This is a genomic window from Guyparkeria halophila (genome assembly GCF_034479635.1).
Taxonomy (GTDB): Bacteria; Pseudomonadota; Gammaproteobacteria; order Halothiobacillales; family Halothiobacillaceae; genus Guyparkeria; species Guyparkeria halophila.
Genome location: NZ_CP140153.1, coordinates 2,340,979 through 2,392,500 on the forward strand (window position 1 = coordinate 2,340,979; position 51,522 = coordinate 2,392,500).

At 62.8% G+C, this 51,522-nt stretch carries 43 protein-coding genes and 2 rRNA genes (2 of these 45 cut by a window edge); 22 read left to right on the forward strand and 23 right to left on the reverse strand.

Going from position 1 to position 51,522, the window contains the following annotated elements; all coding sequences use genetic code 11:
* On the reverse strand, positions 1–33 hold the beginning of the coding sequence (locus SR882_RS10780; protein WP_322521229.1) for a biotin--[acetyl-CoA-carboxylase] ligase. The gene continues 795 nt to the left of window position 1, outside the view; the window shows 33 of its 828 coding nt (coding positions 1–33); its start codon is at positions 31–33; its stop codon lies beyond the left edge, outside the window.
* A 217-nt stretch (positions 34–250) separates the two neighbouring features.
* On the opposite strand from SR882_RS10780, the gene SR882_RS10785 reads away from it, so the two are divergent.
* Entirely contained in the window at positions 251–1,006 is a 756-nt protein-coding gene (locus tag SR882_RS10785; protein ID WP_322521230.1) for a MotA/TolQ/ExbB proton channel family protein, read from the forward strand.
* A gap of 3 nt (positions 1,007–1,009) precedes the next feature.
* Positions 1,010–1,849, forward strand: coding sequence for a flagellar motor protein MotB (locus tag SR882_RS10790; RefSeq protein ID WP_322521231.1), 840 nt, complete (start codon positions 1,010–1,012; stop codon positions 1,847–1,849).
* A gap of 4 nt (positions 1,850–1,853) precedes the next feature.
* Here the strand turns inward: SR882_RS10790 and SR882_RS10795 are convergent, their stop codons facing one another.
* The 10 genes from SR882_RS10795 to msrP form a co-directional block, all read right to left on the reverse strand.
* Entirely contained in the window at positions 1,854–3,635 is a 1,782-nt protein-coding gene (locus SR882_RS10795) for a M61 family metallopeptidase (protein ID WP_322521232.1), read from the reverse strand.
* Entirely contained in the window at positions 3,635–4,201 is a 567-nt protein-coding gene (locus SR882_RS10800) for an FKBP-type peptidyl-prolyl cis-trans isomerase (protein ID WP_322521233.1), read from the reverse strand. The genes SR882_RS10795 and SR882_RS10800 overlap by 1 nt, the downstream gene beginning before the upstream one ends.
* A gap of 68 nt (positions 4,202–4,269) precedes the next feature.
* The gene (locus SR882_RS10805) at positions 4,270–5,184 is read right to left on the reverse strand and encodes an AEC family transporter (RefSeq protein WP_322521234.1); all 915 of its coding nucleotides are present in this window, start codon (positions 5,182–5,184) and stop codon (positions 4,270–4,272) included.
* A 37-nt stretch (positions 5,185–5,221) separates the two neighbouring features.
* Positions 5,222–5,599, reverse strand: coding sequence for a thioredoxin (gene trxA / locus SR882_RS10810; RefSeq protein ID WP_322521235.1), 378 nt, complete (start codon positions 5,597–5,599; stop codon positions 5,222–5,224).
* Between the two features lie 224 nt (positions 5,600–5,823).
* Positions 5,824–6,453, reverse strand: coding sequence for a flavin prenyltransferase UbiX (locus SR882_RS10815; protein WP_322521236.1), 630 nt, complete (start codon positions 6,451–6,453; stop codon positions 5,824–5,826).
* Positions 6,450–7,814, reverse strand: a complete 1,365-nt coding sequence (mpl, locus tag SR882_RS10820; protein ID WP_322521237.1) for a UDP-N-acetylmuramate:L-alanyl-gamma-D-glutamyl-meso-diaminopimelate ligase — start codon at positions 7,812–7,814, stop codon at positions 6,450–6,452. Before mpl ends, SR882_RS10815 begins: the two co-directional genes overlap by 4 nt.
* Positions 7,811–8,380, reverse strand: a complete 570-nt coding sequence (locus tag SR882_RS10825; RefSeq protein ID WP_322521238.1) for a hypothetical protein — start codon at positions 8,378–8,380, stop codon at positions 7,811–7,813. Before SR882_RS10825 ends, mpl begins: the two co-directional genes overlap by 4 nt.
* 157 nt (positions 8,381–8,537) lie before the next feature.
* A complete protein-coding gene (locus tag SR882_RS10830; RefSeq protein ID WP_322521239.1) occupies positions 8,538–9,668 on the reverse strand; it encodes an NAD(P)/FAD-dependent oxidoreductase in 1,131 nt (376 codons plus the stop codon).
* A 76-nt stretch (positions 9,669–9,744) separates the two neighbouring features.
* Entirely contained in the window at positions 9,745–10,368 is a 624-nt protein-coding gene (locus tag SR882_RS10835; RefSeq protein WP_322521240.1) for a protein-methionine-sulfoxide reductase heme-binding subunit MsrQ, read from the reverse strand.
* On the reverse strand, positions 10,368–11,309 hold the full coding sequence (msrP, locus tag SR882_RS10840) for a protein-methionine-sulfoxide reductase catalytic subunit MsrP (protein WP_322521241.1): 942 nt from the start codon (positions 11,307–11,309) through the stop codon (positions 10,368–10,370). Before msrP ends, SR882_RS10835 begins: the two co-directional genes overlap by 1 nt.
* A 207-nt stretch (positions 11,310–11,516) precedes the next feature.
* Here msrP and SR882_RS10845 point away from each other — a divergent pair, with 207 nt between their 5' ends.
* Both SR882_RS10845 and murU read left to right on the forward strand, forming a co-directional pair.
* Positions 11,517–12,533, forward strand: a complete 1,017-nt coding sequence (locus SR882_RS10845) for an aminoglycoside phosphotransferase family protein (RefSeq protein ID WP_322521242.1) — start codon at positions 11,517–11,519, stop codon at positions 12,531–12,533.
* A complete protein-coding gene (gene murU, locus SR882_RS10850; protein ID WP_322521243.1) occupies positions 12,526–13,230 on the forward strand; it encodes an N-acetylmuramate alpha-1-phosphate uridylyltransferase MurU in 705 nt (234 codons plus the stop codon). Before SR882_RS10845 ends, murU begins: the two co-directional genes overlap by 8 nt.
* Positions 13,231–13,243: 13 nt before the next feature.
* Here murU and SR882_RS10855 read toward each other — a convergent pair whose 3' ends face one another.
* Positions 13,244–14,527, reverse strand: a complete 1,284-nt coding sequence (locus SR882_RS10855) for a TRAP transporter large permease (RefSeq protein ID WP_322521244.1) — start codon at positions 14,525–14,527, stop codon at positions 13,244–13,246.
* Positions 14,527–15,159 carry a TRAP transporter small permease gene (locus tag SR882_RS10860; protein WP_322521245.1) on the reverse strand — a complete coding sequence of 211 codons (633 nt, stop codon included), beginning with the start codon at positions 15,157–15,159 and terminating at the stop codon, positions 14,527–14,529. Before SR882_RS10860 ends, SR882_RS10855 begins: the two co-directional genes overlap by 1 nt.
* Positions 15,160–15,419: 260 nt before the next feature.
* Here SR882_RS10860 and dctP point away from each other — a divergent pair, with 260 nt between their 5' ends.
* From dctP to SR882_RS10875, 3 genes are all read left to right on the forward strand, one after another.
* Positions 15,420–16,484 (forward strand): TRAP transporter substrate-binding protein DctP, encoded by a 1,065-nt coding sequence (gene dctP / locus SR882_RS10865; protein WP_322521246.1) that lies wholly within the window; start codon positions 15,420–15,422, stop codon positions 16,482–16,484.
* A gap of 187 nt (positions 16,485–16,671) precedes the next feature.
* Positions 16,672–17,820 carry an acetate/propionate family kinase gene (locus SR882_RS10870; protein WP_322521247.1) on the forward strand — a complete coding sequence of 383 codons (1,149 nt, stop codon included), beginning with the start codon at positions 16,672–16,674 and terminating at the stop codon, positions 17,818–17,820.
* Positions 17,821–17,887: 67 nt separating this feature from the next.
* Positions 17,888–20,281 carry a phosphoketolase family protein gene (locus SR882_RS10875; protein ID WP_322522414.1) on the forward strand — a complete coding sequence of 798 codons (2,394 nt, stop codon included), beginning with the start codon at positions 17,888–17,890 and terminating at the stop codon, positions 20,279–20,281.
* A 72-nt stretch (positions 20,282–20,353) separates the two neighbouring features.
* On the opposite strand, the gene SR882_RS10880 is transcribed toward SR882_RS10875, so the two are convergent.
* The 3 genes from SR882_RS10880 to ppx form a co-directional block, all read right to left on the reverse strand.
* Complete coding sequence (locus tag SR882_RS10880) at positions 20,354–20,884, reverse strand: DsrE family protein (protein WP_322521248.1); 531 nt, start codon at positions 20,882–20,884, stop codon at positions 20,354–20,356.
* Positions 20,885–20,965: 81 nt separating this feature from the next.
* Positions 20,966–21,358 carry a hypothetical protein gene (locus tag SR882_RS10885; protein ID WP_322521249.1) on the reverse strand — a complete coding sequence of 131 codons (393 nt, stop codon included), beginning with the start codon at positions 21,356–21,358 and terminating at the stop codon, positions 20,966–20,968.
* A 12-nt stretch (positions 21,359–21,370) separates the two neighbouring features.
* A complete protein-coding gene (ppx, locus tag SR882_RS10890) occupies positions 21,371–22,882 on the reverse strand; it encodes an exopolyphosphatase (RefSeq protein ID WP_322521250.1) in 1,512 nt (503 codons plus the stop codon).
* Between the two features lie 277 nt (positions 22,883–23,159).
* Between ppx and SR882_RS10895 the strand changes: the two genes are divergently transcribed.
* From SR882_RS10895 to SR882_RS10965, 15 genes are all read left to right on the forward strand, one after another.
* Positions 23,160–24,818 carry a ShlB/FhaC/HecB family hemolysin secretion/activation protein gene (locus SR882_RS10895; RefSeq protein ID WP_322521251.1) on the forward strand — a complete coding sequence of 553 codons (1,659 nt, stop codon included), beginning with the start codon at positions 23,160–23,162 and terminating at the stop codon, positions 24,816–24,818.
* 32 nt (positions 24,819–24,850) lie between these two features.
* Entirely contained in the window at positions 24,851–31,015 is a 6,165-nt protein-coding gene (locus tag SR882_RS10900) for a two-partner secretion domain-containing protein (protein WP_322521252.1), read from the forward strand.
* Positions 31,016–31,394: 379 nt separating this feature from the next.
* The gene (locus SR882_RS10905) at positions 31,395–31,853 is read left to right on the forward strand and encodes a hypothetical protein (protein WP_322521253.1); all 459 of its coding nucleotides are present in this window, start codon (positions 31,395–31,397) and stop codon (positions 31,851–31,853) included.
* A 23-nt stretch (positions 31,854–31,876) separates the two neighbouring features.
* Positions 31,877–32,362, forward strand: a complete 486-nt coding sequence (locus SR882_RS10910; RefSeq protein ID WP_322521254.1) for a hypothetical protein — start codon at positions 31,877–31,879, stop codon at positions 32,360–32,362.
* 1,398 nt (positions 32,363–33,760) lie between these two features.
* Positions 33,761–34,027, forward strand: a complete 267-nt coding sequence (locus SR882_RS10915; protein ID WP_322521255.1) for a hypothetical protein — start codon at positions 33,761–33,763, stop codon at positions 34,025–34,027.
* Positions 34,028–34,064: 37 nt separating this feature from the next.
* On the forward strand, positions 34,065–34,511 hold the full coding sequence (locus tag SR882_RS10920; protein WP_322521256.1) for a hypothetical protein: 447 nt from the start codon (positions 34,065–34,067) through the stop codon (positions 34,509–34,511).
* Positions 34,512–34,646: 135 nt separating this feature from the next.
* Positions 34,647–35,351: an outer membrane protein gene (locus SR882_RS10925; protein WP_322521257.1), complete on the forward strand. Its 705-nt coding sequence runs from the start codon at positions 34,647–34,649 to the stop codon at positions 35,349–35,351.
* A 112-nt stretch (positions 35,352–35,463) separates the two neighbouring features.
* Positions 35,464–36,165: a hypothetical protein gene (locus SR882_RS10930; protein ID WP_322521258.1), complete on the forward strand. Its 702-nt coding sequence runs from the start codon at positions 35,464–35,466 to the stop codon at positions 36,163–36,165.
* Between the two features lie 62 nt (positions 36,166–36,227).
* On the forward strand, positions 36,228–36,797 hold the full coding sequence (locus tag SR882_RS10935; RefSeq protein WP_322521259.1) for a hypothetical protein: 570 nt from the start codon (positions 36,228–36,230) through the stop codon (positions 36,795–36,797).
* On the forward strand, positions 36,794–38,032 hold the full coding sequence (locus tag SR882_RS10940) for an AmpG family muropeptide MFS transporter (protein WP_322521260.1): 1,239 nt from the start codon (positions 36,794–36,796) through the stop codon (positions 38,030–38,032). The genes SR882_RS10935 and SR882_RS10940 overlap by 4 nt, the downstream gene beginning before the upstream one ends.
* A gap of 189 nt (positions 38,033–38,221) precedes the next feature.
* The gene (locus SR882_RS10945) at positions 38,222–38,743 is read left to right on the forward strand and encodes a hypothetical protein (RefSeq protein ID WP_322521261.1); all 522 of its coding nucleotides are present in this window, start codon (positions 38,222–38,224) and stop codon (positions 38,741–38,743) included.
* A gap of 237 nt (positions 38,744–38,980) precedes the next feature.
* A complete protein-coding gene (locus tag SR882_RS10950; protein ID WP_322521262.1) occupies positions 38,981–39,916 on the forward strand; it encodes a ProQ/FINO family protein in 936 nt (311 codons plus the stop codon).
* Between the two features lie 628 nt (positions 39,917–40,544).
* A complete protein-coding gene (gene mtgA, locus SR882_RS10955) occupies positions 40,545–41,273 on the forward strand; it encodes a monofunctional biosynthetic peptidoglycan transglycosylase (RefSeq protein WP_322521263.1) in 729 nt (242 codons plus the stop codon).
* 92 nt (positions 41,274–41,365) lie between these two features.
* Positions 41,366–42,433 carry an ATP-binding protein gene (locus SR882_RS10960; RefSeq protein ID WP_322521264.1) on the forward strand — a complete coding sequence of 356 codons (1,068 nt, stop codon included), beginning with the start codon at positions 41,366–41,368 and terminating at the stop codon, positions 42,431–42,433.
* Positions 42,434–42,476: 43 nt separating this feature from the next.
* Positions 42,477–43,418: a lysylphosphatidylglycerol synthase transmembrane domain-containing protein gene (locus SR882_RS10965; RefSeq protein WP_322521265.1), complete on the forward strand. Its 942-nt coding sequence runs from the start codon at positions 42,477–42,479 to the stop codon at positions 43,416–43,418.
* 29 nt (positions 43,419–43,447) lie between these two features.
* On the opposite strand, the gene SR882_RS10970 is transcribed toward SR882_RS10965, so the two are convergent.
* The 7 genes from SR882_RS10970 to SR882_RS11000 all read right to left on the reverse strand — a co-directional run.
* Positions 43,448–44,536, reverse strand: a complete 1,089-nt coding sequence (locus SR882_RS10970; protein ID WP_322521266.1) for a glycosyltransferase family 4 protein — start codon at positions 44,534–44,536, stop codon at positions 43,448–43,450.
* Positions 44,537–44,605: 69 nt separating this feature from the next.
* Positions 44,606–45,472 carry a glycosyltransferase family 2 protein gene (locus SR882_RS10975; RefSeq protein WP_322521267.1) on the reverse strand — a complete coding sequence of 289 codons (867 nt, stop codon included), beginning with the start codon at positions 45,470–45,472 and terminating at the stop codon, positions 44,606–44,608.
* On the reverse strand, positions 45,469–47,376 hold the full coding sequence (locus SR882_RS10980; protein ID WP_322521268.1) for a hypothetical protein: 1,908 nt from the start codon (positions 47,374–47,376) through the stop codon (positions 45,469–45,471). Before SR882_RS10980 ends, SR882_RS10975 begins: the two co-directional genes overlap by 4 nt.
* Before the next feature lie 106 nt (positions 47,377–47,482).
* A complete protein-coding gene (locus SR882_RS10985) occupies positions 47,483–47,920 on the reverse strand; it encodes a pilin (protein ID WP_322522415.1) in 438 nt (145 codons plus the stop codon).
* A gap of 301 nt (positions 47,921–48,221) precedes the next feature.
* Positions 48,222–48,500 carry a ComEA family DNA-binding protein gene (locus tag SR882_RS10990; protein ID WP_322521269.1) on the reverse strand — a complete coding sequence of 93 codons (279 nt, stop codon included), beginning with the start codon at positions 48,498–48,500 and terminating at the stop codon, positions 48,222–48,224.
* Positions 48,501–48,965: 465 nt separating this feature from the next.
* Positions 48,966–49,081, reverse strand: a 5S ribosomal RNA gene (gene rrf, locus SR882_RS10995).
* Positions 49,082–49,169: 88 nt separating this feature from the next.
* A 23S ribosomal RNA gene (locus SR882_RS11000) occupies positions 49,170–51,522 on the reverse strand (it continues 526 nt past the right edge of the window).

Here is a 51,522-nt window from a genome sequence, read left to right on the forward strand (position 1 = left end):
CGGGTCAAAATCGAGCGCGGCGTCGCGATGCATGACAGACCCCGGCGAAAAACGGGCGAGCGGATCGTGCCAGAGTATGGCAACGGATGGGCGGCGGATGGGCGCCGGACCGGCAATTGGCCGCCGGCACCCTCAAGTTTTGCGGAACGGGCCCGATTATACTGGCTCGGGCCGGCAGAACGAGTCCGCCCGTCCGATCGAATTCCTCCCGAACCAGACATCATTTCGGGACGAACAACTGAGGAGCCCCTTGGACAAAGCAACCATCATCGGCATCGTCGCGGCCCTGTCCGTCGTGATTCTCGCGATCGGCCTCGGGCAGTACCCGCTCGGTTTCATCAGCATTCCGGGCGCGCTGATCGTGATCGGCGGCACCCTGTCGATCACCCTGGCAATGATCACGTTCCGCCAGTTCGTCCAGTCGTTCGGCGTGATCAAGCAGGCCTTCATCGACCGTCAGCACAGCCTGACCGGGCTGATCGACGAGATCGAGGAACTGGCGCAGGTCGCGCGCCACGACGGCGCGCTGGCCCTTGAGGATCAGGAGATCAACCACCCCTTCATGGAAAAGGGGGTGCGCATGATCGTCGACGGCCAGCCGATGGAGGTAATCGAGCGCACCCTCGACCGCGACATCGAGCTCTCCGAGGAGCGCCACGACGGCGGGGTGCAGATGTTCAAGAGCATCTACGACGTTGCCCCGGCGATGGGGATGATCGGCACCCTGGTCGGGCTGGTGCAGATGCTCAGCTCACTAGACGATCCGTCGAGCATCGGGCCGGCGATGGCCACCGCCCTGCTGACCACCTTCTACGGCGCGCTGATCGCGCAGGCGATCGCCCTGCCCATCATGACCAAGCTGCAGATGCGCGCCACGCAGGAATCGCGCGAGCAGCGCCTGATTCTCGAAGGCATTCGTGGCATCCAGGACGGCATCAACCCGCGCATCCTGCGCGGCCTGCTGGAGACGTTTCTGCCCAGCCGCGAGCGCCAGGAGGACGACTGATCCATGGCACGCGCGCGGCGACGCAAGGTGGGGAGTTCCGGCGGCTGGCTGACCACCTACGCCGACATGGTCACGCTGCTGCTGACTTTCTTCGTGTTGATGCTGTCGATCTCGGTGGTCGACGTCGAGCGTTACAAGGCGGTCGCCGAGACCCTGCGCTCCTCCTTCGGCAGTCTGCCGACCGAGAACACCGCCGCCCCCGGAGAATCCGTGGTGGAACTGGCACCGGGGGCCGCCGATCCCGACAGCACGATCGAGGGACCACCACCGACCCAGCTGATCGAACTCCAAGCACCGCCCACGGCGGACAGTCGGGAAGACAGCGCCCGCGCGCTCGAGGATCTGCGGCGCGCCCAGCTCGAGGAACGCGCGGCCGAACTGCGCTCGACCATGGATGACGCCATCGCCGCCGGCGATATCGAGATCGAGACCACCGACGACACGGTCATCATCCGCATCAAGGAAAACGCCTCCTTCCCCTCGGGCAGCGCCAACATGCAGCGGGCCTTCGAGCCCGTGGTCGACCGGATCGCCGATGACCTGAGCAACAGCGATGACCGCATCGTGGTCACCGGCTATACCGATGACGTACCGATCAGTTCGGGACGCTTCCGCTCCAACTGGGATCTCTCCGCCGCCCGGGCGGTCAGCGTGCTGATGTCGCTACGCGATCAAGGCATCGACGCCGACCGCCTCTCGGCCCGCGGCATGGGAGAGAACAACCCCATCGCACCCAACGACAGTGAGGCCAATCGCGCGCTCAACCGCCGGGTCGAGATCGCCCTGATCCCGACGTGGGCGGATGTCGACAAGCCTCAGCTCGACGGCCAGCCGATCGACTAGAAAATCAATGTGGCGCCAGCCACTCGGCGAAACGCGCCTCGGTCTTGATGTCCCCCGCCGCGCGCTGCAGGCGGTGCTGGTTGAGGCACTCCGGCGCCAACGTCAGCGCCATCTCCAACAACCGCCCCTGACGGAAGACATGCAGGGCGAGCCGATCGCCGGCGCGATGCCGGGCAATCCGCTCGCCCCAGTTGCCGCCGTTGACGGCGAAACCGTCGATCGCAATGATGCGATCGTCGACCGCCAGGCCCGCCGCCGCGCCGGGGCGATCCTCGAACACCAGCGCCACGCGGGCAGCCTGCGGATCACGCTCGTCGACGCGCATGCCGGCGTCGGGCCCGCCCTGCTCGGCGCGCGGCAGCATGGCCACGCCGAAGCGCGCCAGCAGCCCGGCGACATCGAGCGTCTCGGTCGAGCGCAGCGCGCGATCGAAGAATTCGCCCATCGGTTCGCCCATCGCCGACTCGATCAGCGCCTCGACCTGCTCGCCCTCGAGCAGCGGCCGCTCGCCGTGGTGTTCCCACAGGCGGCGCATCACGTCCATCAGGCTCGCGCCGCGCTCGCGCAGCATCAGGTCGAGCATCAGCGCCACGATCGCGCCGCGGGTGTAGTAGCTGACGATCGCATTCACCGCGTTGGCATCCTGCTGGTAGAAGCGCGTCCAGGCGTAGAAGCTCGATTCCTCCAGCGTCTGGCGCGACCAGCCCTTGCCGCGCATGGCGCGGTTGATGGTTTCCTCGAGCGCGGCGAGGTACTGGGTCTCGTCGATCAGACCGGCGTGGCGCACCAGCCAGTCGTCGAAATAACTGGTAAAGCCCTCGAACACCCACAGCAGACGCGTGGTCGCCGGGCGGTCGAGCGGCAGGCCGGCGAAGGCCGCCGGGCGGATCCGCTTGACGTTCCAGTTGTGGAAATATTCGTGGGCACACAGGCTCAGGAAACGCTGGTACTCCTTGCTCACCCCGCCAGCCGTCACGGAGGGCAGGTAGGCGCGCGGGAAGATCAGCGCGGTGGAGTCGCGGTGCTCCAGACCGCCAAAGCCGGACTCGTCCAAGGCGACCAGGAAGAGGTATTCGTCGAACGGCGCGCCGTCGAACAGCTCGATCTCGGTCTCGCAGATGCGCGCGACATCGCTGGCGATCCGGTCAAAATCGGTTTCGGGCAGGGCGTTGGTGAACACCATCCGATGCAGCACGCCGCCGGCGGTGAACTGACGCTCGACGAAATCGGCGATCTCGACCGGGTGGTCGATCAGGGCCTCGTAACCGGCGGCGGCGAAGTCACCGAAGCCCCGCTCGTCGACGGCAATAGCCGGCAGCGTGGTCGCCACGCGCCACTCGTCGGGCAGCATCTGGCCGTCGATCACCACTTCGTGGCGCGCCTGCTCGGCCCCGTGCACCCGCAGGAAGACGCTGGTGCCGTTGAAGAAGACGTGGCTCGAATCGACGTGCGCGCTGCGCACCGAGAAGTCGGCGCAGTAGACCCGGTAGTGAACCGCCACCGGCTCGTCGTGGGCGGCCAGGTCCCAGGTCTGCTGGTCGACCGGGGTGATCGCCACCCGCCGACCGCGGGCGTCCTCGGCATGCTTGCCCACCAGGTGGCGGGCAAAATCGCGCACCAGGTAGCTGCCCGGAATCCACGCCGGCAGGCTGAGCCGATAGCCCGATGATGAGGCCGGCAGCCGCAGGGTCACGTCGAGATAACGGCTGTGGTGGCCGGAAAACTCGATGCGATAGAACGGTTCGATGCGGGCGGTGGCTTGGGAGACGGCGGCGGACTGGCTCATCAGGACTCCTGGCTCGACGCTTCGCCCGGCAGGTCGGGCACCGAGGAATCCTTGGTCATCAGGTGATGGCCACCCGGATGGACGCGACCGTGCTTGATCTCGTCGGGATGCGCGTCGCGCACCAGGCCGATGCGCGCGGCAAAGTGCAGCCGAAAACCGGCCAGCGGGTGATTGAGATCGACCTTGACCGTCCGGTCACCGACCTCGAGGATCAGCATCTCGATGCGCCCCTCGGGGCCGTGGGCCTCGACCATATTGCCCGGGGCAAGCTCCGCCTGCGCCTCGATGCGTTCGCGCGGCACCTCGATCACGCCTTCGTCGTCGTGCAGACCGTAGGCCTGTTCCGGTTCGACGGTCACCTCGATCTCGTCGCCCTCGGCGCGCCCCTCGAGCTCGGCCTCCAGCCCCGGAATCAGGTTGCCGTGACCGTGGATGTATTCGAAGCCGTCGACGCGCGTGTCGGCGAGAACCGCGCCGTCGTCGTCACGCATCACGTGGAAGACACGCACGACCTTGTCCTTCCCGACCGGCATGGTCGCGCCCTCGCTATGTTGGGTCTCACTCATCTCTAATCGTCCTCTTTAAGCAACCTCTGCACGAATGGCATGCCACTCGTGCAGAGGTTCCTTAGGTTTCAGATCGCCACACCATGCCAGAACGGCAGCGTCAGCAGCGCCAGCAGGGTCGAGGCGCTTGCCGTGGTCGCGTACAGACCGGTGTCGAGACCGAAGCGGTCGCAGAGCACCAGCCCGAGCACCATCACCGGCATCGCCCCTTCCAGCACCACCGCCGTGAGCGTCTGCCCGCTGGTGCCGACCATCAGCGCAAAGCCCAGCGCGAGCAAGGGCATCCACAACAGCTGGATCGCGATCGCCGGGCTGACGGTCAACAGCTGCCGTCCGGTCAATGTCTCCAGCCGCAGGCTCATGCCCAGCGCGACCAGCATGATCGGCACCACGGCCGCGCCGAGACGGTCGAGCCACTCGGCCGCCCAGTCCGGCTGCCCCACCCCGGCGAGGTTCAACCCGGCCCCGGCGACCGCCGCCCACAGCGGTGGCACCTTGAGCAGGGTCTTGAGCGGGTGCACCTCCTCCTCGCTGTCACCGAAGCGCGCGGCAAGGAGAATCCCCACCGACAGCAGCAGCGGCGTGCAGGCGAACAGGTCGTACTGAATGGCCACCGCCTGCCCGGCATCGCCGAACAGGCTATCGAGCAGCGGCAGCCCCATGTAGGTCGCGTTGGGGAAGCTGGCCGCCAGCAACAGCGCACCGAACTGCGGCCGGCTCAACGGCATCAGCCGCCCGACGGCGTACATCAACGCCAGCGAGCCGATCACGGCCACGGCAGCCGTGCCGGCGATCCGCAGCGTGTCCACGCCCATCGGCGCACGCCACAATACCGCGAACACCAGTGCCGGCAGGAACAGGTAGTAGACCGACGAGGTCAGCGCACCGCGCGCCCGATCGGCCGTCCACCCACCCAGCGGCAGGTAGCGCCAGATGTGGCCCAGCGCGATGGTGCCGGCCATCTGCAGGATGACCGAGATCACAGGCGCAACGCTGCCGCGTGGCGGTCAATCGTTCGGATCACTGCTCCTTGGACTCCGCTTCGGCCTTCTCGACCTCGGCGCGCACCTCGTCCATGTCCAGGTCCTTGACCTTGGTGATCAGCTCGTCGAGGGCATTGCGCGGCAGGGCGCCGGCCTGGTTGAACAGCAGGATCTGCTCGCGAAACACCATCAGGGTCGGGATCGAACGGATCTGGAAATGCCCGGCGATCGCCTGCTCTTCCTCGGTGTTGACCTTGGCGAAACCCACCTCGGGGTTGGCCTCGGCGGCCTGCTCGAAGATCGGGCCGAAGGACTGGCAGGGGCCGCACCAGGGTGCCCAGAAATCCAGCAGCAGGATGTCGTTGTCCTTGAGAAGGCCTTCGAGGTTGTCCGCGGTCGCGGTCTGAACGGTCATAAAGACACCTTTGGATCATGCCGGCCCGTGGGCCGGCCGCATGTCGACCCGGCTACACCGGGTCACGAAAACGGGCTACCCCGATCGCCGGGCCCTCGCTGGGTCCTGGCGCCCGGGATCGAATCGCCCGAGGTAAGGGCACACTCGGAGAATTCAACCCGAGCAATCCGAGTAATCCGGGAAACCAGGGCAATCCGCAATCAGAGCGCGCACGACGCTGCCGATCACTCGCCATCCCGCTCGCCCCAGCGGGCATGCAAGTCGTGCGGCACATCGATCTGGTCGAGGATGCGCGCGACAGTGAAATCGATCAGGTCCTGGATCGTCTGCGGGCGATGGTAGAAGGCCGGCGACGGCGGCAGGATCACCACGCCCAGCTCGGCCAGCCGTGTCATCTGCCCCAGCGCGATCGCGGTGAGCGGCGCCTCGCGCGGGACAATCACCAGATCGCGGCGCTCCTTGAGACAGACATCGGCGGTCCGCTCGATCAGGGAATCCGACAGGCCGTTGGCGATCGCGCCGAGCGTGCCGGTGGTGCAGGGGCAGACCACCATGGCATCCGGCGGGTTGGAGCCGGAGGCAAACGGCGCGGTCCAGTCCTGGCGAGCAAAGCCCCTCACCTGCCCCTCGGCGGCGCCAAACCGCCCACCCAGTTCGGCGGCCAGCGCATCGTGACGGGCCGGGAACGGCTCGTCGAGCTCCAGCGCCGCCACCGCATGGGCCGCTTTGGAGGCGATCAGGCTCACCCGGCAGTTCGCCGCGATCAGGCATTCGAGCAGGCGCAGCGCGTAGGGCAGCCCCGAGGCGCCGGTCATCGCCAGGACGACGTGCTCGGTCTCGACGCGACGCCTCATGCCTTCACCTCGCGCAGCGAGTCGACCAACCTGGCCGGAAAGCCACCGAAACCGCCATTGCTCATCGAGACCACCCAGTCGCCCTCGCGGCAGTCGGCTATCACGGTCGCGAGCAGCTGGTCGACCGACTCGGCCACGGCCAGTCGCTCGCCCAGAGCGGCGAGCGCGATTGTCGGATCAAAGGCGAGATCGCCCGGCGCGTGCACGACCACCCGATCGGCGGCCGACAGGGCACCGGCCAGCCGGCCGGCATGCACGCCGGCACGCATGGTGTTCGAGCGCGGATCGAGCACGGCAACCAGCCGGGCCTCGGCCGGCATCTGCTCGCGCACGGCGGCGAGCGTCGCCTCGATGGCGGTCGGGTGGTGGGCGAAATCGTCGATCACACGCACCCCGCCGGCCTCGCCCTTGAGCTCGAGGCGTCGAGCCACTCCGCCGAAATCCGCCAGCGCCGCCAGGCCCTCCGTGGCCGGCACCCCGGCAAAGCGGGCCAGCGCCACCGCGGCCATCGCGTTGCGGCGGTTATGCGCCCCCTGGATGGAGTCCGGCAGGTAGCCGACCGGCTCGCCCTCGCAGAACAGCTCACCATGAGCCTGCCACCAGTCGGCACCGGCGGTCGGCTGCTCGGCCAGGCGCTCGACCGGCGACCAGACACCCGTGGCCAGCACGCGGTCGATCGCCGGCTCGTCGAGCGGGGCGATCACCTTGCCCTGCCCCGGCACCAGCCTGAGAAGATGCGCGAACTGGCGCTCGATCGCGGCCAGGTCATCGAAGATGTCGGCGTGATCGAACTCGAGGTTATTGATCACCAGGCCCCGCGGGCGGTAATGCAGGAACTTCGAGCGCTTGTCGAAAAAGGCCGTGTCGTACTCGTCGGCCTCGATGACGAAAAACGGCGTCTCGCCCAGGCGGGCGCTGACGCCGAAACCACCCGGCACCCCACCGATCAGGAACCCCGGCGCCATGCCGACCGCATCGAGGATGTGCGCGACCATCGAACTGGTGGTGGTCTTGCCGTGAGTACCGGAGACGGCGAGCACGAACCGCTGGAAGAGCACTTCCTCCCCCAGCCATTGCGGCCCGGACCGAAAGCGATAGAAGCCATTGAGCAACTGGTCGATCACCGGCATGTCACGGCGCATCACGTTGCCGACGATGATCTCGGCATCGTTCGGCAGCGGCGCGTCCATGTCGGTCTCCACGACGATGCCCGCCGCGGCGAGCTGGTCGCTCATCGGCGGGTAGATGGCATGGTCGCGCCCGGAGACCTGGTAACCCATCTCGCGAGCCAGCAAGGCCAGCGAGCCCATGAAGGTGCCGGCGATGCCGAGGATGTGGAGTTTCTGCGTGGGCGCGGTCATGTCGGCAACCCCGTCTCGCCCGGAAGCAACTGCACCGCGAGGGTCATGTAGACCAGCGAGCTGAGGATGAAGTAACCCAGGGCGCTGAGCACGCCGATGGCTGCGCCAAAGTCGAGTGTGCGCCGGTAGATCTGCCCCAGCACCACCAGGTTCCAGGCGAACAGCGCGATCATCAGCACCGACCAGAGACCGACCTGCCCATCGATATTTTCCCCTTCCAGGCCGGTCGGCTGCATCACGACCAGCGGCCAGGCCACCAGCCCCAGCATGGCCGTCGCGCCGAACAGGGCGGTCAGCATCTGCGGGATGCGCGCACGATGACCACGCAGGACCGCCAGCCCGGCCGAATAGCCGACCAGCACCAGCGCATCCGCGGCCAGCAGCATCAGCCCCGCGCCCAGGCCATTACCGCCGATGCCGCTCTCGCCGGTCACCGCGAAATCCAACAAGACCCCGACGACGACATAAAAGCCCACCGCAATCAGCAGGGGCTGCTGGCCGGCGGGCATGTCCTCGGGACCGGCCCGCAGGAACAACAATTGGAAGAAAAGACGGATCAGAGACAACTCGGCACACCCGTTGAACGTGGCTCGGCCGACAGGCGGCCCGAAAAAAGACGGCAGCAAGCCTAGCGCAAAACCCGCCCCGTCGTCTGCGCCCCGTCCGATCAGGAACCTCTGCACTATCGAATCGTGCAGAGGTTCCCTAAGGAAAGTCTGTCACTCAGCGACGCAGGTCGCGCAGGTACCACCACTCGAAGAAACGCTTGGCCCAGTGCAGCAGACGACACGGCGGGGTGACGAACTGGCGTTTCTCGTTGCGGAACACCAGCGTGGCCCGATCGAGCATGTCCATCACGCAGACCAGTTCCCACTTGAAGGTCCGGTCGGCCGGCTGGCCGTCGATCTCGGCGACCAGGTTCTCGGCGGCGGCCGCGGCCTGCAGGTCGGCCATGTGCGCCTGCTTGGGCGCCCAGTCCGGGGCGGGGTAGCTGCCGGAATCGCCGGCAACGTAGACCTTGTCGGCGCCCTTGACCCGCGCATGCTCGTCGGCCTCGATCATGCCGCCGGGCGAGGTCGGGAACGGGGCGTTCTCGAGCCAGGCCGGCCCGGTCATGCCGGGCATGAACAGGATCAGGTCGGCCGCGAACTCGCCCTTTTCGGTAATCACGCGGTCGGCCTCGAAACGCTGCGGCTTGGCGCCGATATGCGTCTCGATGTCGAACTTCTTCATCCGGTCGAGCAGCCGGTCGACCGCCGACTCGCCCAGCCGGTTGCCCGGGCGCGGGGAGGGGTTGAAGAACACCAGCTTGAACTGCTCGCGCCGCCCCTGCTGGCGCAGCAGGCGATCGATGCCGAACAGCAATTCGAACATCGGTCCGCCACGCACGGCCGCCGGCTCCTTGGGGTTGCCGCCAAAGCCGATCGCGATGGTGCCGCCCCGCATCTCGTGGAGCCGGTCGTGGATCGCCTCGGCGGCATCGATGCCCTCGCAGAGCGTGATCGCGTGCTCGATGCCGGGCAGCTTCTTGAGGAAGCGACCGCCGCTGGCGACGACCAGGCCGTCGTTCTCGACCTCGCCGTTGTCGGTGATCACCCGACGGCCATCGTCGCTGACACCGGTCACGCGCCCGGCATGGAAGCGCACGTCGAGGCGCTCGAGCAGCGGGCGGATATCGAACAGGATGTCCTCGCGCCGCCGCAGCCCGGCCGGCACCCAGATCAGGCTGGGGTAGTACTGGAAGGTGGGTTCGGGCGCAATCAGGGTGATCTCCGCCTGCGGACGCAACCGCCGCAGGCGACGGATTGCCGTCAGGGCACCAAAGCCCGCGCCGATGACCGAAAGTCTCATCATGTGCCTCCAAAGCCGGGTCAGTCGTTCAAAGCAACACCTTATCTTGGCATAAGGTATTTCTAATACTCAATCCAACTCAGGCCCGTCGCGATGACCGCCTCCTGTCCGACAGCCATCGAGTCAGCGGGCGGGCCAGAAACAGCGACAGCAACACCAGGGCCAGGATGATGGGCGTACGCGTGTCAAACTTCACCGACAGGAAGTAGTGCAGCACGACCAGCGCGGTGGCCGGGTAGACCAAGCGATGGACGGTCTTCCAGCGGCGACCCAGTCGGCGCATCCAGCCGGGCGTGGAGGTGACTGCCAGCGACAGCAGCATCAGGAAGGCGATCGCGCCAAAGGTGATGTGCTCGCGCTCGAGCACGTCTTCCCAGATCGCGGCCAGGTCGAGCTGGCGATCGACGGCCAACCAGAGCAGGACATGCAGGCTGGCGAAGAAAAAGGCGTACAGCCCGACCATGCGCCGGTAGTCGATCAGCCCGACCCGCGGCAACAGGCGCTGGAGCGGGGTGATCGCCAGACCGATCAACAACAGGTAGAGCGCGGTGTCGCCCAGAAAACGCAGGCTGTCGACCACCGGCTCGTAGCCGAGCTGGTGGGTGGGGATCGCCCAGGCGAGATAGATCAACGGGGCCAGCTGGGCGAGGAAGATCAGCCACCACGCCGGGCGATTGGCCAACCAGGGGCGACGCGCTGCCATCAGTAGTGTTTCTTGAGGTCCATGCCCTGGTAGAGGTGGGCGACCTCCTCGGCGTAACCGTTGAACATCAGCGTGTCGCGGCGCCCCCATTCGCCGATGCGCCGCTCGGTCGCCTGGGACCAGCGCGGATGATCGACGTTGGGGTTCACGTTGGCGTAAAAGCCGTATTCGCGCGGCGCGGCGGCCATCCAGCTGGAGGTGGGCTCCTCGCGCACCAGGCTGATGCGCACCAATGACTTGCCGCCCTTGAAGCCGTATTTCCAGGGCACGACCAGTCGCACTGGCGCGCCGTTCTGCGGCGTCAGTGTCTCGCCATAGAGTCCGGTCGCGAGCAGCGTGAGCGGATGCATCGCCTCGTCGAGACGCAGTCCTTCCACGTAGGGCCACTCGAGGACCGAGCGCGTCTGTCCCGGTAGCGGATGCTCGGGTCGGTAGACCGTCTCGAAGCGCACGAACCGGGCGTCGCTGGTCGGCTCGACCCGATCAAGCAACGCCTTCAACGGCACGCCCTCCCAGGGAATCACCATCGACCAGCCTTCGACGCAGCGCATGCGGTAGATGCGCTCCACGGGCGAGGCCAGTGCGGTCAGGTCATCTAGGCTGAAACGCCCAGGGCGGGCCACTTCGCCGTCGACCTCGAACTCCCACGGCGAAAGCCGGTCGATCAGGGCAGCCAGGGCATCGGCGTTGCGCGCGGGATCGGTCTTGCCCGTGCCGAGCTCGTAGTAGTTGTTGTAGCCGGTGACCGCCTCACGCTCGGTGAGCTGCTCGGAGAGCGGCTTGCCCTCGTCGGCGCGGCCGCAGCCGGGCAGCGCCAACGCCGCCCCGGCACCGAACACCGAGCGAAGGAAGGTGCGCCGTGCCTGACGGTCGGTGGCCAGTTTCGGATCGGTGACTTCCCATTCACCGGGTTCATGGGGCGATCGGATACGGTGACGCATGACAGACCTCGGTAACAAACGGAGCGCCAAGGCGAATGCCGATGAGGGCATCGGACAGGTAGAATTCGCCGCGCAGAGGTTGCTAAGAGTATCGACGTTAAGACCACGTTCTGCACGACGCCGTTCGCCGCCGCGAAACGCGACCAAGCCACCCTGTCCCGATTCGACAGTCCATCGACAGCCCGGAGCCACAGGAGCCGTGAGCCAATGACCGACCCCGCTGCCACCGACCCTCGCCTCGAGGCGGCCCATGCCTTTCTCCAGCGGCACGCCCCCGGCTTCGGCGCGCTGCGCTCGGCCTCGAGCGATGCCAGCAACCGGCGCTACTGGCGGGCACAGGGCCCGAACGGCGAGAGCCTGGTGGTCATGGATTCGCCGCCCGACAAGGAGCCGCTGGCGCCTTTCCTCGACGTCCAGAGTCGTCTGGAACAAGCCGGCCTGCCGGTACCGCATATCCATGCCCGCGATCGGGAGGGCGGCTTTCTGCTCCTCGACGATCTGGGCAGCGACACGCTGTTTTCCTGGCAGGCGGGGGCGGAGCCCACGGCCCGCGCGAATGCACTCGCCGAGTGCCGCGCGCAGCTGGTCACCGTGGCCCAGATCGATCGCGACGGCCTGCCGGCCTTCGACGCACCGCGGCTGATCACCGAGATGCAGCTGTTCGACGACTGGTACCGGGGCGGCCACCTGGACGTGGATTGGTCGGACGGACAGGCCGGGCGCTGGGCCGAGCTGCGTGACCGGATCGCCAGCCGACTGGCCACCATGCCGCCGGTGTTCGTCCACCGCGACTATCACAGCCGCAACCTGATGCGCGGTGAGGCGGGCTGGGCGATCATCGACTTCCAGGACGCGGTGGCCGGCCCCTTGGCCTACGACCTGGTCTCGCTGCTGCGTGATTCCTACATCGACTGGCCCACCGACCGGGTCGAGCGCGAGATCGACTCCTTCTGGCAGCAGGCGCGCGCGGCCGGCCTGACCGATGCGAGCCTTGATGAGTTCACCGAGGACTTTGCCTGGGTGGCCGTGCAACGCCATCTGAAGGTGCTCGGCATCTTCGCCCGCCTGAGTCGCCGGGATGGCAAGCACGGCTATCTCGACGATCTGCCCCTGACCTGGCGCCATCTGCAATGGGCGCTCGACCGCGCACCGGAACTCGCGCCGCTGCGCGAGCTGATCACTGGACTCGAACCGGAGAACGCCCCGGAGAACACCCATGGCTGAGTCGACCGCCATGACGACCACGGCCATGATCTTGGCCGCCGGACGCGGCGAACGGCTGCGCCCGCTGACCGACCACACCCCCAAGCCGCTGATCGAGGTGGGCGGCAAACCGCTGATCGAGCATCACCTCGAACGCCTGGCGGCCGCCGGCATCCAGCGCGTGGTGATCAACCTCGCCCATCTCGGCGAGCAGATCCGCGCTCACCTCGGTGACGGCGAGCGCTGGCAACTGGCGATCGAGTACTCGGTGGAAGGCGAGCGGGCCGAGGACGCACTCGAGACCGCCGGCGGCATTCGCCAGGCACTTGATCGACTGGGCGAACGCTTCCTGCTGGTCAACGGCGACGTGCTCGCCGACATCGATTACGCCGACCTCTTGCGTCGCGACCTGTCCGACGCGTCCCTGGCCCACCTGCTGCTGGTCGACAATCCGTCGCACAACCCATCGGGCGACTTCGCCCTGAGTGACGGACGACTGGAAATGCAAGGCGACGACCGGCTCACCTATTCCGGCATCGGCCTGTTCCAGCGCGCCCTGTTTGCCGATCTGCCGACCGGCCGCCTCGCGCTTGGCCCGGTCCTGTGTGAGGCGATCGATGCCGGCCAGGTCTCGGGTGAACACCATCGCGGCGACTGGTTGGACGTGGGAACGAAAGAACGCCTGGCCGAAGCCAGGCGTCGCATACCGCTCGATTGAGGGGCCTCTGGCGTCAGCGGAACGCCAGATCCCGGAGGAACAGCGCGATCTGCGGGAAGGAGATCAGCAACACCGTCATCGTGATCAGCATGATGATGAACGGCGGCGTGCCCCGGACGATGTCCATGTACGGTCGTCGGAACACCGCCATCGCGGTGAAGATGTCGTAGCCGAACGGCGGCGTGGCCGAGCCGATCGCCGACTGCAACACCACCAGCGTGCCCACCAGCACCGGGTCGACGCCGGAGGCATGGATGGCCGGCATGAAGATCGGGGTGAGCACGAAGATCGCCACGATCGGATCGACGAACATGCAGGCGACGAAGTAGGACACCGCGATCAGGATCAAAAGATGGGTCGGGTTGTCCGCGACGTGATCCAGGATCGGCCCGAGCACCTCGGAGGGAATCTGCGCCAGCGAGATGACCCACGAGAACGCCTGCCCCGCCCCGACGAGGATGAACACCACCGCCGTGATCAGCCCGGTCGACAGCGCAATGCCCGGCAGGTCAGACAGCTTGATCGAGCGGTAGATGATCATCTCCAGGATCACCGCGTAGAGCACCGACATCGCGGCCGCCTCGGTGGGGCTGAACAGCCCCGAGTAGATACCGCCGAGCACCACGACCGGGAAACCCATCGGCAGGATCGCCCCCTGCAACGCCTTGAGTCGGCCGGCCCAGCCGACCCGCTCCTCCGGCGGAATGCCCCAACGACGCGAGACGTACCAGCTGTAGACCGAGAACATCAGCATGATCGCCACACCGGGCCCGATGCCGGCGATGAAGAGCTCGCCCACCGACACGTTCGCGGCCACCCCATAGATAATCGCCGCGATAGAGGGCGGAATCAGCAGGGCGATATCCGAGGCATTGACCAGCAACGCCAGCGTGAAGCTGTCCTTGTAGCCGGCCTTGAGCATCTTCGGGCGCAGCGCGCTGCCGATCGCGACCACGGTGGCCTGGGTGGAGCCCGAGACCGCCCCGAACAGGGTGCAGGTCACCGCGGTGGTGATCGGCAGGCCGCCACGCCGGTGGCCAATGAATGCACGCACCAGGTCCAACAGGCGGTTGGCCGTGTGCCCCTTGGTCATGATGTCGGCGGCAAGGATGAACATCGGCACGGCCACCAGCACCGAGGGACGCACCCCGCCGATCATCTGCTGCACCAGCTGGTTGGGGCCCACGTCGGGGAAGGAGACCAGCAGCAACGCCAGCGCGCCGACGATCAGCGGCACCATCATGGGAAAGCCCATCAGGAGCAGCAGGAACATCAGGATGAACATCAAAGTCAGCATCAGCGGGCCTCCTTGCTCGGGTCGATGCTCGAATCATCCCGCTGCTCGCTTCCCTCGGCGGCATTGAGATCGGCTTCCTCGTAGACCTCGAGTTCCATGAACGAGCGATAGACCTCCTTGGAGGTCAGGTTGCGCACGGTCGTAAGCAGGTATTGCAGGCCGGCGAGGAACAGCCCGATGGGTACCAGCAGGTAGAGGATCCAGATGGGGATACCCAGCGACGGGGTGGCCTGACCGATCGAGCGCACCTGCATCTCGTAGATCACGGCGTAGTAGGCCAGGTAGAACATCACGACCGCCGAACCGGTGGTGATGACGATATTGGCCCCCTTCCGCCACGGCCCCTTGAGCTGGTCGTAGATCGCCGACATGCGGATATTGCGGCCATGGCGGGCCGCCTTGGCCACCCCGACAAAGGTGATGATGACCAGCAGGGCCTGATTGATCTCGCCGGCGAACGGCAACCCCTGCTTGAGGAGATTGTCGCCCAGCACGTTGGCGATATTGATGGCGGCCATCAACAGGATGGCGCCCGAGAGAACGATGTTCTCGATCCAGCCGATCAGCCAGTCCAGGCGGATCAGCGCTCGCCCCGGCAACGACCGGGACAGCTTTCCCTGCGCTTGCGACATTGGTTTCTCCCGGCCGGACCCACCAGGCGGCATGGTCCGGCAGACATTCTTCTTGTTGCCGCCCGGTGGCCGATAGCGGGCTTCGCCACTCATCGCGGACGGTTCGCCGTGCTCCGAATCCTCGCCGAGTGTAGTCGCGCCGCAAACCGGCTGTCCAATGGCCCCGCCGGTTCGACATGCTAAGGTCAAAGGGGTCGCGGCGCTCGGCTCCGCCCGGGTCGAGCGCTGCATGAACGATAAGCAAGAACAGGGAGAGACTGATGGAAAGCAAGCGATTCCTTCATAAGGGGGCCCTCTGGATGGGCGCCGTGGCGATGGCCGCCGGCCTGACCCTGACCGGTTGCGGCCAGTCCGACGACGGCGCCAAAACCGGCGAGGGCGAACAGGTCTGGCGCTTCGCCCTGGAAGAGACCAAGGGCGGCGTGCAGTGGCAGTACGCCAAGAAGTTCAAGGAGGAGATCGAGGCCGCGCACGACAACGTCGAGGTCAAGATCTACCCCTACGGCACGTTGGGCAGCTCGCAGGACATCACCCAGCAGATCCAGAACAACACCATGCAGTTCGCCTTCGCCTCGGCGGGCCACGTCGGCTCGACTATCCCCGAGGCGCAGGTCTTCACCCTGCACTTCCTGTTCTCGCAGGACGATTCGGTCAACCAGGACATCTTCGCCTCCAACGAAGTCGTCCATGAGGAACTGGGCGCCGCCTACAGCGAAAAAGGCCTCGAGCTGCTGTCGATCGTTCCCGAGGGCTGGATGGTATGGAGCGCCAACAAGGCGATCCAGAAGCCGGAAGACTTCGAGGGCGTCAAGATCCGGGTCAAGCCGTCCGACCTGCTGCTGGCCACCTATGAAGGATACGGCGCCAACCCGAAGCCGATGGCCTACTCCGAGATCTACGGCGGCCTGCAGCGTGGCCAGATCGACGCGCAGACCCAGCCGATGTTCGCCATCCGCGACATGAGCTTCTTCGAGGTTCAGGACTACCTGATCCAGGCGCGTAATGCGCAGTTCGTGTCCACCGTGATCAGCAGCCCGGGCTTCCTCGAGGGCCTGCCGGAAGACATGCAGGCAAGCGTCCAGGAGACCATCAAGGAGCTCGACCCGTACATCTGGGACGTGCAGAAGACGCTCAACCAGGAAGCGGCCGAGGAGATCAAGTCCAAGAGCGACATCGAGTTCATCGAGCTGACGCCTGAACAGGTCGAAACCTTCCGCGAGAGCGTCGAGCCGGTATTCGACCAGTACGTCGAGATGGCCGGTCCGCGCGGCGAGAAGATCCTCAACGCCATCCAGGATGCCGTGGCCAAAGGGAACGACGGGTAACGACTCGCCGGTCCCGAGCCGCTCGGCTCATGACCCAAAGGCGCGCCCTCCGGCGCGCCTTTTTTGTTTCAGGCGGCCATGGATCGAGCACAACCTGCTGACAAACCCGGACTTTTCCGACTAGGATTGAGTGCCCCCCCATTATCCGGGGGCCGTTGCACACACGCTCATGCAGAGGACCGGATCGATGGCAACAGACGGGCCGGACGAGACGCGCTGGCTGGCAATCAATGCCGGCTCGTCCTCGCTCAAGCTGGCGATCTTCGATGCGGCCGGCCACCGGACACACGCGGTCACGGCCGAAGACCTTGGCGACGTCGGCGGCGACCTCGGCGAGGCGCATTCACACGCGCTCGACGAGTTGCTCACCGCCCTGCCACCGGCTGAGGCCGGGCCGTTCCGGGGCATCGCGCATCGCGTCGTGCACGGCGGCGATCGTTTCGACACCGCCACGCAAATCGACCAGGCGGTGATCGACGCACTGCACGAGATCGAGCCGCTCGCGCCGCTGCACAACCCGCTTGCGGCAGCCTGCATCGAGGCGGCGCGTCGCCACTTTCCCGACACGCCCCATTTCGCCTTGTTCGACACGGCCTTTCACCGGGATCTGCCACCGGAATCGCGCGACTACGCCCTGCCCGCCTGGTGCCGCGATCGGCTGGGCATCCGCCGCTATGGCTTTCACGGCCTTTCGGCCGCCAATGCCTTGCGCCGCATCGCCGAGGCGACCGGTCACCCGCCGGCTCGACTCAACCTGATCGTGCTGCACCTGGGCAACGGGGCGAGCGTCACGGCCATTCGCGGCGGGCACAGCGTGGCCACCTCGATGGGCATGACCCCGCTGGAGGGCCTGGTCATGGGCACCCGGGCCGGCGATATCGACCCGGCGATTCCCGGGGTGCTCGAACGGCGCGGCGGTCTCTCGAGCGACGAGGTCGACCACCTGCTCAATCACGAATCCGGCCTGCTGGGGCTGTGCGGCACGCGCGACATGCGCGAGATCCACGATGCGATCGACCGGGGCAGCGAACAGGCAAGCACCGCCCTGGCGATGTACATCCATCGCATTCGCCATTACCTCGGCGGCTATCTGGTCAACCTGGGGCGGCTGGATGCCCTGGTATTCACCGGCGGCATCGGCGAGCACGACGTCGTGGTGCGCGAATCGGTCTGCGAAGGCCTCGGGGTGATGGGGCTGGCACTCGATCCGGCCGCCAATCGCCAAGATGACACCGGGGTGCGTGCCCTGCACCAGCCACACAGCCCCAGCAGCATCTGGGTGGTGCCTGCCGACGAGGAATGGGAAATGATTCGCCAGATACAAGAGATTAGCTAAGGCCCGGCTGACATCCGTTCGACATCTCCCGCTGCTCTGATGCGGGAGTGAGCATCCCCCTCGAACGATCCCGGAGAACAAGGCCATGCAGCAAAACGACATCAAGGCGATCGACGGTTTCTGGCGCGCGGCCAACTACCTGTCCGTGGGGCAGATCTACCTGCTGAACAACCCACTCCTGCGCGAGCCGCTGGCACCGGCGGACATCAAGCCGCGCCTGCTGGGCCATTGGGGCACCACCCCGGGGCTCAATTTCATCTACGCGCACATGAACCACCAGATCGCGGCTCGCGATCTCGACGCGATCTACCTCACCGGCCCTGGCCACGGTGGGCCGGGGCTGGTGGCCAGCGCTTGGCTCGACGGCACCTACTCCGAGGTTTACCCCGACGTCAGCCGCGACGAAGCGGGCATGCAGCGCCTGTTCAAGCAGTTCTCCTTCCCCGGCGGCATTCCCTCGCACGTCGCCCCCGAGACACCCGGCTCGATCCACGAGGGCGGCGAGTTGGGCTACGTGCTCTCGCATGCCTTCGGCGCGGCCTTCGACAATCCGGATCTGGTCGCCTGCGCGGTGGTGGGCGACGGCGAGGCCGAAACCGGCCCGCTGGCCACCTCCTGGCACTCGAACAAGTTTCTCGACCCGGCACATGATGGCGCCGTGCTGCCGATCCTGCACCTGAACGGGTACAAGATCGCCAACCCCACGGTGCTGGCGCGCATCCCGGAGGAGGAGCTCGAGGCGCTGCTGCGTGGCTACGGCTACCAGCCCCACTTCGTCACTGGCGACGACCCCGAGCGGATGCACCCGGCGATGGTGGAAACGCTCGATCGAGTCCTCGACGAGATCGACGCGATCCAGCAGCGGGCTCGGCACGATGGCGACACAACGCGCCCGCGCTGGCCGATGATCGTGCTGCGTACACCCAAGGGCTGGACCGGCCCGGAGGAGGTGGACGGCAAGCCGGTCGAGGGCACCTGGCGCTCCCACCAGGTCCCGATGAAGGACGTCCGGGAACACGCGGCCTATCTCGAGATCCTCGAATCCTGGATGAAGAGCTACCGCCCCGAGGAGCTGTTCGACGAGCAAGGCCAACCGTTCGACTGGCTCACCACCCGCACCCCGACCGGCGCTCGTCGCCTGTCCGCCAACCCGCATGCCAACGGCGGGTTGCTGTGCCGGCCGCTCGACCTGCCCGACTTCCGCGATTACGCGATTCCGGTCGAGGCCCCTGGCCAGACCAAGGCCGAATCCACCCGCGCCATGGGACGGTTCCTGCGCGACGTGATCGAACGCAGCCACGAGTTGCGCAACTTCCGCCTGTTCGGTCCGGATGAGACCGCTTCCAACCGACTCGATGATGTCTTCGCCGTTACCGACCGGGCCTGGAACGCCGAGACCCTACCCACCGACGAGCACCTTGCCCGCGGCGGGCGGGTCATGGAAATCCTCTCGGAACACACCTGCCAGGGCTGGTTGGAGGGCTACCTGCTGACCGGCCGCCACGGCCTGTTCGCCTGCTACGAGGCCTTCATCCACATCATCGACTCGATGTTCAACCAGCACGCCAAGTGGCTGGACACCAGTCAGGATATCCCGTGGCGCGCCCCGATCCCGTCGCTCAACTATCTCTTGACCAGCCACGTCTGGCGCCAGGACCACAACGGCTTCTCGCATCAGGACCCCGGCTTCATCGATCTCGTGGTCAACAAGAAGGCGAGCGTGGTCCGTGTCTACTTCCCACCCGATGCAAACTGCCTGCTGTCGGTGACCGACCACTGCCTGAAAAGCCGCGATTACATCAACGTGATCGTCGCCGGCAAACAGCCCCAACCCCAATACCTCGACATGGACGCCGCCATCAAGCACTGCACCGCCGGCGTGTCGATCTGGGAATGGGCCAGCAGCGACGACGGCCTGGAGCCCGACGTGGTGATGACCTGCGCCGGCGACGTGCCCACCGAGGAAGTCCTCGCCGCCACCGACTTGCTGCGCCGCCACCTGCCCGAACTGCGCGTGCGGGTGGTCAACGTGGTCGACCTGATGAAACTCCAGCCCGAGAACGAGCACCCGCACGGTCTGTCGGACAGCGCCTTCGACTCGATCTTCACCCTCGACCGGCCGGTGGTCTTCGCCTATCACGGCTACCCGTGGCTGATCCATCGCCTGACCTATCGACGCACCAACCACCACAACCTGCACGTGCGCGGCTACAAGGAAGAAGGCACGACCACCACCCCGTTCGACATGGCGGTAAAGAACCAGATCGACCGGTACCACCTGGTCATCGACGTGATCGAACGCGTCCCCGGCCTGAAGGTGCGCGGCGCCCACCTGCGCCAGCAAATGGAACAGCGCCTGATCGAGCATGAGCAGTACATCCGCGAACACGGCGAGGACATGCCGGAGATCCGCGACTGGCGCTGGCCGTCACTACCCGGCAACGTCACGAGCGACGCCTGAGCCGGAAACCCGGAAACAGAGAAGCCCCGGCTGGAGCGGGGCTTCCGAGGTCCGCATGGGCAAGCGGTTCGCCTACTGAATCTTCAGGTACGCATAACCTTGGCGCTGCAGGTCCGCGATCTTGGCCACGCCCGAGTTGACCAGCCCGATACCCTCGTAGAGCTTGTCCTTGGACAGGTTGATCTCCTGACGAGTGAAATCGCAGAGATGCACCTTGACGTTGCGGATCTCGATCAGCGTCTGCAGTCGACCCTTGAGTTCGTCGCGGCGCTCGTTCAGCGCCTCGTCGGCCGCGTAGGGCGTGCCCTCAAGCGGATCGTCGGTGGCAAAACGGATGCCGTAGCCGACCAGCACCAGATGCACGTCCCAGGGCAACAGCGTCTGCTCGGCATCGTTGATCAGGTTGTTGATCGAGGTGAGCGTGGCCGAGTAACGAGTGGGATCGGCAAAATCGACGTGGTAGACCACGCGCTGGGCATCGTCCTGCGCGACCGCCGGCATCGACAAGGCCAGCGCCAGGGCGGCCATCGGCATGGCGATCAGTCGGGAGGCCCGGCGGGCCAGCGTGGCGGCGTGTTGCAGAAAAGAGGCGATTGCGGTCATTCCCTTGCTCCCTGTTGCGAGGTGGACAGGGAGCATAGCCGATCAACGCCGTCCGGCGTGGGTCCGGGAATCAGCCAAGGGTCAACGTGGCACGCTGCGGCGGTCCGGGTATTGGCGCTGGGTGTGTACCGCCAGGGCGTTGGCGAGATTGACGTCCGGGTTCTCGGCGCAGAAGTCGAGCACCGCCGCCCGGGCAGCGCTGGCCGGCTCTCCCGCCTGGATATCGTAGGTATTGCGGAGAATCACGTTGCTCGCGGTCAGGTACCCCGCGATGAAGCCATCAAGCCGTCCCTGGCTGCCCGGATGATTTCCCTCGGCGACTGCCACGGCATCCGCGCAGGACCAGTTGCCCGGGCCGAAGGCGACAAAACGTCCCTCGACACTCTTCGCGGCCACAAGCGTCGGCATCGCGACCAGGACCGCGGTGATGATCGAGACGATGCCCGCCGGGCGAAAGCGATCGAAGAGTGACATGGTTCGCTCCGCTCAGCCGAACTGCAGGTCGAAACCGCAGTTGGCGATGTAGGCCTGTTCGCGCTCGAGATCGGCCACCGTCAACGGGTGATCGTCCAGCCAACCCGTGGCGAATGTCAGGCCAAGCCGATCGCCCTGGGCATCGAGCTCGATCTGCGACGGAGCGATGCCCTCGCCCCGATCACGATGGAACAGCACCGCCAGCCGCAGGATGACGGCCAGCCGCATAACCAGCGGACGCATGTCCTCGTCGAGCGACTCGAAGCGCGCCGGCTTGAACTTGCGTCGATGGGCATGCACCAGCGAGGCGACTCCGGCCTGTGCCGTACGGGTCAGTCCGGGCATGTCCGCATGCTCCAGCACGTAGGCGCCGTGATGGTGGTAGCCCGAATGGGAAATGGCCAGGCCCACCTCGTGAACGCGCGCGGCGACGTCCAGCCAGGTGGCCAGCGGCAGCGCCTCGCTGGCCTCGTCGCTGGTCGCCCCCCAATTCGCCTCGACCTGCCGCCACAATGCCGCGGTGGTCGCCGCCACCCGCTCGGCGTGCGTCGCATCGACATTGAACATGCGCTGCAGCCGCCCGACGGTCAGGTCGCGCACGTCGTCGAAGTCCTGACGCTCGACCCAGTCGTAGATCAGCCCCTCGCGCAGCGCGCCATCCGAGATCGCCATGCGCTCGATGCCCAGCGCCTCGAACACCGCACGCATCGCCACCAGCCCGCCGACGAACACCGGCTTGCGATCGTCGGAAAGCCCGTCGAGGGAGAGCTTGTCGAGACTGCCGGCCTTGAGCACCGTCTTGCGAATCGCGTCCAGACTCGCCAGCGTCAGGCTGCCATCGCCCCAGCCATTCGCCTCGGCCACCGTCGCCAGCGAACGTGCCGTGCCGCTACTGCCCACCGCGCGCGCCCAGCCCATCTCGCGGTAGGCGCGCTGGTAGCTCATCAGCTCCAGCTCGGCCCGGCGTTCGGCCTTGAGCATGCGGCTCTTGTCGTACTTGTCATCGCTGAAATGATCGTTGGTCAGGCGCACGCAGCCCAGCGGCGCGCTCTCCATGCGCACCGGCTCGAAGCCTTCGCCGATGATCAGCTCGGTCGACCCGCCACCGATATCGACTACCAGCCGCCGACCGTCGGCCGGCACGTCGCTGTGGGCCACGCCCAGATAAACCAACCGCGCCTCCTCGCGCCCGCCGATGATCTCGATCGGATGGCCGATGGCCCGCTGCGCGCGGCGAATGAAGGTCGAGCCATTCTTCGCCGCGCGCAGGGTGTTGGTGCCCACGATCCGCACTCGTCCCCGCTGCATGCCCGACAGGCGCTGGCCGAACCGCCGCAGGCAATCCAGGCCGCGCTCGATCGCCGCCTGCGAGAGATAGCCATGCTCGTCCAGCCCGCCGGCCAGTCGCACCATCTCCTTCATCCGGTCGATGACCTGCAACTGCCCCGCCTCGACCCGGGCGACCAGCATGTGGAAACTGTTGGACCCCAGGTCCACCGAGGCGATGACTTCTCCGTCCTGCATGGGCTTTGAATCTCGGCTGAATGCTGCCTCGAGCGAGTTCAAGGCAAGGTGTCTGGATGGGAGGACCGCGACGCGGCGGCGAGCACTCGCATTATGTCCATTTTGCCGGTGACCAGAAACCCTGTCGCGCATGACCAGACGAATCTTGCGAGCGCCCAGCGGATCGTTTAGCGTACAAGCACAAACTGATATACACCCATCAATCTCAAGGACGAGAGACGTGGCACCTCCCCGATGTCGCCCAGGCGGCTTCGGCCAGCGCACGGCATGGATCGCCATGTCGCTGGCCGCAGCGCTTGCGCCACCTGCCGCTGCGCAGGCAACCAAACCGACCGACGAGTCGCTCCGCCAGCTCGAGCGCCAGCAAGAGCTGCGCGAGCGCATCGAATCGTCACCCGACGTCCGCCTGCCACGTCCGTCGCGCCCCTCTTTCAAACTTCCCGCCCACGAGACACCCTGTGTCGAGATCGACCGGATCCGACTGACCGGGGATGGACGACCGCGATTCGCGCGCGCCCTCGACCGGGCCCTCGGGCAGCTCGACTGGCAGGAAGGACGCTGTCTGGGGAAGCGCGGGATTCAGGCCATCCTGCGCGAAACCCAGCAGCAACTGATCGACCTCGGCTTGATCACCACCCGCGTAAGCGCACCGCCCCAGGATCTCGACACGGGCGAGCTGCTGCTCTCGATTCTGCCCGGCCGGATCGGCGCCATCCGGGCCAGCGCCACCTCGGATGAGCGCGCCCGCCCCTATCCCGCCTTTGCCAGACGCCCGGGCGACCTGCTCGACCTGCGCGATCTCGAGCAGGGGCTGGAAAATCTCGAGCGCCTGCCCAGCGTCACCGCCGACATCGCCATCCAGCCCGGTGCAGCGCCCGGGGAAAGCGACGTGGTGGTCGACTGGCAACAGGCATTCCCGTTGCGGCTCTCGCTGTCGGTCGACGATTCCGGCAGCCGCGAGACGGGGCGTTTTCTCGGCACCGCGACCGTCTCCGGCGATCACCTGTTCGGCCTCAACGGGCTGCTCTATGCCAGCCTCACCCGCAAACTCGGGCTCGACGAAGGCGAACGTCCCGGGCACACCGAGTCGTACACGCTGCACTACTCCGCGCCGTTCGGTTACTGGCGGTTCGGCGCCACGGCCAGCCGGTTCGAGTATTACCAGACGATCGCCGGCCTCGACCGCGACTACCGCTACAGCGGGCGGGGCGAGCGGCGTGAGCTGGAAGTCTCACGGGTCGTGCATCGCAGCGATGTCGGTCGCACGCGCCTGACGGCAACCGCCTGGCTGCAGACCTACGCCAACGCGATCGACGAGACCCGTATTACCGTCCAGGACCGCCGCATGGCCGGCTACACGGCCGGCATCGACCATCGACACTTTCTTGGCCGGGCCACGCTCGACCTCTCGTTGAGCCACCGCTGGGGCACCGGCATGCTCGGCGCCAAGCCCGCCCCGGAAGAGGCCTTCGGCGAGGGCACCGCCCGCCCACGCATCACCTCGTTCCACGCCCGCCTCGACGCCCCGTTCGCCCTGGGCGAACAGCGCTTGCGCTATCGCGGCCAGATACGTGGCCAGTTCAATCACACCCGGCTGATCCCGCAGGATCGCTTCGCCATCGGCAGCCGCCATTCCGTGCGCGGCTTCGGCGGCGAGCTGCTGCTCAGTGGTGAGCGTGGGGCGTACTGGCGCAACGAGTTGCATCTCGTTCTGCCCGGTCCGCTGCATCCGTATCTCGCGCTGGATGCCGGGCGCGTCGATGGCCCGTCGACCGACGCCCTACCCGGTCACCACCTGGTCGGGGCGGCATTCGGCCTGCAGTGGCGCTGGAAGAACACCTGGGTCGATGCCTGGGCGGCACGGGCCATGGATCGGCCCGCCGCCTACCCGGACCCGGGCCTGCAGGCCGGTTTCCACGCCGGCATCCATTTCTGACCTCGAATGCCAGTGCACGACAAGGACACGTCATGACACCTACTTATCGAATCCACTCTCGGCCAGCGTTGACGGCATTGATTGCCGCAGCGCTGGCCACCCCGCCGCTTGCCGCGAGCGAAATCCGCTCGCACCCGGACGCCCACGGCGAGAACCGGCCCAGCATCCACCAGTCCGGCAACGGCACGCCTGTCGTGGATATCACCACGCCGGGCGCCGACGGCGTCTCGCACAACGTCTACCAACAACTGGACGTGAACGAACGTGGCGTGGTGTTCAACAATGGCCGAACGACCAGCGCAACGAACCTCGCCGGGCAGATCGGCGCCAATCCGGCGCTCGCTGGCGGCACGGCCGACCTGATCCTCAACGAGGTGCGCAGCGCCTCGCCCAGCCAGCTCGCCGGCTACCTGGAAATCGGTGGTGACCCGGCCGACCTGGTGGTCGCCAATCCCGCCGGCATCACCTGCGACGGCTGTGGCTTCATCAACGCCGAGCGCGCCATGCTGACCACCGGTCGCCCGACCTTCGAGGACGACCGGTGGACCGGGCTGGATGTCCGTGATGGGCGCATCCGCATCGAGGGCGACGGCCTGGATGCCAGCCGCACCGCCGAGGCCGACTTGCTCGCTCGCGCCGTCGAGATCAACGCCGGCATCTGGGCCGACCGACTCGACATCACCACCGGCACCGGCCAGTTCGACCGCGCCGGGCAGCGGGCGAATTCAGCCGCGCCCGGCACATCGCCACCCGAGTGGGGCATCGACACCGCGCAGCTCGGCGGCATGTATGCCAACAAGATCCGTCTGGTCGCCAACGAGCACGGCGTGGGCGTTCGAAATGCCGGCACCATCGCCGCCGGCGCGGCTGGCCTGACAATCACCGCGGACGGCAAGCTGATCAACGCCGGCACCACCGCCTCGGCGAGCAATGCGTCGATGCAGGGCACGTCGATGATCAACACCGGCGAGGTGCATGCCGAGCACGCCCTGGCACTCGAGCTCGAAGGAACATTGGACAATCGCGCCGGCCAGATCATCGGCCGGGGCGACTCCAGCATCGAGGCGGCAGGCATCGACAATCGCCACGGCGAAATACTGGCCGAGGACAAACTGACACTAACGGCCGACGGCTCGCTCCAAAACGGGGCCGGGCTCGTCTACGGCGCCCGCCGGCTGAGCGTGGTCACGCCCTCACTGACCGGCGAGGGGCGCCTACTCTCGGCAGGCGAACTCGCGACCACGATCGATGGCGACTACCTCCACCAAGGGGAAATGGCCGCCGGCGAGCGCCTCTCGCTGACCGTCGCCGGCTCCCTGGACAACACCGGTCACCTGACCTCGGCCGACGAGTCCGACATCTCGGCCAGTGCAATCCGCAACCGGACCGATGGCGAGATCACCGCCGGCCAACTCGACTTGGCGGCAAACGGGCACCTCGACAATGCCGGCCTGATCGACGGCGGTGACATCCACCTGGTCAGCGCGACCCTCGACAACCAACCCGTCGGACGACTCTACGGCGGCCTGCTTTCCGTCACGGCCGACCGGCTTCGCAACCTCGGCGACGATGCCAGTGCGGCCACCATAGCCGCGCGCGACGCGCTGCACCTGGCCGTGGACAACATGGAGAATCGCGATCAGGCACTGATCTTGAGTGGCGGCAACATGCGGATCGAGGGCCGTGCCGGCACCTCGGCCGACCACCTTCTCAACCAGGGCGCGAGCATCGAGGCATTGGGAGACCTGTTCGTTGCCGCCAAGCGGATCGACAACCTCAACGCCGGACTGGTCACCGCCCAGGTCGACGAGCCGCCCGTCCAGGAATCCTGGATCCAGTTGCGCGGCAGCCAGCGCACCTTCGATACGGCCGACTGCAGCAGCCTCTACCACGAGAACGTCTGGTGCAGCGGCTACTCGCACGAGATCTCGGATTTCACCTGGTTCCAAACCACGGCGGTTACCTCACACACAGAGGTCATCGAAAGCCACCCCGCCACGCTGCAGGCTGGCGGCGACATGACGATCGACGGCGGCACGCTGGTCAATGCCGACAGTCAAATCATTGCCGGCAACGCTCTCGAGGCCCGTCTCGACACCCTCGAAAACCGCGCCACACAGGGACAGGACATCACCCGCCGCGAGGGCACGGCGCGATTCACCACCGTGGAATCCTGCGGCTTCACGGGCTCGGATCACTGCCGCGAATGGCACGGCACCAGCCCCTACCGGCCGGCACCGGAATACGGCACACCCTACGACCTGCCGACCGTCACCTACACCGAGCTGGCTGGCGCCAATCCATCGGCACCAACGATCCCCGACGCCCCGGGCCACTCCGCGTCGAGCATGCCCTCGCTGCCGAATGCCAGCCTGTTTCGCATCCGGCCCGACAACCCCAACACGCCACTGATCGAGACCGACCCGCGCTTTGCCAGCTACCGGCACTGGTACGGCTCCGAGGCCATGCTCGAGGCCCTGGCCCGCGACCCGGCCTACACCCAGAAGCGTCTCGGCGATGGCTTCTATGAACAATCCCTCGTCCGCCAGCAGATCATCGAACAGACCGGGGGACGATACCTCGCCGGCTTTTCCGACGACGAGGCCCAGTTCCGCGCCCTGATCGACGCCGGCGCCACCCTGGGGCGCGACCTGTCGCTCTCCCCGGGCGTACGATTGAGCGCCGAACAACTCGACCAGCTCACCACCGACATCGTCTGGCTCGAAGAGCAAAATATCGATGTAGCCGGCGAGACGCAGCGCGTGCTCGTCCCTCGACTGCATCTCGCCGAGGGGCCAACCCAGCGGGCGGGCAGCTCGGGCGGCATTGCCGCAAAAAATGTCACTCTCGCCGTGGGTGACACCGCCACCAACGGCGGCCACCTCGCGGCCACCGACTCCCTCACCCTGTCCGCCGAGCGCATCGAAAACCTCGGCGTCACCATCGAGGCCGGCCGCACCCAGCTGACCGCGGGCACCGACTTCCACCAGCGCGGCGGCGAGATCCGAGGCTATGAGACTCTCACCCTCACAGCCGGTCGGGACGTCACCGTCGCCGCCGACACGCGCCGTGGCGAAAACCGCATCGGCGCCAGTCACTTCTCCCGGGATCAGGTCGTCGACCCCGGCGGACTCGCCGTCACCGGCGACGGCGAGATGACCATCAGCGCGGGACGCGACCTCACACTGCAGGCTACCGAGATCACGCATACTGGCAACGGCGCCACCCGCCTTGCCGCCGGGCGAGACCTGCAACTGCAAACCACCAACGTGGGTCAGGGCGAGCAGATCACCTGGGACGCGGACAACCGACTCGTCCAGGGCAGTCGCCGCGACGTCGGCACCACCATCGACACCCAGGGCGACATCGACCTTCTCGCCGGCCGGGATGTCGCGATCCGTGCCGGCGAAATCGACAGCCGGTCGGGGCAGGTCGCGCTGACCGCCGAGAACGATATCCGGTTGCTGGCTGGCCGCGCGACCAGCCATTGGGAAGAGGCGCATCGCATTGAGAGTGGCGGTTTGCTGTCCGGAAAGGTCAGCACCCGCATCGACTCGACAACCACCGACCGGAGCAACGCGACCTCGCTCGGCGGTGAGCGTGTCAACGTGGCGGCAGGCCGCGATGTGACTGTCACGGGCAGCCAGGTGATATCCGACCGGGGCACACGCCTCGAGGCCGGTCGTGACATTGCACTGCTTGCCGATCGGGACGAGCAGACGCGCCACCATTTCGACGAGAAGACCCGCTCAGGCCTGTTTTCCAATGGAGGCCTGTCGGTCACTTACGGCACCCAACGCCTCACCCGCGAAGACGAGTTCGGCCGGACAAGCACAGCCCCCACTCACGTGGCCAGCATCGATGGTGATGTCGAGCTCCGCGCCGGGGACACCTTCCGCCAGGTAGGAAGCGACATGCTCGCGCCGGGTGGCGATATCAACATTCAGGCCGGTCGGGTCGAGATTATCGAGGCCCGCGACGCCTCCTCAAGCCAGCAACGACGCGAGATGGAACAGAGCGGGCTGACCCTGGCCCTGACCAGCCCCGTGATCGAGACTGGCACTCGCTTGCAAGAACTCGCCCGCGCCACCGAGGACACCGACGACAGCCGCATGAAACGCCTCGCCATCGCCAGCGCGGGACTGGCCGGTTTCGACACGTACAACCAGGTCAAGACGGGGTTCGGCATGGAGGATGCGAGCGCGGCCGAGCGAGCCGGCGGGGTGGGCATCAACATCAGCGTCGGGGCAAGTGAAAGCCGCCAAACCGCCGAGCATCAGGCCGACATGGCTCGTGGATCGCGCATCTCCGCCAATGGCGACATCCGAATTCGCGCCGCCGGTCAGGGAGATGACAGCGACATCCTCGTGCGCGGCAGTGACATTCACGCCGCTGCCAACGCGACCTTGGCCGCGGATGACGAAATCGACCTGCTGGCCACTGAATCAAGACGCAAGGAGAGCAGCCAGAACGACAGCCAGTCGGCCAGCGTCGGTGTAGGGATCAATTTCGGCGGCGATAGCGTCGGCTTTTCGATCACCGCCTCCGCCGCCCGCGGGGAAGGCGAGACACAAGCCCACGAGCTCGTTCACCAGCTCAGCCGAATCAGCGCAGGTAAGACCGCCAGCCTGCAATCCGGGGGCGACACCTCGCTAGTCGGCGCGGTGGTAAGCGGTGATGCTGTCAAGGCGCGCGTTGGTGGCGATCTGCACATCGAAAGCGTGCAAGATCGGATGACTTACCGGTCGGAACAACAAAATGAAAGCGTTGGCGTAAGCATCCCCATTACCGGCGCCAGCTTCGCGGCCTCCTACTCGAGCGACAAATCCGAAGCAACGGGCGACTATCGCTCGGTCATCGAGCAGAGCGCGATTCACGCAGGCCGGGGCGGATTCGAACTCACGGTGGACGGCAACACCGATCTCGTCGGCAGCGTGATTACCAGCGATGCCGACCCGAGTCACAACCAATTGATGACCGGCACGCTGACCACGAGCGGTCTGAAAAACACCTCGTCCGCCAGCGCCGAAGCCAGTGGCATCTCGCTATCCAGTGACATGATGACGCAGGGCAGGTATGGAGTAGCACAAGGTCTGCTGGCAAACACCGCGCTGGATGCAGATCGCGACCGCAGCTCTAACGGCGTTAGCCGCTCAGCTATCGCGGAAGGCGACATCGTTATCACCGCCGACCAGGTACAAACGGAACACAGCGGCATGACGGCAAACCAAACCATCGCCGCACTACGGCGAGACACGAACAGCACCCATGCTGCCACGAAGCCGATAGATATCGAGGCGATGCATGAAGCAACTAAAGCCGATCGGCAGATCAAGACACTCGCCTCACAGCTGACCATCACGGCGGTCGGCGACCGGGTGTATGCCTCCGACGCTGCCAAAAAGAAAGCGGTACTCGAGAAAACGTGTGACAACTCATCTGGTCGTTGTGAGGAAGTGATCTTGGACTTCAAAGATCATGACTTCTCACATGATGGTTCTGGAAACATTTACCTCTTCAACCATGGGATATTCAACAGCAAGGAAGAAGCGCTGCGAAATGCCGTCAAACAGCATGGCGAGGACGTCCTCGAGACCGGCATTTACACGGTAATGAACCCCGAGACGGACCATGCCCTGTCCGAAGCCGTTTACGCATCACTCGACAAAATACGCGCCTTCACCGGTTGGACCTGGTTATTTGGCGCAAGCAACTCTGCCCACAACAATGTGGACATCCGTGAAGCGGTGGCCCGACACAATGAAAGAGCTACCAAAACAGGCGGACAACAACTCCACATCAAGGAAGTCGGCCATAGCCGGGGCACCCTGACGTCCAGCATTGCCACGCGATTACAGGAAGCTGCCGGAGAAACCCACACGCCCGTTAGCAGTGTGCTTTTCAATGGAGCCGCCGCCAATGCCGAACGAATGGCAGATCGGATCAGAAACGTTACTGATGGAAAGGGAGAGGTCATGCAAAATACTCACTTGAACGACTACGTTGGAATAATTTTCGGAGGAAACTCTACTACCGGTGGCATCGAGACCTTGTTTGGGAATGCACACCGCGCTTACTTTAAAGACATTCCTCCTCGCCGCCTATCCAACGGGGAAAGGAACCCAGCACACCAGCTGTTCCTTGAGACTTGGGGAAGCAGCCAGCCCATCGATCCGATCAAAGTCAAGCCAGAATAACGAAGATCGCCAACATGAATAAATTTTCTAAATTCACAACACTCTCCCTTATCACAGCTTTTTCCACGGGCTGTGTAATAACCTACATGGACAAACCGTGGCCACAAAACAGCCAGCTTTTCACGAAAGACGGAAAAGACATAAATGCGACAAAACAAAAGCTCTCAGACTGTTCGCTTGAGGTAGACAAAAATTACCCAAACAACAACATCAACCAAGGCATAAATTACGTTCATTATTGCATGCTTAAAGCGGGATACAAGTTTACCAACGCTCCAGGTGGAAGTCCTTACTGCGTCCGAGGAAGCTTTACATGGGATCAAGTGGCCTGCCTTTTCCATAGGGGGAAAATCACACGCAATCATGACGGGACTCTTGAATGGCTGGACGGAACCACTGTACGCCCAGAAAACTTCATGACAAACCAAAAAATCAAAAACAGTCTTGGCCTAATATAGGCTTACCATCCGACCGAGATGAGCGAATCCAACTCAGCAAAGATATTTCGCCGCTAAAGGAAAACGGAGACTTTGCCAAGCAGGCAGTTGCGCTAGGTGTGTTGTCCGCCGCATCAATGCCCCAACGCTTCATGAACATAAATGGCGATGCACCAACCCGAGTGGAGTTGCAGAATCACGCCGATGATTTCTTCGGCTCCATCATCGGCGGCAACCAGGCGACGTACGACCAGCGTCCCGAAGGCAGTAGTCGACTCGAGGAATGGGCTAAAGCATTTGGCGGAGCGCCAACAGTGCATAGCTGTTATGGGAACGGTGCCATTAGCCCCAAGTGCGAGCCGAATTATGGCCCACCTAAAACAAAACAGATCCTTCCCTGAGCACACAAGGAAAGCCAATTTATATGAAATTTCTAAGAGCCATGGCGTTACCTGTCCTTCTGATGGGCTGCACGCCATTCCAACCAGTGCCACCGGAATTTGAGCTTTGGTCAAGACCAGGGGCGTCTTCACTAGATGTGAAGCAGGCCCTGCTTGAATGCGGGAAGCCCTCTCCCCACCCCACTGTCGGCACCTACAAAGCGGCCTTCGACCTGAAGTCGTTGGACTCTCGAACAAACAAATACTTCATAACCGACTTATGCATGGAACAAGCGGGATTCAAACCAAGAGGACGGTGGGCCAAGGAGTATTGTGCTTGGGAACGCTACAAAGACATCGCCGCCTGTAAACCGAATGCCGACGTTCCGAAGCCCACGGTCGAACGCCGCCTCAACAGCTGGTGGTGCCGCATCCATACCGATTATGAATTCTGTCGGGATCGTGCTGTGAATCCGGCAGCCTGCGACCGTAACGATCACAAGCACCTGCCACCCGAGTGCCTGCCCTAATTATTCAACTGTTCAAGGAGCGAACACCCATGCCAAAACCTCTGACCGTTGCGGCTACCATGGTTGGTGTCGCACTAGTGCTGCCCAGCTGCGTAATCACCTACATGGACAAACCGCTCCCATCAAGAACCGAGCTTTGGAAAAAACCGGGCTCAACGGATGCAAAGACAAGGTCAGACATCATCTTCTGCTCCAAAAAAGGGCAGTCCCTCTACCCTAACGCAGACTTCTCTATGTACTTTAGCTACACAGACTACTGCATGCTCAGAAAAGGATATGAGTTCAATAACAACCCATCGGGCCGACCCTGGTGCATAAATGGCGGGGCATTCTGGGGAACCATTGCCTGCCACCACCATCGCGGCGATATAACCCGACAGAAGAGTGGAGAACTGACCTGGAGGAACAACCAAACGGTCGCTCCAGAAGAATTCATGCAAATTAGGTCAGCCCCCCCTCTCCTTAGGAACGCAGGATTTATCTTAAACGCCATAAAAAGCCAAAGAAGATAAATAAAATATTGAACATACTCACTGAAGCGACGAACAAGTTAGTAATATTTGTCTTGACATTTGCCGGTGCGGGGTGCAGCTGGCATCACATTGACGACCCAGCACCCGCTGAACATGAGCGGTGGCGCAGACCAGAGGCAACGATTTACTCAACACAAAATGACCTGCGCGAATGCACGCCAGGGGAAATCACCTCATTCGAACATTTACGCAGAGTAGATGAGTGCATGCTTGGAAAAGGCTACCAATTCATCGACCCCATCCGAGGACGGCGCAAATGCGACACATCGAGAATGATCAAACTCCCGTCATGCCAATCACTGAATGAATGACACCGGAGGGCAGGACAGCTTGTCCTAAAAATCTTTGTCTCATCCCCCTCTTCCGCGTTTCCTTATCCATCTAGGATTGCGGTCACAGCCCAGTTTAAGGAGCGAACCAGCATGCAGTCAGCCGGAACAACACTCCCACTCACATGCACAGTTGCATTAGCAATGAGCGCCGGATGCGGCTTGCAAAATATCGACAAACCATCACCGAGCGAGTACGAGCGTTGGAGCAAATTAGGCGCGTCCACCTCCCAGACAAAACAGGACCTGAAAGTGTGCGGCTACAGAGATGCCACGTGGACCATCGAGCAGCAGCACAGAGTCGACGAATGCATGCTCGAGAAAGGATACAAATTCATCGATGAAGTGAGAGGAATGAGGAGGTGTGATTACAAGCCTTATCAGCCCCTCCCTTCATGCCAGTCATTGAAAAAGTGACATCCGTGAAGCAACGAGGGACGCGACCTAAGCCCCCCCCCGCCTCGCTTTCGGCCGGTTCAGCGTTTGCCTTCCCCACCGAGCATTTCAGTCACTACCCGTTCAAGGAGCGAACGACCATGCCTCAGTCACTGACCCTTGCCGCGCTGCTGATCGGCAGCGCCCTGCTCTCCGGCTGCCTGACCATGTCGGGCAACTACGAAATCCAGCCTTATGACCAAACCGGCAAACGACTGGATCCGAACATCGTCTGGTACGCAGAAGGCCGACACGTCTACACCGTGCGCAACGCCCTGTGCATGTCACATCCGGACGCCACGCTGATCACCATTGATCTCGAAACCGGGGAACAGCATCCCTCGGAGAGCCCGCACCGTTGTCGTTGACCGGCAGCGCTACCCACCGTTCAAAGGAGTGAACCTGATGAAGAAACCACTTGCTTACTTCGCACTCGCCGCGCTCGCCAGCGGCTGCACCACCGCCGGCACCACCCAAGCCAGCCATTCGATGACAGACGACCTGTCGGCCTGCCTGGACCAAGTAAATAGCAAGAAAGACCTATTGCTGGTCGAGGCTACGGTGGCGAACAACCCGCTATCCAACGCGATCGTCAACAGCCTCGCCGGCCAGTCCCCAGCGGCGGAAAAACTGACCGCGGCGTTAAGCAATCGGCAGGGCCGCCCTGTGCTCGTCTTCGGCAGGAATGAAACCAACAACGCGGCCCTGTTGCGAGCGGCACTAAGGCCCCTTCCCGAAGCGACGGCTGGGCGCGAGGTCTGCCTAGCCGCGAGTGGCGCGAAGGCGGACGAGCTTCGCACCCTGGCCGCATCGCGCGGATTCGAGCTTTTCCCCACGCGCCCAGGCAGCTGACACCGCCCCGTACCGCGTCCGACAGGCGACGCGCCTCCCTTTTCCACGGACACGAACCCGGCGCCAAGACATGCCTTCGGCAACTAGGCGGCAGGCGCGCGTGTTCTCCTTAAGCAGTCGATCAAGGAGTGATTGATGAACAAGCAACTGCCACTGGCCGTACTGACGACAATCGGAATCGCGGCCACCAATCCCGCCTTCGCCGCGAGCGACATCTACCTCAAAGGCGGCATCGGCTGGGCACACAACGAGGAGGAATCGGCCACCATCGGCGACCTCGCCGGTCCACCCGACCGAGTGGAAGTCGAATCAGACGACTCGCTCGCCTACCAGCTCGGTGTCGGTTATCGACTGACCAAGTGGCTGGATGCAGAGCTTTCCCTGAGCCATATCGATGGATACGAGTTGAGCGGTCCCTATGAGAATGACGGCAGTCCCACCGGCGAGGTTGGGCGCACCGAGGTGGACACGACCTCGATCATGGTTCTCGGACTCGTGGACCTGGCCGCCGTGCTGGATTCTTCCTGGCCACTCAAGCCGTACGTTGGCGTCGGTGCGGGGTATGCGAGGCACGACCTGGGAAGATTCACCATCACCAATTTCAGCTCGAGAATCGACAGCCACACCAGCAGCGGATTTGCCTGGAAGGCGGTTTTGGGAGCCACCTACCCAGTGGGAGAAAACGTCTCTTTGGATGCCTCTTACGCCTACGCAGACTATGGCGAAGCGGAATCCAGCCTTGATGCATACGAGGGCGGCGGCAATCTCCAGTTGAACTCGCCTCTGACGATCGACATTCACTCTCACGAACTCTCGCTTTCGCTGCGATACCGCCTCTAACCCCGGCGATCACGGAACGAAACACGGCAAGGGCTATTCGCTCGCCCGGACGCGTTCCATGCGCTTCTTACCAAACCTCAACAGCTACTGTCTCAACCCGGACGAGAACAACATGAACACACGGAACGTATTGCCCATCTCTCTGATCGCACTGTCACTGACCGGCTGCGCCACCATGCCCGATCAGCAGGCCACGACCGCTGAAGTGCGCTCGGTCCTGCTCTCCCAACCGGTGACCGTTCAGCCTCTGGAACAGCCAGTGGCGCTGGCCGAGCGCACCAAGGGCCGCGCCGTGGCCAACACGGTCATCGCGAGCATGGCGGCGACCGCGGCCGCCAATGTGGGCGGCGCCAACACGTTGCAGGGCATGCAGGCCAACCAGACCATCGCGTCCGAATTGGGTACGCAGATGGCACGCACCCTGCCCGAGGCCGAGCTGATCAAGGCGGGCACCGGCATCGATCGGGCGCTGGCCCACCGCCTGGCCCGATACTTCGAACCGGATGAATCGTCGCCCACCGGCGACGGGATCGTCATCGAGGTGGCTGCCGCGAAATGGGAACTGGGCTACGAGTCATTTCTCACCAGCAGCGACTATCGGCTGGACTACGACATCGACGTTCGCGTGACCAAATCGGCCACGCCGGATCAACCCACTCGCCGCCTGAAGACGATCGACTGCTCCGGCACCTTCGACCGAAAGATGCCCATCGACCAATGGCGCGCGGACGACTATCTGGAGGTCGACACGGCGGCTCACGACATCGTCGACCACTGCTACGAACTCGCACTCGCAGAGATGGGCATGACCTGACCTCCGGGCGGAGCCCGCCAAGCCGGAAACGAGCGGCGGGACTCGTGGCACAATGCCCGCCCATGTCCGCCAGCCAATCCATCAAACCCGGTTTCACGCCGCCGCCCGACGATGTCGTTATCGACGAGGCGGCGGTTTTGCGTCTGTCGGATCTGCCGAACGGCGCGCTGGATCGGTTGGTCGCGCGATACGCGCTGTCACTGGCTTGGGTGGCGCTGGGCGAGTCCATCCCGGGCAGCTTCTGGGGCGACGACGAGGCGGGGATCATCGGCGAGACGTTGCAGGTGCGCCCCGACACGGCCGTGCATTCGGCCTTGCACGAATTCGCGCACATCGTGTGCATGGACCCGTCACGCCGGGCCCAAGCGCATACCGATGCCGGCAGCGGTGACGGGGAGGAGGAAGCAGTCTGCTATCTGCAGATCCTGATGGCCGATCACCTCGAGGGCTTCGACCGCGAGCGCGCGCTGGCCGACATGCAGGCCTGGGGCTACACCTTCCGGGTCGGCTCGCCGGCGGACTGGTTCGCGGCCGATGCCAATCGGGCGAGCGACTGGTTGCTCGCCGAGGGATTGGTACTGCGCGGCGATCACGGGCTTGAACCGACCTTCCATCCGCGAGGCACGGCATGAGCACTCGCCTGCAACGCATGCACGCGGTGGCCTCCTCGCCCAAGCAGCTGGCCGTGCTGTTCCTGGGCTTCGCCTCGGGCCTACCCTTGCTGCTGACCTCCGGCACGCTGCAGGCCTGGCTGACGATGGAGGACATCGACCTCAAGACCATCGGCCTGTTCGCGCTGGTCGGCCTGCCCTACACATTGAAGTTCCTGTGGGCGCCCATCCTCGACCGCTTCGCGGTGGGCCATTTCGCCCGCCGGCGCGGCTGGATGCTGCTGACCCAGGCGCTGATCGCCGCGGGGTTGCTGGGCCTGGCGGTGAGTGATGCGCAGACGCAGATCTGGCAGATCGCGATCTTCGCCCTGATGGTCGCCTTCCTCTCGGCCACCCAGGACATCGCCATCGACGCCTGGCGCACCGACACGCTCGATGCCCCGGAGCGTGGCCTGGGCGCCGCGGTGTTCGTCATGGCCTACCGCATCGGCATGCTGGTCGCCGGTTCGGCCGCGCTGGTGATGGGCGATCACATCGGCTGGCCGCTGACCTACGCCATCATGGCCATGCTGATGGGCGTGGGGCTGGTCACGGCCTGGTTCGCGCCGGAGAAGGACACGCGCGAGCTTGCCCCGCGGACGATACGCGAGGCAGTAGTCGGACCGATGAAGGCCTTCTTCTCGCGCCCGGAGGCCTGGACGCTGATCCTGCTGGTCATCCTTTACAAGTTCGGCGATGCCTTCGCCGGAACCCTGACCACCGCCTTTTTGATCCGCGGCGCGGGCTTTACCGCCACGGACGTCGGCCTGATCAACAACGGCGCCGGGCTGATCGTGACCATCATCGGCGGGCTGTTCGGCGGGCTGTGGATGATCAAGCTGGGCCTGTTCCGCGCGCTGATGCTGTTCGGCGTGTTGCAGGCGATCACCAATCTCGGCTACGCCTGGCTGTACGAATGGAACAGCTACGGGCTGATGGTGGCGGTGATCTCGCTGGAGAACTTCGCCGGCGGGCTGGGTACGGCGGCCTTCGTCGCGCTGCTGATGGCGCTGTGTGACAAGGAATACTCGGCCACGCAGTACGCCCTACTCTCGGCGATCGCCGCGCTGGGGCGCATCTACCTCGGGCCGACGGCCGGTTTCATCGTCGAGGCGGTCGACTGGAGCATCTTCTTCATCCTCACCTTCCTCGCCGCCCTGCCCGGGCTGTGGCTGCTGTGGCGCGCACGGCACACGATTCATCGGCTCGACCAGTGACAAACCCGACCAGAGCCTGGGCCGCGGAGTTGCACTCCGCGCTTCGGCGAGTACAACTCGCCGCTCCAGCCTTGCTGCCAAAAACGAACCGAACACCGAGTTGTGGGTCTAGAGAATCTCTGCGCGAAAATTCGCGCAGAGGTTCCTTGAAACCACGATCCATCTAACGCCTCCCCGCAAGAGATTCCCATGATTCACCGCATCCTCACCGCAATGCTCGCTACCGGCACCGCCCTGCTGATCGGTCAGGCGTCGGCCATGGCCCAGCCTCCCGAGCACGCCGGCAAACCCGGCCAGCCGCCGGGTAGCGCCCAGCAAGGCGGGCCGGATCGCCACAGCATGGCCAATCCGCCGGAACGCCAGGCCGAGCGGGAACGCCACACATCGCGCTACCACATCTCCACCCGCGAACGGATGTATATCCGCGACTGGTATCAGCGCAACCTGCCGCCGGGACTCGCCAAGCAGGGCAAGGTGCCGCCGGGACTCGCCAAGCAGGGCAAGGTGCCGCCCGGGCATGCCAAGCGCCTGCAACGCGGCTCGACCTGGCCGCCACGCGACATCGAATACGAACGCCTGCCGCGCGAGCTGGTGCGCAACCTCTCGCCGCTGCCGGATCACATGCGCTACTACCGCGTGGGGCCCGACGTGGTGATCGCCGACACCGCGGGGAACGTGGTCAGCGACATCGTCTACGACATCCTCAACTGAATCCGACACGGCCTGCCGCGCGGCCGGTCGAACACCACCGCCTGCCGGCCGAGCCGGCGCGTGATCGCCGACATGGCCGGCAAGGTTGTCAGTGATGTGGTTTACGGCGTGCTAAACCGTTAACATTTCGACTTTCGGGGCGTTCCCCTCGCCAAGGCGAGCGGGTCGACGCCCTGCCCCGACCGGCGAGGCACCCCTGCGCCGGTCTTGTTTTATTTGAGCCAGACCGATCGAGACATGAGCGCAGACGACCAGAACGCGAACCGGGCCGACAAGGCGACCGTGGAAGACAAGGCCACCGACGAGGCCCCGCGGGCCGACGAGGCGGCAACCGAGTCCACGCAAGCGACCGGCGCCACATCGGTCGGGGACGATGGCGAGACCAGCGGCCCGACACCGGAGGCCAGCGGCAAGGACGACCCGGGCGAAGCCACCCAGGCGGGTGCCGCCGAGACCGGCGAGCAGGCCACCGAGAAATCGGCAACGGAGTCGACCGCCGAGCCGAGCCCGGAAACGGCTAACGAGGCAACACCCGCCCAGGCCAACCAGCCGAAGAAACCGCGCGTCCATCCGCGCGAGGCGATCAAGCAGTTCGCCGCAGCCTGGCCGGAGGCGTTCTCGAACGATCCCAAGGCGGTCAAGCCGCTGGCGATCGGCATCCTCCAGCAGATCCTCGCCGACCGCCCCGCCGAGCTCGACGGCCTGAACTCCAAGGCGATTCGCGCGGCGATGAAGTTCTACACCTCGCGGCTGTCGTACCACATCGCCATGAAAAACGCCGAGCACCGGGTCGACCTCAAGGGCGAACCCGCCGAGTCCGTCGACGACAAGGCCCGCAGTCACGCCGAGGAACAGATCAAGGCGATTCACGCCCAGCGCGACGCCAAGCGCGCCGAGCAGGGCGAGAGCGAGGAAGGTGGCGAGAAAAAACCGCGCCGTCCGCGCCAGCCGGGTAGCAAGGCGGGCGGCAAGCCGGCCGGCGAACGCAAAGGCGCGAAAGGCGCGCCACGCGGCGAAGGGAACAAGCGTCGCGGCGACCGCCGCCCGAACAAGGGCACCGACCAGCGCCAGGCCGGGAAGGAAAACCAGCCCGACCCCGCGCTCAAGAACATGAGCATGGAAGAAAAGCTCGACCGCCTCGCCCAGCGATTCGGCCAAGACGGCGCAAAATAAGCACGACGACACCTCTGGACGACCGTAGGAGCGCCTTCAGGCGCGATAGCCGAGCCACGCACCCGGCCTGATTTGCGCGCCACACAAGCCGCCATGGCCGGATGGAAATGGGGCGGAGCCTTCTCTTCATAGAAGCGAGACGTCCTCCCGAAGGTCGTCGTCGCAACTGCCCTACTCTCATCCGTTCAAGCGGATGATTTCCACCACACCGCGCGAATCCGGCACACCGGGGCCCCTGCGCCTTGCCTCGTCACCGCTGGCTTGCCGGGTCGAAGCGACAGGGAGGTCGCTCCGAGGTTCGCGCGACACGACGTCGCGTCGAACCGGGCCCGACAGCAAGCCAGTGGTGACCAGGGAAGCCCGAAGGGCCAAGGCGCCGGGGTGTCCTTGTCTTTGGGTACTTTCTATTGGACAAGCAATAGAAAGTACCTCGGGCGTTGCCACCGTTGCGGAAACGGAGTCGAGCGCCGTCACAAACGCCCGAAACCGATACCACGTTCATAGCAAGGTGCCGCAACTCGCCGCTCTAATGGCAAATGGCAAATGGCAAACGCAGGCAATCAGACATATTTGCGCCTGATGGCATCTGAGCTCTGACTTTCGAATCGCCAGTCACCCGCTGAGACCGATGCACCAACGCAAGAAAACCACAAAAAACCGCCCCATCCGTCGCTGGTTCTGGCGACTGATCGGATTGGCGCTGCTCGCCTTCCTGCTGGTCCAACTGTGGTTCTTTGTCCAGGTCTGGCACCTGCGGGACCACAACCCCGAGACCACCGCCTTCATGCGCGAGCGCCTGGAGATGCTCCAGGGCATTCGCCCCGACATCACCGCCCAACAGATCTACGTCCCGTATGAATCCATCAGCCCGGCCGCCCGCCGCGCCGTGGTCGCCTCCGAGGACGACCGCTTCATGGACCATTGGGGCATCGACGTCGTGGGCCTGCGCCACGCGATGGAACGCAACCTCGAAGCCGGCGAAATCGTCGCCGGCGGCTCGACCATCACCCAGCAACTGGCCAAGAACCTGTTCCTCTCCGCCGACCAGTCCCTTTGGCGCAAGGGCCAGGAAGCGATCATCGCCCTGATGCTGGAAGCCACGCTGGGCAAGCGCCGCATCCTCGAGCTCTACCTGAACTACGCCGAATGGGGCAACCTCCTGTACGGCATCGAGGCCGCCGCCCGCCACTACCACGGCAAGTCCGCAGGCCAGTTAGGCAAGCGTGAAGCCGCCCAACTCGCCGCCATGCTGCCCAATCCGCGCTTCTACCAGGACAACCGCAGCGCGCGCGGGCTGCAAGTGAGAACCAAGGCGGTGCTCGGCCGGATGGAGTATTCACGGACACCTCCCCTTTGAACGAAGACTAAGCCATAAGCGGCTCCGCCTTTGCCAACCCAACAGCTCGTGTAAGCTTGATCCACCTCCCTTAAAAACAAACGGAGCAGACGGTGACGAAGGACAACAACCCAGCGGGATCGCACTCCGACTTGCCCTATCAAAAAACTTTGATACCAGGGGTTCTATCGATCCATAGCTCCTTCAAGAAACTGACCGGATTTCCTCTATGCACCAAACTAGAGGAACGTCCCAACTCGACACTCGACCAGCCATTCGCGCCGATTCAGGTCGCAGTAGTTCAACAAGACAAGAACACCAACCCGACTCCCTCCGGGAAAGAATATAAGGCCGATGGCCTATCGACCCACATACGAACCCCTTTCGGGCGCCTATTCAGCCTAGACGCCGAGTTCCTCAAGAAAGAGGGCGCGCCCCCTACTATTGCCGTTAACTCCGCGTACAAACGTCTCGCCAATCTCACTGTCGGGAATGTCTCGTCCTTGGGTTGGCTTGCGAGAGACTTGGTCAACATCGCGCTGCTTGAACGTGGCTACGCACTCCTCCATGCGGCAGCTCTCACTTTTAAGGGCCGAACAATCTTGCTTGTTGGGCTATCGAATACTGGCAAAACGACCACTGCTCTAAAGTTCGCCCAGAACCTGGGTGCGAAATTATACGGGGATGATCTAGTCGCAACTGATGGCAGGCAGCTTTTCCCCTGCCCCCATACCGCCCTGAACATACCAACAAACTCAACACCAGGGCTCTTGGCCAAAACGACACAACTCGCGCGAACAATAATACCTTTCTACGAAAACTTTGGGCCCGAGAAAAGGCACACCATCGAGCATTTCGTAGGAAGAAACGCCATCGCATCTCCCAGCCCCTGCTCAGACATTGTTTTTTTAAAACGGTCAGCCAACCAAAGGACCGAATTAATAGAAAAAAATTCCGCGACAGCCCAACTATCCTCATCAAATCGCGTTGAATTTACATATTACGACAACCCATTAATCAATGCCCATGATTTTCTCCACAACCAGAACAACATCCCCGACGCCGAACAGGCAGAACTACGAGTAATCGGACAGCTAGTCGACCAATCGCGGAATATTCTGATAAAAGGGCAGCCCAGCTATTTCGAAGCCGAGCTAAAAAAAATACTGATGGATGAGTAAGGTCCTCTTGACCCCACGGCCGCACACTTCCCGAACTTACCATATGAACACGTCACGCCTGCTACGTTGGAAGTCATTGGTCGGCTGGTCGGCCTTCGCGGCCACTCTCTACGTCGCGTTCAGAATCATAGAAATCGACAAGCTACTAGCCGCCACAAAAGAAGCCACGGCTACCACACTCGCACTAATTGTCGCGTCCTTCGTCCTAATGCGGATCGCGCAGGCGTATGCGTTAAAAACCAGTCTATCAATCAGCCAAAACAGAATAAGCTCCTTCGGGGCGCTCGACCTAATTGGCACAAAAGGCCTGTTCAACCTAGGCATGTCCGGAGCTGGCGTTTTGGCTCAAGGCGCACGAGCCAAGGAAGAGTTCGGAATCCCGTACCGGAATTTCGCGGCGGCGGCATTGACGGAAACCCTGAGTATGATTTTTGTCCTTGGCGCTTTGCTGACTGCACTAGCCACCTTTGGGGCGATCGAGGCATGGCGCGCCACAGCAATAGCCCTTGGTTCAGGCGCCGCGCTAGCGCCTATATTATTACTTTCCATATGGCATTACTATCCAAAGCTGACACGCAACTACATCCCTTTCATAAACCGCCACAACGCCCCTCTTGGCACGGGAGAAAACGTAGCGATAAAACTGGCAACTCTCGCAACACTTCAGCTTGTATTCATTCTCACGAGAGTCGCCCGTTTCGGCTTAATTGCGCTGACACTGGATGCTTCCATTCCATCCTCCCAAATAGTTACAGCACTAGTGATCGGCGACTTCGCCACCCTAGTACCGTTAACTCCCGGCGGCGTAGGAATACGAGAGTTAACTATTGGCGCGATTGGGAATTCGTTCGGCACAGCCGACATATTGCTGGCCGCCGCAATAATCGACCGTCTAGTCAGCGTAGCTTTGAATACGGCGCACGGCGCTGTCACCGTCAGCACGAGAGGCTTGATGAATTACTTCGCAGACAGAGGGTCAAGATGACATCCTGACCTCTCCATAGGTGACTCACGCTATTTGGTGAGGATAGAGCGCAAGCCTATACCGAACTGCTTCCATGAGCGCTGCTGCGCAAACTGGACACAGCTTTGGGTTAAAACCGAATCCTTCATGCGCAGCGCCTCCAGCACCCGGAGAGTGAACTCCATGTAATCCCCCGGTTCAACAAGCAAACCACAAGAGCCGGGGGCTACGGAATCCAGCAAACCGCCAACACCAAACCCCACAGTAGGGAGGCCATGCGCGGCGGCCTCGAGCGGGACCATGCCAAACCCCTCAATCTCAACCTCGTCATCGTTCTGCGCAGCAAACACCAGCACGTTCGCGGAAAAATATGCCGCACTGATGTCCGGGTCACGGTATTTCTTTTCTCCGCAGAAGACAACGTTATCTACCAGGTGGTTTCTTGCGACGGCTTCTTCCACTTGCTCCGCGTAGTTTGTCGCGCCCCCAAGCCCCTTGGTCGCGGCGCCCCCAATCACCACGAGCTTGGCATTCGGCATCTCTTTGATTACGGCGGGAAGGACGTTTTCGACAAAAGGCAGCAGGCCCTTTCCTTTCGTAAACCTGCCCACATAGAGCATGAGAGGGTGGCTACCCAGTTGATACGCAGCCCGGAACCTAGATTCCACTGGCGCATGTTCGTCAGGTTCAGGCAAAGAGACGCCTGGATTAAGCACACGAATCCGCGAAGGGTTCACGCCGCTACGCGTTGCAACATCCGCAATAAAGCGACTGTTCGCAATGACTACATCACATCGCCGTATGAAGGGTAACCAGATTGCGCGATAGACAGGATTCTTGGTCTTAATATCGAGCCCGTGCAGGTAAACCGCTGACCGCGCTGAGACCAGTTTTGAACAAATCCAGGCCGAGGGAGCAGTGAGGCCGTTAGCCGCGATCACAGAGGCTGGGCGCAACTTCAATGAAGTCCATATTGAAAGGACGAACGCGCGGAGAAGAAACCAAGGGAGTGGTGCAGGTGGCGCCTCCACAACATCGATCCCCTCAGGCGCTTCAGATGAAGCCCCTGTCGGCCCTATTACGGTTACACGATATGCATGCTTGAGCTCATCCACCATGTGCCATGTGAGGGTTTCCATGCCCCCCACCAAGGGTGGCAGGTTCCGCGTAATCAGAAGCAAAGATGGGCGCTCATCGTTACAGATAGGTTAGCGCTCCCTCTTATACATCAACTGCGTTATCTGCTCGGACACGAGCCCTATCAGAAAGATGGTTACAGAGGCGGACCACAGAAACACCGTGATACTCGAAAGTCGGTGATCCACGGTGAAGGTGTACCCGTAGTAGCCCAAGCCCAGCAGGAAATGTGCGAAGGCAATCGGCAAGAAGAGTTTCAGGGGCGAGTAGAGCGTGCCGATCTTGAAGATGATCAGCAGAAAACGGATGCCGTCGCGCACGAGACGGATGTGGCTCTTGCCGATGCGCTTTCCCGCGACGATCGGTTCGTAGGCCACCGGGTAGCCCGCGCGGAAGAAGGCCATGGTCGTGGTGGTGGGATAAGAGAAGCCGTTGGGCAGCAGGTGCAGGAATTCCCGGAACTTGTCGGCCTTGACGGCCCGAAAGCCCGAGGTGAGATCCTGCACGCGCTGCCCGACCATCCAGGAGGCCAACCGGTTGTAGAAACGGTTGGCCAGCCCGCGGCCGACACTCGCCTGGGAGTCATTGCTGCGCGCCCCAACGACCATGTCGAAGCCCCGGCCCAGCCTTTCAAGCAGGCGGGGAATGTCGGCCGGGTCGTGTTGGCCGTCAGCATCCATGAAGACGATCACCTCACCGGTCGCATGCCGCGCCCCTGTCTTGATGGCCGCGCCGTTGCCCATGCTGTACGGGTGACTGATGACGGCGGCACCAAACGCCTTCGCCATCGAAGCCGTATCGTCTTCCGAGCCATCATCGATGACCAGCACCTCGGCATCCGCCAATCGCGACCGGATGCCCTCAACCGTGGCGCCGACGGCGCCGGCCTCGTTTTTGGCGGGAAGCACGACCGACAGTGCCGGAGAATCCTTCCTCATGTCTCGGCACCTTGTTGAGCGCGCGTAGCCCTTAGTTTCTGCTCTACTTTTTTCAATGCGCTAGACCACTTGATCCTTGAAAGAAAACCATGAGGCGGAGCTTCCTCGGCCTCTTCAATAAATTGAAATGCCTCTGAGTACAAACCGGCACTAATCAGGATATCAACAACAAAATAGACAGTATTTATATTTGGATAGGCATCAAATGCCTCTTCAAGATGACTCATGGTGAGACCGAGATCGCGCGCGGCAACCCCTTCTTCCGCCAAGAAGATATGCAGATTATGTCGGGTCACAGGTCGCTGCCCGAACTGAGGGTTCAACAAGAGAGAGCGAGCCATGTCGAATAGATCATCCCTCGACACAGCAGAGCACTTGTCATAGATCTCATTTCTGTCCATGAACGAAAGCGTTTCGTACACGCCATGGTTGAAGCTCGCATCTTTCGCGTCTTTATACATCTCTCTCCACAAACCGGGCCTACTCTTCTTTGGGCTGATCAGGCATGTTGCGTACACATCCTGCAACCTTAAACCGAGATGGGCGGGATTATCGCGAGCCACTTCTTTAATGATCTTTGCAGCAGCCACATAATAACCTTGCTCTTGAAGCCTTCCGGCCAAATATTGAGATGATCGCACAGATTCCGGCCTTTCTATATGCCAAATCTCTGCGGCAAGTGCGGGACGCCCCCACAGCGATGTGGTGCTAAGAAGAATCATCAAAATAGATAAGTAATATGACAAGCCTCCAAACACAGCCAGCCTTGGGTGTTTTTTACCCACCAAGAAAATAGCTGCCGCGATGGCGTAGGTTAACCCAACGGCTGGCACATAGTTCCGGTGTTCAAAATACATCTCGAGAGAGATCGTGGATGATTCCAGCGCATGGCCGACTAAAAACCAAAGAACACCTAAGGCGATTACCGGAAACAAACGCCTAAGCCAAATTGCAGCCACAGCCACAAGCATCCAGGCAGCGAGCGCGGGGCCCCAAAACACCGGACTCACTAGCGTGTAATCGTCATGAAAGGGCGAAAAACAGCCTGGCGTTGGCAAAAGAGCGCACTTAACATATTCCCATAACACTACCTGCTGTGTGAGTAGGCGCTCCCACCCGTCAAACCCTCTAGTCTTCACCACGCTCTCTGGATACCACAACGAGGAAACCACCAGATACATAAGGACCACAGAAGGCAAGCCGAAAAATAAAATCTTCCAACTTAGCCACAGCCTCCGACTCAACCGAGTGGGGCCAGTAAAAAGGAGCATTTCAAGCAAAAAGACGAACACAAACAGCAACGCGCCGTTTTCCTTGCTCAAAACGGAAAGCGCACCAAAGACGAGCAAAGACAGAGTCATCCCAACCAAGGCAGGATAAGGGCGTGTCTCGATATGAGCGCGAGCCTTTAAGTAACCTATCAACCCCAAAAATAAAAAAAGCGCAGACAACGTGGTCATACGCTGCACGACCATCAACGAACTACTGGCAAGAATAGGCAAAGAAACCCAGAGAACACCGGCAACCGCCGCCACCATCACAGCCCTAGATTCAGGCTGTTCACGCATTCGCTCCGAAAGCAGCACAAACCAAGTGACCAAAAGACCGTTAAGAATATGGATCAACACGTTCCAGTAAAGGAATACGCTAGGATCTACCGGCCACGCGTAATGCTGTGGAAAAAAGGTTGCGAGCGTCATAGGGCGCCCGAGCGGCCCGGCCGTTCCACCGGTCACGAACCCAAACAAACTTAGCCCGTCTGCCACAAACCTGAGCGGGGCTAGATTATGGAAGTCGTCAAAATGGAAAGATCCTGTGAGTGCCAGACGGTACGCCGCCCACACAATAGTAAGGGAGGCAGCCATGACCCCCGCGAGGAATAAAATTTTCGTACGATCCATCATCAACTTTAAGCACACCAGTCGGCGGAATTGAAAGGAGTGCCCCACGAAAGGTCAAAAAAAAGCCCGGACCGAATAGGTCCGAGCTTTGTCCGTGAGTTACTCGCCCTTATCGGCAGCTAGACGGAAGGTACTTAGTCGCAACCGAGCCACCGCACTCCCAAGAGATGCTCCCACCCTCGTCAGTACCAGTCAGAGTAAGATTACTGCCAGTAATTTCTCCATTTGCGCCAGAACCGAAGGTTGCGGTGATTAGACCATTAGTGCCATCGGTCGAGACCGCTACACCCGAAACATACTCGCCTACAATCTCGTTCGAAGGAGAAACACCTGCCGCGCTGTTGTCTGTCGGCCAGTCTCCAGTTGTCTGGAACGACTCAGACATCGCAGTTCTAACACCAGATGCTAGGCTCATGCCCTCGGAGACTTGAGCGCGGATGGTGTAATCCTGATATGCCGGGATCGCAATCGCCGCGAGGATACCGATGATCGCGACAACGATCATCAGCTCGATCAGGGTGAAACCCTTCTGAGCTTGCTTCTTCATATTCATCATCTTGGATGTCTCCTTTGGAGGGTTGATCAACCAGGCCTCCTGGCCCGTTACGCATCTTACATGAAGCACGCCTCGTGCCAGCATTTTCGCCCCCCCCCCCAGGACCGCTGCGCCCGATACGGGCTGGCATCAACGGACAATTTGCCGTTAAATATCGACCGCGCGAGATCTGCTCCATGTCATGAATTGACACTGATCTCCACAATACGCGGTAACTGGAACCGAAGTTCCGTGGAACCAAAAAAGCCCCGGCATTAGCCGAGGCTCTCACCTCACATCCGTGTGAAGCGTCTTACTTGCCGATCGCGACCTCGCTCTCGATGGCCGCGACGGTCTTTTCACCAATGCCCTGCACGTCGGCAAGCTGATCGACCGATTCGAAGCGTCCCTGCTCCGAGCGGTACTCGACAATGCGCTCGGCGTAGACCGGACCGATGCCCTTGAGGGTCTCGAGCTCTGCTGCCGATGCCTGGTTGATATTCAGGGGTTCGGCGGCGAACGCCGGCGCGGTGAACAACAACGCGGCGCCGATGGCGGCCGCGCGTACGGAATGGGTGAGTCCTTTCATCATCCTACCTCCTTGTACACTTAGGATGGTTGTACCTTACGCGGTGAGTTCCCTGGTGAATATAAGCATATTCCGAATATGCTGTAGGACTTGACGGTTTCGAGTGTAGGAATACGCCTACAACACGGTTTGAACATGGATGAACAGAGCGGGGAATGTGTTTGGCATGTCAGTCCGGCTTCTCGGCCGGACTGTTGGGCTGAAGCCCAACCTACGACACCACACGACGGGATCGGCGCATGCAACGAGAAACCCCCGTCCGGCGAGTGCCGTGACGGGGGTTTTCAAATGGGGAGCCTGGCGTTGACCGACTTTCACATGGGGGTGAACGAGGACCGGCTGTCCGGTGGACAGCCGCAGCCGACGTGAACGCCGCAGCCGAAGGGCTGCGGCCGAGAGCCCGAAAGGGCTTCCCCAGCACGAAGAAGCCCCCGCAACCTGACGGTTACGGGGGCCTCAAAATGGGGAGCCTGGCGTTGACCTACTTTCACATGGGGAAGCCCCACACTATCATCGGCGATGCGGCGTTTCACTGCTGTGTTCGGGATGGGAACAGGTGGTTCCACCGCTCTATGGACGCCAGGCAAAGGGGTAACCGACCAGCCGTTGGCTGATCGGCAGTAAAGTGAATGCGGTTGTACGGGGTATCCGTGTGTGTCGCTTTGGCGTTATATGGTCAAGCCGCACGGGTAATTAGTACGGGTTAGCTGCATGCATTACTGCACTTCCACATCCCGCCTATCAACGTGGTGGTCTTCCACGGCCCTACAGGGGACTCGAAGTCCCGGGGAGATCTCATCTTGGGGTTGGCTTCCCGCTTAGATGCTTTCAGCGGTTATCCAATCCGAACTTAGCTACCCGGCAGTGCCACTGGCGTGACAACCGGAACACCAGAGGTTCGTCCATCCCGGTCCTCTCGTACTAAGGACAGATTCCCTCAAATCTCCAACGCCCACGGCAGATAGGGACCGAACTGTCTCACGACGTTCTGAACCCAGCTCGCGTACCACTTTAAATGGCGAACAGCCATACCCTTGGGACCTGCTTCAGCCCCAGGATGTGATGAGCCGACATCGAGGTGCCAAACACTGCCGTCGATATGGACTCTTGGGCAGTATCAGCCTGTTATCCCCGGAGTACCTTTTATCCGTTGAGCGATGGCCCTTCCATACAGAACCACCGGATCACTAGAACCGTCTTTCGACCCTGTTCGACGTGTCTGTCTCACAGTCAAGCTGGCTTATGCTCTTGCACTAACCGCACGATTTCCGACCGTGCTTAGCCAACCTTCGTGCTCCTCTGTTACGCTTTCGGAGGAGACCGCCCCAGTCAAACTACCCACCATGCACGGTTCCCGATCCGGATAACGGACCTGGGTTAGAACACCAAACATACCAGGGTGGTATTTCAAGGTTGGCTCCACCAGAACTGGCGTCCTGGTTTCGAAGCCTCCCACCTATCCTACACAAGTAGGTTCAGTATTCAGTGCAAAGCTGTAGTAAAGGTTCACGGGGTCTTTCCGTCTTGCCGCGGGTACACTGCATCTTCACAGCGATTTCAATTTCACTGAGTCTCGGGTGGAGACAGCGCCGCCATCGTTACGCCATTCGTGCAGGTCGGAACTTACCCGACAAGGAATTTCGCTACCTTAGGACCGTTATAGTTACGGCCGCCGTTTACCGGGGCTTCGATCAAGGGCTTCTCCGAAGATAACCCCATCAATTAACCTTCCGGCACCGGGCAGGCGTCACACCCTATACGTCCTCTTTCGAGTTTGCAGAGTGCTGTGTTTTTGATAAACAGTCGCAGCGGCCTGGTCACTGCAACCCCCTTCGGCTTACGGAGCAAGTCCGATCACCTAACGGGGGCGCACCTTCTCCCGAAGTTACGGTGCTATTTTGCCTAGTTCCTTCACCCGAGTTCTCTCAACGCCTTGGAATTCTCATCCAGTCCACCTGTGTTGGTTTAGGGTACGGTCAACCGTTATCTGAAGCTTAGAGGCTTTTCCTGGAAGCATGGCATCAACCACTTCGTTCCCTTGGGAACTCGTCGTCACCTCTCGGTGTTGATCTCCCGGATTTGCCTAAGAGATCCACCTACAGGCTTAAACCGGACACCAACTGCCGGCTGGCCTAGCCTTCTCCGTCCCCCCATCGCAATAACGGTCGGTGCAGGAATATTAACCTGCTTCCCATCGACTACGCTTCTCAGCCTCGCCTTAGGGGCCGACTCACCCTGCGCCGATTGGCGTTGCGCAGGAAACCTTGGACTTTCGGCGTACGAGGTTTTCACTCGTATTATCGTTACTCATGTCAGCATTCGCACTTCCGATACCTCCAGCAGACCTCACAGTCCACCTTCAACGGCCTACGGAACGCTCCTCTACCATGCCTTACGGCATCCGCAGCTTCGGCAGTGTGCTTGAGCCCCGGTAAATCTTCCGCGCAGGCCGACTTGACCAGTGAGCTATTACGCTTTCTTTAAAGGATGGCTGCTTCTAAGCCAACCTCCTGGCTGTCTCTGCCTTCCCACATCGTTTCCCACTTAGCACACATTTGGGGGCCTTAGCTGGCGGTCTGGGTTGTTTCCCTCTCCACAATGGACGTTAGCACCCACTGTGTGTCTCCCATGATTGCACTTCTCGGTATTCGGAGTTTGCCATGGTTTGGTAAGTCGGGATGACCCCCTAGCCATAACAGTGCTCTACCCCCGAGAGTGAGACATGAGGCGCTACCTAAATAGCTTTCGAGGAGAACCAGCTATCTCCGGGCTTGATTAGCCTTTCACTCCGACCCACAGCTCATCTCCTAATTTTTCAACATTAGTGAGTTCGGGCCTCCAGTCAGTATTACCTGACCTTCACCCTGGCCATGGGTAGATCGCGCCGGTTTCGGGTCTACTAACCGCGACTGAACGCCCTGTTCAGACTCGCTTTCGCTACGCCTCCCCTACTCGGTTAAGCTTGCCACGATTAGTAAGTCGCTGACCCATTATACAAAAGGTACGCAGTCACAGAACAAGTCTG

What these genes read in the sequence shown, in the direction of transcription:
- SR882_RS10790 (WP_322521231.1), top strand. Translation starts at nt 1,010, where the DNA reads ATGGCACGCGCGCGGCGACGCAAGGTGGGGAGTTCCGGCGGCTGGCTG.
- SR882_RS10795 (WP_322521232.1), bottom strand. Translation starts at nt 3,635, where the DNA reads ATGAGCCAGTCCGCCGCCGTCTCCCAAGCCACCGCCCGCATCGAACCG.
- SR882_RS10800 (WP_322521233.1), bottom strand. Translation starts at nt 4,201, where the DNA reads ATGAGTGAGACCCAACATAGCGAGGGCGCGACCATGCCGGTCGGGAAG.
- trxA (WP_322521235.1), bottom strand. Translation starts at nt 5,599, where the DNA reads ATGACCGTTCAGACCGCGACCGCGGACAACCTCGAAGGCCTTCTCAAG.
- SR882_RS10815 (WP_322521236.1), bottom strand. Translation starts at nt 6,453, where the DNA reads ATGAGGCGTCGCGTCGAGACCGAGCACGTCGTCCTGGCGATGACCGGC.
- mpl (WP_322521237.1), bottom strand. Translation starts at nt 7,814, where the DNA reads ATGACCGCGCCCACGCAGAAACTCCACATCCTCGGCATCGCCGGCACC.
- SR882_RS10830 (WP_322521239.1), bottom strand. Translation starts at nt 9,668, where the DNA reads ATGATGAGACTTTCGGTCATCGGCGCGGGCTTTGGTGCCCTGACGGCA.
- SR882_RS10835 (WP_322521240.1), bottom strand. Translation starts at nt 10,368, where the DNA reads ATGGCAGCGCGTCGCCCCTGGTTGGCCAATCGCCCGGCGTGGTGGCTG.
- msrP (WP_322521241.1), bottom strand. Translation starts at nt 11,309, where the DNA reads ATGCGTCACCGTATCCGATCGCCCCATGAACCCGGTGAATGGGAAGTC.
- SR882_RS10845 (WP_322521242.1), top strand. Translation starts at nt 11,517, where the DNA reads ATGACCGACCCCGCTGCCACCGACCCTCGCCTCGAGGCGGCCCATGCC.
- murU (WP_322521243.1), top strand. Translation starts at nt 12,526, where the DNA reads ATGGCTGAGTCGACCGCCATGACGACCACGGCCATGATCTTGGCCGCC.
- SR882_RS10855 (WP_322521244.1), bottom strand. Translation starts at nt 14,527, where the DNA reads ATGCTGACTTTGATGTTCATCCTGATGTTCCTGCTGCTCCTGATGGGC.
- SR882_RS10860 (WP_322521245.1), bottom strand. Translation starts at nt 15,159, where the DNA reads ATGTCGCAAGCGCAGGGAAAGCTGTCCCGGTCGTTGCCGGGGCGAGCG.
- dctP (WP_322521246.1), top strand. Translation starts at nt 15,420, where the DNA reads ATGGAAAGCAAGCGATTCCTTCATAAGGGGGCCCTCTGGATGGGCGCC.
- SR882_RS10870 (WP_322521247.1), top strand. Translation starts at nt 16,672, where the DNA reads ATGGCAACAGACGGGCCGGACGAGACGCGCTGGCTGGCAATCAATGCC.
- SR882_RS10880 (WP_322521248.1), bottom strand. Translation starts at nt 20,884, where the DNA reads ATGACCGCAATCGCCTCTTTTCTGCAACACGCCGCCACGCTGGCCCGC.
- SR882_RS10885 (WP_322521249.1), bottom strand. Translation starts at nt 21,358, where the DNA reads ATGTCACTCTTCGATCGCTTTCGCCCGGCGGGCATCGTCTCGATCATC.
- ppx (WP_322521250.1), bottom strand. Translation starts at nt 22,882, where the DNA reads ATGCAGGACGGAGAAGTCATCGCCTCGGTGGACCTGGGGTCCAACAGT.
- SR882_RS10895 (WP_322521251.1), top strand. Translation starts at nt 23,160, where the DNA reads ATGTCGCTGGCCGCAGCGCTTGCGCCACCTGCCGCTGCGCAGGCAACC.
- SR882_RS10900 (WP_322521252.1), top strand. Translation starts at nt 24,851, where the DNA reads ATGACACCTACTTATCGAATCCACTCTCGGCCAGCGTTGACGGCATTG.
- SR882_RS10905 (WP_322521253.1), top strand. Translation starts at nt 31,395, where the DNA reads ATGGCTGGACGGAACCACTGTACGCCCAGAAAACTTCATGACAAACCA.
- SR882_RS10910 (WP_322521254.1), top strand. Translation starts at nt 31,877, where the DNA reads ATGAAATTTCTAAGAGCCATGGCGTTACCTGTCCTTCTGATGGGCTGC.
- SR882_RS10915 (WP_322521255.1), top strand. Translation starts at nt 33,761, where the DNA reads ATGCCTCAGTCACTGACCCTTGCCGCGCTGCTGATCGGCAGCGCCCTG.
- SR882_RS10920 (WP_322521256.1), top strand. Translation starts at nt 34,065, where the DNA reads ATGAAGAAACCACTTGCTTACTTCGCACTCGCCGCGCTCGCCAGCGGC.
- SR882_RS10925 (WP_322521257.1), top strand. Translation starts at nt 34,647, where the DNA reads ATGAACAAGCAACTGCCACTGGCCGTACTGACGACAATCGGAATCGCG.
- SR882_RS10930 (WP_322521258.1), top strand. Translation starts at nt 35,464, where the DNA reads ATGAACACACGGAACGTATTGCCCATCTCTCTGATCGCACTGTCACTG.
- SR882_RS10935 (WP_322521259.1), top strand. Translation starts at nt 36,228, where the DNA reads ATGTCCGCCAGCCAATCCATCAAACCCGGTTTCACGCCGCCGCCCGAC.
- SR882_RS10940 (WP_322521260.1), top strand. Translation starts at nt 36,794, where the DNA reads ATGAGCACTCGCCTGCAACGCATGCACGCGGTGGCCTCCTCGCCCAAG.
- SR882_RS10945 (WP_322521261.1), top strand. Translation starts at nt 38,222, where the DNA reads ATGATTCACCGCATCCTCACCGCAATGCTCGCTACCGGCACCGCCCTG.
- SR882_RS10950 (WP_322521262.1), top strand. Translation starts at nt 38,981, where the DNA reads ATGAGCGCAGACGACCAGAACGCGAACCGGGCCGACAAGGCGACCGTG.
- mtgA (WP_322521263.1), top strand. Translation starts at nt 40,545, where the DNA reads ATGCACCAACGCAAGAAAACCACAAAAAACCGCCCCATCCGTCGCTGG.
- SR882_RS10965 (WP_322521265.1), top strand. Translation starts at nt 42,477, where the DNA reads ATGAACACGTCACGCCTGCTACGTTGGAAGTCATTGGTCGGCTGGTCG.
- SR882_RS10970 (WP_322521266.1), bottom strand. Translation starts at nt 44,536, where the DNA reads ATGGAAACCCTCACATGGCACATGGTGGATGAGCTCAAGCATGCATAT.
- SR882_RS10975 (WP_322521267.1), bottom strand. Translation starts at nt 45,472, where the DNA reads ATGAGGAAGGATTCTCCGGCACTGTCGGTCGTGCTTCCCGCCAAAAAC.
- SR882_RS10980 (WP_322521268.1), bottom strand. Translation starts at nt 47,376, where the DNA reads ATGATGGATCGTACGAAAATTTTATTCCTCGCGGGGGTCATGGCTGCC.
- SR882_RS10985 (WP_322522415.1), bottom strand. Translation starts at nt 47,920, where the DNA reads ATGAAGAAGCAAGCTCAGAAGGGTTTCACCCTGATCGAGCTGATGATC.
- SR882_RS10990 (WP_322521269.1), bottom strand. Translation starts at nt 48,500, where the DNA reads ATGATGAAAGGACTCACCCATTCCGTACGCGCGGCCGCCATCGGCGCC.